The following is a 56167-nucleotide window of genomic DNA, read 5'->3' on the forward strand; positions in this document are numbered from 1 at the left end:
CTCCTCTTCGCTCGCACATCTGCGTTGGCGGCGGCGCTTTCGGTCGCTGCTCGCGCTGCTGCTGCTCGCCGGACTCGCCTTTGCCGCATGGCTGGCGTCGCCGGCCCCGATTGCGACGGTGCCGCTTGTCCATGTGATCGACGGGGACAGCTTGACGGTGCGGCAGGATAACGCGCCGCTGACGATCCGCCTGACCGGTATCGACGCGGTCGAATATCGGCAGGATTGCTCGCGCGCCGCGGAACGCTGGGCATGCGGGCGCGAAGCACGTACCGCGCTTGAAAAACTGGCTGGCCCCGGACCGCTCCATTGCGAATTCGCCGCAAAGGATCGTTACGGCCGCACCCTTGCCGTGTGCCGCTCCGCACCCTTCCCCGACGGGATTGACCTTGGCGCCGAAATGACCCGGCTCGGTTGGGCGGTGGCGACTAGCGACGCCTATATGGTGGAAGAAGCCGAAGCGCAGGCGAAACGGCGCGGCATCTGGCAGGGCGACTTTATCCGTCCCGATAACTGGCGCGCGGCCCACGAACGCACCACCGCCGCTCTCATGTCGCCCGATCCCTAGAAATGGGCCGCTATGCCTCGCGCCCGTTTCGGGCTAGGGCGAGCACATGAACAGCCTGTTTCCCGTCATGATCGGCGGCGCGATCGGCGCCGGCGCCCGTCATATGGTCGGGCAGGCGATGCTCGCGCGGCTCGGCCCCGGCTTCCCGTGGTGGACGTTGTCCATCAATATCGCCGGCAGCCTCCTTATGGGCCTGCTCGTCGGCGCGCTCGCGCGTAGCAGCGATGGCGGCGAAACCGCGCGTCTGTTCGTTGGGGTCGGAATTCTCGGCGGCTTCACCACATTCTCCTCCTTCAGCATGGAATTCTGGATGCTTTTCGAACGCGGTCAAAATGCTCAGGCGGCCGCCTATGTCCTCGCGTCGGTAATCGGCGCGATCTGCGCCTGCGGTCTCGGCCTCTTCATCGTGCGGCAGGTACCGGCATGAGCGAACCCAAGGGAAAGTTTGACGGCGCCACCATCGCCGAGGAGGATGACGGCATTCGCCTCGACCGCTGGTTCAAGCGCCACCGCGAGGGCACGCCACACGCGCTGCTCGCGCGATGGGCGCGGTCGGGCCAACTGACGCTCGACGGCAAGAAGGCCGACGTGTCGGACCGGATTGCGACCGGGCAAAAACTCGTCATGCCGACGCCGCCGGTGGAGGCCGAGGCGCGTCCGGCGCGTAAAGGCCGTCCGCTGACCGACGCCGATATCGATCTGGCGACGGGGATGATGATCCACCGGGACGACAGCGCGATCGTGCTGAACAAGCTGCCCGGCCTTGCAACGCAGGGTGGAACCAAGACCGAGCAGCATGTCGACGGCTTGCTCGACGCGCTGAAATTCGACGGTCCGACGCGGCCCAAACTCGTCCACCGGCTCGACAAGGATACGTCCGGCGCGCTGCTGATCGCGCGCACGCCGCGCGCCGCCGCCTATTTCGCCAAAAGCTTTTCGAACCGCAGCGCGAAAAAGACCTATTGGGCACTGATCGTCGGCGTCCCCGATATTCAGCAGGGCGAAATCGACCTGCCGCTCGCCAAGCAGCCGGGATCGGGCGGCGAGAAGATGCACGTCCACGACAGCGGCCTCGCCGCAAAGACGCGCTATCGCGTCATCGAACGCGCGGGAAACAGTGCGGCATGGGTCGAGCTGCAGCCACTCACCGGGCGCACGCACCAGCTTCGCGTCCATATGGCAGCAATCGGTCACCCGATCGTCGGTGACGGCAAATATGGCGGCAAGGGCGCGTTCCTGACCGGGACGATCAGCCGCAAGATGCATCTGCACAGCCGGCGCCTGCGCATCGACCATCCCGATGGCGGCGCGATCGATATCAGCGCGGATGTGCCCGAGCATTTCGCCGCGAGCCTCGACGCGCTCGGCTTCGACCTTTTGCTCGGCCAGATCGGGATCGACGATATCGCCAAGGGACCGCCACCGAAGGCGGCGGCAAAAGCCGCTGCCAAGGCGCATAGCAAACAGATCCGCAAGGCCAGGCGCGGCGAACGACGCGGACGCACGGCGGACAGCAAGCCGACCGATTTCGTCGGCAAGCCGAAGCCCAAGGCGAAAGCGAAACCGGGCAAGCCCGGCAAGCCGGCGCCTGGGAAACCCGTGGGCAAAAAGCCGAGCGCGAAGAAGCATCCGGCGCGCCCGCCCAAAGCCGGCTGATGCATCCGAATTCCGCCTTCCGCCCGCGGCAGGACGACCTTGCCGAATTGCTTGTGCGCGAGATCGGTTTTGCCGCCATCTTCGCGAACACGCCCGACGGCCCGCGCGTGGCGCACACGCCCGTGGTGCTCAGCGACGACCGGACGACGCTGCAATTCCATCTCGCGCGCGGCAATGCGCTGACGCGGCATCTCGACGGAGCAAATGCGCTTGCCGTCGTACAGGGGCCCGACGCCTATGTTAGTGCGAGCTGGTACGCAGAGGCCGATCAGGTCCCGACGTGGAACTACGTCGCGATCGAGATGGAAGGCATGGCGCGCAAGCTCGACGATAGCGCGCTGGTCGCCCTGCTCGATACATTGTCCGCCCAGCACGAAGCGCGCGTCGGAGCAAACCCGCCATGGACGCGCGCCAAGATGAACCCTGCGCTGTTCAGCAAGATGACCGGTGCCATCACCGGATTCGAGATGCGGATCGCCGCCTGGCGCCCGACGATAAAGCTGTCACAGAACAAATCCGCCGACGAACGCGCGCGCGTGATTGAGGGCGTGGAGGCGACCGGTCATGGCGCGCTCGCGCAGTTGATGCGCCATCTTGGCGGCGATAGGGAGGGTGCATGAGCCAAGCTGACGACGCACTCGCAAAGAAACGCTTCTTTGCCCTTTCGATCATGCGCCTGATGGGCGCCGCCTTTGTCGCGATCGGTTTTATCCTGATCAGCGGCGGGTTTTCGCTCGCGGGGCAGCCGACCGACCGCTGGATTGGCGTCGCGATCGTGCTCGTCGGCGCGTTCGATTTCGCTGTGATGCCGCTGCTCCTCGCGCGCCGCTGGCGGTCGCCCAAAAACCCGTGAAGCGCTTCTGGAAAGAGGTTGCGGTCGTCGCGGACGACGGCGGCTGGGGCATCGCGCTCGATGGCCGGCCAGTGCGTACGCCGCAGCGCGCGCCGCTGGCCGTCGCGAGTATCGCGCTTGCCGAAGCGGTCGCCGCCGAATGGCGCGACGTCAGTGAGACGATCGATCCGGCCGCCATGCCGATGACGGGCTTGACCAACGCCGCGATCGATCTGGCGACGCCCGACCTTATGGCCTTCGCGGCACCGGTCGCCGCTTATGCCGAGAGCGATCTCTTCTGCTATCGTGACGCGCGCGACGCGGCGTTGCAGGCCGAACAGGCCGCGGCGTGGAACCCGCTGCTCGCCTGGGCCGAGGCACGCTATGCGATTGAATTCACGCTGACGCAGGGCGTGCTGCCGGTCGACCAGCCTGATGCGACGATCACGGTCCTGCAAGATGCGGTGCTGGCGCAGGACGCGTGGCGGATCACCGCACTCACGCCACTGGTGACGATCGGTGGGTCGCTTGTCGCCGGACTCGCGCTGCTCGAAAACGCGCTCGACGCGGACGCCTTGTGGGAGGCGGTCAGCCTCGACGACCTCTATCAGGAACGCCGCTGGGGCGCCGATAGCGAGGCGCAGAAAGCGCGCGCGGCGCACAAACGCGACTGGGACAATGCCGCGCGGTTTTTGACGCTGCTTTAGTCGGCGAAATTCGGCTTCCGCTTCTGCATCCCGGCCATCACCGCTTCCATCTGGTTCGGGGTGCGGATCACCTTCACCTGCTCGTCGCTTTCGGCCTGCAATATTTCGGCATCGGTTGCGTCGGCCAGCATGTTGCAAAGCCGCTTGGCCCCGCGGATCGCATGCGGGTTCTTGTCGGCAATCACTTCGGCCAGTTCCATCGCTTTCGCCAGCGGGTCGTCCGACACATGCGTGGCGAAACCGAGCAGCTTCGCTTCCGACCCGTTGAATTCGCGATTGGTATAGATCAGCTCGCGCAGCACATCGTCGGCGACTTGCGTGCGCCAAAGCGCCATGCCGGCGACATCGGGAACCAGGCCCCAGCGCATTTCCATGATCGCAATGCGCGTATCGGGATGAACGATGCGAATGTCGGCGGCGGCCATGATTTGGCTTCCCGCACCAAAAGCGACGCCGTGAACCGCCGCGATCACCGGTACCGGGATTTCGCGCCAGCCCCACGCGGCATATTGGGCGTTGTTCGCAATGCCGCGCGTGCGGTCGGACAGGCTGCCCCCTGCGCTGCTGGCGCCCGGATCGCGATCATTGCTGAGGCTCGACAGGTCGAGCCCGGCGCAGAAGGCTCGGCCTTCGCCCGACAACACGACAACGCGCAGCCCCGCGGTTGCTTTGAGCCGATCGATCGCTTCGGCCAGCGCTTCCCACATCGCGGGGTCGAGCGCATTCATCTTGTCGGCGCGGATCAGGCGGACGTCGGCGATCCCGCCATCGAGCATGGTGATCGAAATACGGTCTTTCACGGAAAAGTCCTTTTCAGCGTTTCAATGCGGCCTCGACGAGCGGGAGCTGGTCGTTGCCGAAATACATATCGTCCTTGTCGACGAAGATCGTGGGCGAACCATAGCCACCGCGCGCGATGACTTCATCGGTATTCGTGCGCAACCGGACCTTCACCGGATCGCTGCCGGCCGCAGCGGCCAGCGCGGCGCCATCGAGCCCCTCGGCATCCGCGACGGCGGCGAGAACCGCAGGGTCGTCGAGATTTTCCTGCCGGTCGAAATAGCTCGCGAAGGCTCCGCGCGCGAAGCGGACAAGCGCGGCCTGATCTTCCTCGAGCGCGCAGCAGAAACGCATTGCGGCGATGCTCTTCGCCGGGTGCCATTGCGACGGAAAATTCATGGGCACGCCCGCCAGCCGCGCCCAGTCCTTCAATATCTTCCAACTGTGCGTCAGCCGCCGGTTGTCGGCCTGCTCACGCGCCGCATAGACGGCCGGGTTCACCGCGTTGAACACGCCGCCGACAAGGATCGGTCGATAGATCGCCGTCGCGCCGGTTCGCTCAAGCACGCCCGGCAGATTGTGGAACGCGAGGCAGGTCCAGGGCGAGGAGAGGTCGAAGAAGAATTCGACGCGCGCGGTCACGGGATCAGGCCTCCGCCTTCGCTTTCTCCCAATATTGGTCGCGGAGCAGCCGCTTGTAGAGCTTGCCGGTGTCGTGACGCGGCAGAGCTTCGAGGAAGTCGATGCGGCGCGGAATCTTGACGCCCGACAGTTTCTCGCGCGCAAAAGCGATCAGTTCGTCGCGAAACGCTTCGGTCGCGTCGGCCATGTCGGCGGGCTGGATGACCGCAATCACTTCCTCGCCCATTTCGTCGTGTGGGCCGCCAACCACCGCGACGTCGGCAACCTTCGGGTGCGTGACGAGATGATTCTCGATCTCCTGCGGATAGATGTTCACTCCGCCTGAGATGATCATGAAGCTTTTGCGATCGGTGAGGTAAAGGAAGCCTTCTTCATCCACCTTGCCCACATCGCCGAGGGTCGACCAGCCCTTCGAATTGCGGCTCGATGCCGTCTTCTCGCTATCACCGTGATATTCGAAGACATTTTCGCTTTCAAAAAACACTGCGCCTTCTTCGTTCGGCCCAAGCTCAGTTTCACTATCCTCGCCCATGATGTGGATCGCGCCGAGGATCGGGCGGCCAACGCTGCCCTTGTGCGTCAGCCAGTCGGTGCTGGAGATGAAGGTCATGCCATTGCCTTCGGACCCCGCATAATATTCGAAAAGAACCGGCCCCCACCAATCGATCATCGCCTGCTTGACCGGCACCGGGCAGGGCGCCGCGGCGTGGATCGCGACTTTGAGCGAAGAAGTGTCGTAGCGCGTGCGAACATCGCCCGGCAGTTTAAGCATCCGCACGAAATGCGTCGGGACCCACTGGCTCGAATTCACGCGGTATTTTTCGATGTGGGCGAGCGCGGCTTCGGGGTCGAATTTCTTCATCAGCACAACGGTACCGCCCAGGCGATGGACGGTCATCGACCAGCGCAGCGGTGCGGCGTGATAAAGCGGCGCGGGCGACAGATAGACGCTGTCGGCGTTGATCTGGAACACCGCCGACGCAAGCATGACGAGGCTGTTGACCGCATCGATCGCCGGATCCTCGGGCAATGGCACACGCACGCCCTTGGGACGGCCAGTCGTGCCCGACGAATAGAGCATGTCGACCCCGGCCCGTTCGTCGACGACCGGCGTCGCGGGCATCGCCGCAACCGCATTTTCCCAGCTCTCATAGCCCGCGATGTCACCGCCCATCGCGAAACGCCTGATCCCGGTCGTGAGCTGCTGCGCCGCGCCGGCGAGGCTCGCCGAGACGACGAGAATCTTCGCTCCCGAATTTTCGAGAATATAGTCGGTCTCGTCCTGCGTCAGCCGCGACGAGATGCAGACATAACGCAGCCCCGCGCGCTGCGCGCCCCAGGTAAGCCCATAATAATGCGGCGTGTTGTCGAGCATGAAGGCGACGACATCCTCATGCCTCAACCCGTGCGCGCGAAAGAGGTGCGCGGCGCGATTCGACGCGGCGTCGAGTTCGCCATAGCTGATCGCCTCTCCCGTCTCGGCAACGATGATTGCGGGCTTGTCGGGGTTGTTACGCGCATGAACTGAGGGGTGCATCGGCTATCATCTCCGGGAATCGTTCGTATCTTTATGTCGAAGATGAGTAGCAACCTGAAACTTTTGGTCAAGCAAGCTGGAGCTTATGACAGGGGCTGCGATCAAGAAGCGGCAAATCCGGGCGGAGGATCAGTCAAATTCGCATCGTCGACGCAAGCCCATCGGCCCGCCGGCATTGCACCGCCTTTCGGCTGTGCTAGTCCATGGGCATGACCAGTATCGAAATGCTCGAAGGCGACTTCGCTACCCTGCCCGACCTTGTCCGCACCCATGCCGCGGAGCGTCCCGATGCCGTAGCGGCTGCCGACGCCGTGCGGCGGCTGAGCTGGTCCGAACTGGATCAATTGACCGACCGAATCGCCGCGCGGTTGCAGCAGGACGGATTCGCCAAGGGCGACCGTACCGCGATTGCCGGACTCAATAGCGTCGAGCAAATGGCGGTTATCCTTGGCACGCTGCGCGCCGGCGGGGTCGCGGGGCTCGTCACCAACAGCGCGACGGGCGAACAGATGGCCGCGATGATCGCCGACACCGGTGCGCGCCACCTGTTTCTCGACAGCGCGGCAAAAGCGAGCCTCGAAGGCCATGTCATCGCCGCAAGCGACCTGATCGCGATGGACGGCAGCGAAGCCGGAACGCCGCTCGATGCCTGGCTGTCGCTGGCGGGCGCAAAGCCGGCGCCGGTCGAGATTCTGCCCGGGGACGGGTTCAACATCATCTATTCCTCGGGCACCACCGGGACACCCAAAGGCATCGTCCACAGCCATGCGATGCGCTGGCAGCATATCATCCGCGGCGCGCCCGCCTATGGCCCCAATGCGGTGACGATCCTGTCGACCCCGCTCTATTCGAATACGACGATGGCAAGCTTCATGCCCACCGTCGGGTCGGGCGGACAGGTCGTCCTGATGAAGAAATTCGACGCGCACGGCTTTCTCGAACTCGCGGCACGCGAACGCGCGACCAACACGATGCTGGTGCCGGTGCAGTATCGCCGCATCATGGCGCTCGAGGATTTCGGCGACTTCGACCTGTCCAGCTTCGTCGTCAAATATTGCACCTCGGCGCCCTTCCCCGCGGCGCTGAAGGCCGATGTGCTACAACGTTGGCCGGGCGGGCTGGTCGAAATTTACGGAATGACCGAGGGCGGCGCAGCGTTCATCCTCGAGGCGCATCAATTCCCCGACAAGCTCCATACCGTCGGCAAGCCCGCGCCGGGCCATATCGCGAAGGTAATCGACGAGGACGGCAACGAACTGCCGCAGGGATCGGTCGGCGAAGTCGTCGGACGCAGCCCTGCGATGATGACCGGATACAATAACCGCCCCGACGCGACGAAGGCGATGCACTGGTACGATGCCGAAGGAAATCTCTTCTATCGCCACGGCGATATCGGCCGCATCGACGAGGACGGCTTCCTGACTCTGATGGACCGCGCGAAGGACATGATCATCTCGGGCGGTTTCAACATTTTCCCGAGCGACCTCGAAGCCATATTGATCGCCGACGACCGCGTCGTCGAGGCGGCAGTGGTCGGCATGCCGAGTGAGGAATGGGGGGAGACTCCCGTCGCCTTCGTCGTGCTGAAAGCCGGCGTCGATGCCGAGAGTGTACGCGCCGACTGCAACGCCAGGGTCGGCAAGACGCAGCGGCTGAGCGCGATCGTGCAAGTCGAGGAACTGCCGCGCAGCCCGATCGGCAAGGTACTGAAGCGCGAATTGCGCGACGCACACGCCCGATAGCATCGAAGAGTCACTTTCGGCCGGTTGCGAAGACCGGCGCGACGACGTAAGAGAATATCAGCATCAAGAGTTGGGTCGACGCCCAACGCCAACCTGCCAATCCGGGCAAGGTGGCGCTCCGCAAGGAGGATGTGGCCGAGCCGGCAACCAAACGGATCAAGCCATGCAGCGTCGAACCGTAAAAAGGAACGACGTTTCGTGCCGATAAAGATACCCGATCAACTCCCCGCTCGACATATCCTCGAGGCCGAAGGCGTCATGGTCATGCGCGAAGTCGACGCGGGGCGCCAGGACGTCAGGCCGTTGCGGATCGCCCTGCTGAACCTGATGCCGGACAAGATCAGCACCGAAACGCAGCTTGCTCGCCTGCTCGGAGCGACGCCGCTCCAGATCGAATTGACGCTTGTGCGGATCACCGACCACGTCGCGCGCAATACGTCAGCCGACCATATGGCGGCTTTTTATCGGCCATGGCGCGATGTCCGTACCGAGAAGTTCGATGGCTTCATCATCACCGGGGCGCCGGTCGAGCGACTTCCTTATGAGGAGGTCAGATACTGGTCCGAACTGCGCGCAATTCTCGACTGGACACAGACGCATGTCCACCGTTGCTTCACGATCTGCTGGGCAGCACAGGCCGCCCTTTTTCATTTCCACGGCGTTCCGAAACGCGATCTGTCCAGCAAGGCATTCGGTATATTCCCGCATGCGAATCTTGCGCCGGCCTCGCCATATCTCCGGGGCTTTTCAGACCGGTTCGACGTTCCCGTGTCGCGCTGGACAGACGTTTGCCCGACCGCACTGGCGGAGGCGGACGGGCTGCAGGTCCTGGCTGGCAACGAGGAAGCCGGCGCGGGTCTTGTCTACGATCGGGCCCACCGGACCCTGCATATGTTCAATCACCTTGAATATGACACCGGCACGTTGGCGGCAGAATTTTACCGCGACGGCCGGGCCCAGCTACCAAGGGGCTATTTTCCTGACGACGATCCGGCGAGCGCGCCGGAGAACCGCTGGCGCAGCCACGCGCATTTATTGTTCGCGAACTGGATCAACGAAATCTATCAGACCACGCCGTTCGATGTCGCAGCAATCGGTGAGCATGACGCTTTGGTCGCGGCCTGATGACTTAAAGCGACCGGTTGCGGCCCTCTCCATATCGTCACCCCGGACTTGATCCGGGGTCCCGCTTGATGCGGTGGCCGGTCGATGCGCAAGAAAAGCGGGATCCCGGGTCAAGCCCGGGATGACGAGAGCGAAGAAACGACCGGAAACTAACGCGGGTAATGAGTTCCCCGGCGAAGGCCGGGGTTCAGGGCGGCAATCCGCATAACTCGGCTTTCTAAAGCCCTGGGCCCCGGCCTTCGCCGGGGTACAACCTAGTAGCAAACGTCCGCTCACCACCCCAAAACAGACATCGCCTTCAAATAGGCCTTTCCTACATTATCCGGCCGTGCCAGCCTTCATCCGGCTCTTTCATTCGGTGAACAAAAAAAGCAGTGGCTGCCTGGCTTACGGGTACGACCACGATCGGACGTGCCGCGCACATCCAGCGCGCCGCGACTTGCAAATCGGGGCGCTCAAAGGGCTGAACTTCCCTGAACTTTGAAATATTGCGCGGCCCTTGCGCCGATCCGATCCGGATTCAGCCAGGCGATGTCCAAAGAGGGCAACGACAGCTCTCGCCCCCTAAAAGGACCCTCACGCGCTAACACCAATTTCAATCAGGCCAAGCCCGCCGCCGCTATCGCCGCCAACGCATTCGCGAGCCGCGCGTCGCCTTCGCCCTCGACCCAGGTCCATTTGAGTTTGCGCCGGTCGAGTTCGCCGATCGCAAGCTCCATGAACTGTACGCGCGCGAGTTCGCTGCCGAACAGCCGCGTTCCGTCCTCCTGCCAAGGCAGATCCATCGCGGGGACGAGATAGAGGTCGGCGACATCGTTCCAAAGGTCGATTTCGGGCAGGCGGCGACCGAGCAGCATGATCGCCCACGCCTGCGTCATCAACGGGTCGGTGTCCGACACCAGCCAGTCGGGGGCCTGTGCAAGCGCCTCGCGGGTGGCCGCAATATGCCCGTCGAAGATCGCGAGCAAATCGACCTCGTCGAGATCGGTGCCGTTCGCCTCGGCATAGGTGCGGCCATATTCGGGAACGACGAGCCCGCCGAGATGCAGGGCAAGGCGCGGAGCGAGAGTCGATTTGCCCGTACTTTCTGCGCCGTGGAGGCAAATATGGCGCGTCATATCGCCACCCTGCCCGTCGCCGCGGCGCGGCGCCACTGGACAAAGCCGTCGATCGACAGGCCGAGCAGCACCACATAGACCGCGCTGGTCGCGTAAAGTCCCCGCCAGGCGAACAGCGGCACGGCGATCAGATCGACGAGGATCCAGAGGAACCAGCTTTCGACACGGCGCCGCGCGAGCAGCCATTGCGCGGTGATGCTAAGCATCGCGATCGCCCCGTCGATCCATGGCGCGACCGCGTCGGTATAGCGATCCATCGTGAAGCTCCAGCCAGCCCAGGCGGCGATGGTCGCAAGCGCCCAACCCCAACGCGCGCCTTCGGCCATCCAGCGCACCGGCACGCCGCTATCGTCGCGCGCGCGCATCCACGCCGCCCAGCCATAGAGGTTGAGCGCGAAGAAAAAGCCCTGGAGCAGCATGTCGCTGTAGAGCTTCGCCTCGAAGAAGACGAAGGCATAGAGTGTCACCGCGACGAGAGCGAAGGGATAGTTCCACACGCTGCGCAACGCGACGAGCGCGACATTGGTGAGCACGAACGCCGCCGCGATCCATTCGAGATAGCTCATGCCGCGCCCTCATGGCCCGGCTCCATATGTCTGGGCCGCGTCCACAGTCCCTCGCGGCTGATCCGCCGCTGCGGTGGTCTTCGGACCACCGACCAGCCAGCGCGCGCGATCCAGCCGAGTTTGGCGAAGAGGCTTGATGCCGCGCGGTGGTCCCACGCATGATCGCCACGCGCACGCACTTCGCGGGCGATATCGCCATAGATGCCCGCCGCCGCGAGCACCGCCCAGCGGCTGCGCGGGCCAAGCTTGCGCGCGCCCCAGCGCGCCGACGCCTCATATTCCTCGGCCATTTCGGACAGCCATTTCGCCATCACCGACAAACGCCCGCGAAAGGCGGGGTGCATATGCTGTCCCGGCGGAATGTCGAGTTCCACCATCCATTCGACCGGCAGGTAACAGCGGTCGGCCGCGGCATCCTCCGCCACGTCGCGCGCGATATTGGCGAGCTGGAACGCGATGCCGAGGTCCGAGGCACGGTCGAGCGTCGTTTCGTCGGCGGGGTCGATGCCCATCACAAGCGCCATCGCCACCCCGACCGCCCCCGCGACATGATAGCTGTAGCGCAGAAGATCCTGCTCGCTGCGCGGGCGCCAGTCCTTTGCATCGAGTTCGAAGCCCGCAACGATATCGTCGATGACCGCACGCGGGATCGCGACCTCGGTAAGCAGGAAACCGAGCGCGTCGAACGCCATGTCGCCCGTCGGCTCGCCCGCGAACGCCTTGTCGGTCTGCGCCCGAATATAGGCGACCGCGGCCAGCGGATCATGCCCGGGCGTCATCGTGCCCCCATGATCCTGCCCGTCGATCAGGTCGTCGGCGGCGCGGCACCAGGCGTAGAGAAGCCAGACACGCTCACGCGTCTGTCGGTCAAAGAGCTGGCTGGCCAGCGCGAAGCTTTTCGATCCGCGCGCGATGCTGTCGTGCGCGAAACCGTGGAGGGCATGTGCATCATAGGCCCCCTCCGCAATCATCAGAGATTTTCGGCCTTCATCGCAAAAATCGTCTTGTGCGGTTCATAGGAAGCCATTTTGTCGAGCAGCTCGTCGAGCCCGGCGTCGACGATCATGATCCCGGCGTGCGCCGGCCGGATAAAGCCGACCTCGACCATCTTGCGGTTGAAGGCGATCAGTTCATTGTAAAAGCCCGCCGCGTTGAGCAGCCCGACGGGTTTGGCATGATAGCCAAGCTGCGCCCAGCTGATCGCTTCCCACAGCTCGTCCATCGTACCGACGCCGCCGGGAATGGTAAGAAAACCGTCCGACAGGTCTGTGAACATCTTCTTGCGTTCGTGCATGCCCGAGACGACGTGCAGCTCGGTGCAGCCGCGATGCGCGACCTCGGCCCCGACAAGCGCATCGGGGATGATCCCGATCACCTCACCGCCAGCCTCGAGCGCGCTGTCGGCCACCGCGCCCATCAACCCAAGGCGGCCGCCGCCATAGACGACGCCGATCCCGCGCTGCGCCAGCGTGCGACCGACATGGCGCGCGGTTTCGATATAGATCGGATCTTCGGGGGTCGCGGACCCGCAATAGACGGCAAGACGTTTCATGATTCTTCCAACATCAGATTGGCGGTCGCCTTGGCACTGCCGACGACGCCGGGGATTCCCGCGCCCGGATGCGTCCCCGCGCCGACGAAGTAAAGATTGGAAATCGTGTCATCGCGGTTGTGCGCGCGGAAATATGCGCTTTGCCGCAGCAGCGGCTCAAGGCTGAAGGCGCTGCCGAGATGCGCCGACAGGTCGCGGCCGAAATCGGCCGGGGTGTAATGGAAGCGCGTGACGAGGTTTGCGCGAAGGCCGGGCGCAACACGGCGTTCGACCTCTTCAAGGATCGCGTCGGCAAAGCGCTCACCATATTCGCCGTCCCAGTCGGCCTTTGCCTTCCCCAGATGCGCGACCGGAGCGAGCGCGTAGAAGGTCGAATGTCCCGCAGGCGCCATGCCCGGATCGGTGATGCTGGGATGGTGAAGGTAGAGCGAGAAGTCGTCGGGCACGACGCCGCCATAGATATCGTCCAGCAATCCCTTGTAGCGCGGGCCGAACAGGATGCTGTGGTGAGCGATATCGGGATAATCGCCCTTCACGCCGAAATGGACAACGAAGAGTGAGGGCGACCAGCGTTTGCGCGCGAGGCTTTTCGCAACCTTCAGCCCGCGCGGGTGGTCGAGCAGATCCCTGTAACTGTGCATGAGATCGCCGTTGCAAGCGATCATATCGGAATCGGCGCGCCAGCCGCTTTGCGTCGTCACGCCGGTGACGCGCCCGCCCGTAGTCTCGATCCTCGCCACCGGATCGCCGAGGCGCAAGACACCCCCCAGCCGCTCGAACAGCCGCACCATGCCGCCGACCAGCGTATTGGTACCGCCGCGCGCGAACCAGACGCCGCCGTCCTTCTCGATTGTGTGGATCAGCGCATAGATCGCACTGGTCGTCATCGGATTGCCGCCCACCAGCAGCGTGTGGAACGACAGCGCCTGCCGCAGCCTTTCGTCCCGCACATAGGAGGACACGACGCCATAGACACTGCGCCACGCCTGATATTTCATCAGCGCGGGTGCGGCTTTGATCATCGAAGCAAAGTCGAGGAAGGCGACCGCGCCGAGCTTCACATAGCCCTGCTCGTACACGCCCTTCGAATATTCGAGAAAACGATCGTAGCCGGCAACATCGGCTGGATGGAGCTTCGCGATTTCGGCGCGCAGCGCGGCCTCGTCGTTCGAATAGTCGAAGGTTGTCCCGTCAGGCCAGTTGAGCCGGTAGAAAGGCATGACGGGGACGAGGGTGACGTCGGCGGCCATATCCTGCCCGCTCAGCGCCCAGAGTTCCTGAAGACATGGCGGATCGGTGATCACTGTCGGACCAGCGTCGAAAGTAAAGCCGTCACGGACCCAATGGTAAGCGCGTCCGCCCGGCTTGTCGCGGGCCTCGACGACCGTCGTGTCCACGCCCGCCGATTGCAGCCGGATTGCGAGGGCGAGCCCGCCGAATCCTGCGCCGACAACAATCGCGCGGCGGCTCATTTCCAGTCGCGCTTCGCCAGGGCGGAAATCGCGCGGCCGATCGGCACTGGAGGTTTGCCCGACAGGATGCGTAGCTTGTTTGCGGTTGTCGATCGCCCCGCATAGAAGCGCGCGATCAACCCCGGCGACAGACGGTAGAAACGCTCGAAGATGCGGTAGCGCGTGGCGGGCTCCGAAGCGCGGAAGAGCATTGCGCCAAGCATGCGATAGAAGCGCTGGCGGCGCCAGGACCTCGCGGCGCGGTCGCGAAGGATGACGGGAAGGTCCGCGCGATCGACGAGGCCGGGCAACAACGATGCGGTGCGCACGGCATCGGGAAGCGAATAGCCGGTAGTCGCATGGAAGGTGCCCGCGCGCACGCCGATGCGCGCGGTGCGGTCGGAGGTGGGCCATAGTCGATCGAAATCGCCGGCGATCACGACGGGTAGTACGCCGCTTTCCTCGCGCGTCGTCGCGGCCACCTCCCAGCCCTGCAACGCCGCATAGGCCGCGATCCGCTCGCGAACGAGGACAGGGTCAAGGTCAGCGTCGTCGCTGTAATAGGTGTCCTCGACGAAAACCGTCTCGGTATCGAAGGGAAGCAGATAAACGAAGCGATAGCCGTCCAACTGCTCGACGGTCGCGTCCATCACCACCGGATGCTCGACGCCGTGCCCCCCCTTCACCGTCAGCGCCTGCCCGACGAATTTCTGCCAGCCGCTTGTCAGTGTCGGAAATTTCGTCACGCCGCGCGCGTCGATGACATGCTTCGCCGACAGTCGCCCACCGCGCGACAGCAGCAAATGGTCGGGCGCGACATGCTTGGCCCTGTCGGCGATGATGTGCCCCGCGGGCAAAGCCGCCATGACGGCATCGGCAAGCGCTTCGCCGGTAATGCTCTTGTATCCCATGGCCAGCGTACGGGCGTGCGACGGGAAGCGGACATCGTAGCGCGACCAGTGATGGCGGACGAGCGGCGCGACCAGCCATCGGTCCCGCTTTGCGATATCGCTGTCGAAAAAGGACCAGACATGATTGCCGCCAATCGGCCCCGGTTCGACCAGCCTTATATCGAGGTCGGGCCGCTTTGCGGCGAGCGCGAGCGCCGCGAGCCCGCCGGCAAGCCCGCCGCCGACGATCGCGATGTCGCATTTATCGTTGCTCTGCCCCACCATTTCCCTGCCTTAGCCACGCAAGTGCGCGGGCGCAAAGCCATTGCAACGCGGCGGGGAGCGGCTAGCCTTGCGCGATGACCGGCTGGCCGATCCTTTTCTCCGCACTGGCGATGACCGCGATCGTCGGTGTGCGCTATCTCCTCACCAGTGGCGCTTTCGCCTTTGCAACGCGACTGAAGCATCCCGGCCTCTATCGCGGGCTGGAACCGCAGATGCGCCGCGAGATCAGCTGGAGCCTTTTGAGCACTGCGATTTACGGGATTCCCGCAGGTATCGTTGCATGGGGGTGGCAGGCGCATGGCTGGACGCGCATCTATACCGAAGTCGGTGCCTTTCCGCTTTGGTATCTGCCGCTTAGCCTCGTTGCCTATCTGCTGATCCACGACACATGGTTTTACTGGACGCACCGCTGGATGCATCGGCCGCGGCTGTTCCGCATCGCGCACAGCGTCCATCACCACAGCCGACCGCCGACCGCCTGGGCCGCGATGAGTTTTCATCCGCTGGAGGCGATTACAGGCGCGCTCGTCATCCCCGCACTCGTTTTTCTGATCCCGATCCATGTTGCAATGCTCGGGCTGGTCCTGGCGATCATGACAATCATGGGTGTCGGCAATCATATGGGGTGGGAAATGTTCCCGCGCGCGCTCGTCCATGGACCCGCGGGGCGATGGCTGATAACCGCAACGCATCATGAGCAGCATCATGCCGCTTACCGAGGGAATTATGGGCTCTATTTCCGCTTCTGGGACAAGGCTTGCGGCACGGATCTTGGGCTTGGCCGCTTTGACGCTGCTGACCGCCGCCGCGAGCGCCCCGCCGCCAACGGTTGAGGTCAGCGTCACCGGGTTGCGCAGCACGAAGGGGCAGGTCCTTGTCTGCCTGACCACAAATCCCAAGGCGTTTCCCGATTGCAGCAAGGACAAGTCATCGGTGCGCATGGCCGTGAAGGCGGCTGACGCTGGCGATTTCCTGATCCATGCCCCCGCGACCGGAACCTATGCAATCGCGGTCGTCCATGACGAGAACAGCAACAACAAGATGGACACAGCGATCTTCCTGCCCAAGGAAGGCTTCGGCTTTTCGCGCAACCCGACGATCACCGTCGGTCCGCCGAGCTTTAAATCGGCGAGCTTTGCGGTGACGGGGGACATGCGCCAGTCGATCAACATGAAATATATGCTCTAGTTAGCTTGGCGACGCCCGGCTAATAGAGCGCGCGTGACCGCGACCTCCTCCCGCATCGCCGCTTTCGCCGACCGCTGGCCCAAGCTTGTCGCCCTCCTGCTCGGTGCCGTTTCGGCAACGGGGTTTGCGCCGCTGGATTTCTGGCCGTTGACGCTGCTCGCACTCGCGGGTTGGATGGCACTGGTTGCGCGCAGTCCAAAGGGTTCGCGGGCGTTCGGGCTCGGCTGGGCATTCGGCGTCGGCCATTTCGTCGTCGGGCTGAACTGGATCGCCACCGCCTTCACCTATCAGGCGGCGATGCCCGCATGGCTCGGGTGGATCGCCGTCGTGCTGCTGGCACTGTATCTAGCCGTCTATCCAGCTGTCGCGGCATGGGGCGCCTGGGCAATCAAGCCCAAAGCCGATACGCATTTCGCGGCGCCCTCCTACCTTCTGGCTTTCGCAAGCCTTTGGACACTTACCGAATGGCTCCGCAGTTGGGTCTTCACGGGATTCGCATGGAACCCCCTCGGCGTGATGGCCGTCCCGCATGTCGCGGCGCCCGCTCGCTGGATCGGCACCTATGGCATGAGCGGAATCATCATCCTGCTCGCGGCCGTCCTGATATTGGCATGGTTTCATCGCCGCGTCGCAGCCGCGACTCTGCTCGGAAGTCTCGCGCTATTCTGGGGCGCGGCGTTTCTGGCGCAGACAGGCAGCGCCGCCGACGCTGCTGTCCGTTCCAAGGGAATGCAGCGCATCCCCATCACCGTCGTCCAGCCCAATGTCGGGCAGGCGGACAAGTGGGAAGGCAGCAAGGCCGACGGCAATTTCGCCAAGCTGGCGCGACTGACCACTCCAAAGAACGACACGCCGCGCCTGATCCTGTGGCCCGAGGCAGCGGTGCCCGACTATCTCGAATGGGGTTATCCGGCGGCCTATTATGATCGCTCGCCTGCCGCGGCGCGCGCGCGGCTTGTCGCGTTGATGAACCCGCAAGACGTCATGCTGCTCGGCGCGCTGAAGCTCGAACTAGATCGTGACGGCGATGTCGTCGGTGCGCGCAACGCCGTAATGACCGTTCACGCGGACGGGACGCTCGGCGCGCGTTACGACAAGGCCCATCTTGTCCCCTATGGCGAATATCTGCCGATGCGGCCGGTGCTGTCGGCGATCGGACTGTCGCGCCTTGCCCCCGGTGATATCGATTTCTGGCCAGGCCCCGGCCCGCATACGCTTGACCTCGGCGCCTTTGGCCGCGCAGGGCTGCAAATCTGCTACGAGATCATCTTCTCGGGCCAGGTCGTCGACCGTGCGCACCGCCCCGATTTCATCTTCAACCCCTCGAATGACGCCTGGTTCGGCGGCTGGGGCCCGCCGCAGCATCTGGCGCAAGCGCGGCTCCGTGCGATCGAAGAGGGACTGCCGGTCGTGCGTGCGACGCCGACGGGGATCAGCGCGGTGATCGATGCCAGCGGCCGCATCGTCGAATCGCTGCCGATGCATACGGCCGGGCGCATCGACACATTCATACCAAAGGCCCATGCGCCGACGCTCTTTGCACGCCACGGGAACGTGCTGCCGGTCGGATTTGCGTTGCTGCTGCTCGCGCTGGCCATTGCCTTTCGCCGACGCGGACGCTAACAGCACCATCACATAAAGCTTCCTTTATATCCGTTCACAGAAGGCTCTCCATGCGCAACAGCTTCCTCTTCACCTCCGAAAGCGTGTCCGAAGGACATCCCGACAAGGTGGCCGACCAGATCAGCGATTCGATCGTCGACCTGTTCCTGTCGAAGGATCCCGAAGCCCGAATCGCGTGCGAGACGCTGACCACCACCCAACTCGTCGTCCTCGCCGGTGAAATCCGCTGCAAGGGCGTGTTCGAGAATGACGAGTGGGCGCCGGGCGCGCTCGAGGAAATCGAAGCCACCGTGCGCAATACGGTGCGCGAAATCGGTTACGAGCAGGACGGTTTCCACTGGAAGACCTTCCGTTTCGAAAACAACCTCCACGGCCAGTCGGCGCATATCGCGCAGGGCGTCGATGAAAGCGGCGACAAGGACGAAGGCGCCGGCGACCAGGGCATCATGTTCGGTTATGCGTCGGACGAAACCCCCGACCTGATGCCCGCGACGCTCGATTACAGCCACAAGATTCTCGAGCGCATGGCCGCCGACCGCAAAGCGGGCACCGCCCCCTTCCTCGAACCCGACACCAAGAGCCAGGTTACGCTGCGCTATGCCAACGAGCGCCCGGTTGAGGCGACCGCAATCGTCGTTTCGACCCAGCATGCGCCGGATTATTATTTCCACAACGGCGAAGGCGACGAAGCCAAATATACCGAGCTTCGCAAATATGTGCTCGGGGTGATCGCCGACGTCCTGCCCGCCGAATTGCTCACCGCAAATACGGTCTACCACATCAATCCGACGGGACGTTTCGAGATCGGCGGCCCCGATGGCGATGCCGGCGTGACCGGCCGCAAGATCATCGTCGACACCTATGGCGGCGCCAGCCCGCACGGCGGCGGTGCCTTCAGCGGCAAGGACCCGACCAAGGTCGACCGTTCGGCTGCATATATCACGCGCTATCTGGCCAAGAACATCGTCGCCGCGGGCCTCGCGCGCCGCTGCACGATCCAGTTGAGCTATGCGATCGGCGTTGCCGAGCCGCTGTCGATCTATGTCGACCTGCACGGCACGGGGACGGTTGACGAAGGCAAGATCGAGGCGGTCATCCCGCAGCTCGTCCGCCTGACGCCCAAGGGCATCCGCACTCATCTTGGCCTCAACAAGCCGATCTACAAGCAGACCGCGGCATATGGCCATTTCGGCCGCACTGCCGAAGGCGACAGCTTCCCCTGGGAACGCACCGACCTGGTCGACAAGCTGAAGGCGGCGCTCGCAAATTGAGCCGGTCGCTGCCGCTCAACGTCAACCTGACGGCCGAGCGGCCGACCTTCGTCTCGCATCTGGAGTGCGGTCTGACCGGCGAGCGGTATGAGGCCGATGCCCTGCACGGTCTCTCGAACGCCGGGCGGCCGCTGCTCGTCCGCTATGACCTTGCCGGCGTTGCGGCGGCGATCGACAGGGCAGAAATGGCGGCGCGCCCACGCGACCTGTGGCGCTGGCGCGAGGTGCTGCCCGTGCGTCGCGCTGAAAACATCATCAGCCTTGGCGAAGCCGACACACCAGTCATCGCGCTCGACAAGGTCGCTGGGGCGGCGGGCGCGAGCGCCGGGACGCTGCTCGTCAAGGACGAGGGGCGCCTGCCCACCGGATCATTCAAGGCGCGCGGGCTGGTGATGGCGATCAGCATGGCAAAGGAGCTGGGCGTCACGAGCATCGCGATGCCGACCAACGGCAATGCCGGCGCGGCCGCTGCGGCCTACGCGACGCAGGCAGGGATCGAAGCGATAATCTTCTGCCCCGACGACACGCCCGAAATCAATGTCCGCGAAATCGCGGCGCAGGGTGCGCGCGTCTATCGCGTCAACGGGCTGATCGACGATTGCGGCAAGCTGGTGCGCGAAGGTGCTGCGGCGAACGGTTGGTTCGATCTTTCCACGCTGAAAGAGCCATACCGCATCGAAGGCAAGAAGACGATGGGCCTGGAACTCGCCGAACAGTTCGGCTGGGAACTGCCCGACGTCATTTTCTATCCGACCGGCGGCGGCACCGGCTTGATCGGCATGTGGAAAGCCTTTGCCGAATTGCAGGCGATCGGCTGGATCGCCTGCAAGTTGCCGCGCATGGTCGCGGTGCAGGCCGAGGGCTGCGCGCCGATGGTGCGTGCATGGGAAGCCGGCGAGCGTCACGCGGCGCGCTGGGAAGACGCCGCGACGATCGCCGCGGGCATCCGCGTCCCACAGGCGGTGGGCGATTTCCTGATCCTCGACGCGGTGCGCGAATCGAACGGCCGCGCAATGGCGGTCAGCGACGCTGCGATCCAGCAAGCCGTTGACGACGCCGCGCGCAGCGACGGGCTGCTGCTCTGCCCCGAAGGCGGTGCGACGCTCGCAGCATGGCGGCAGGCGCGCGCCGAGGGCTGGGTAAAGGATGGCGAGACCGCGCTGCTCTTCAATTGCGCCACCGGCCTCAAATATCCGCTGCCCGACGCATCGCAGACGCTCGACCGCCACGCGGCCATCGACTTTACGCGACTCTGACGAGCGGCTTGCCGCCGCGCAGCCTTGGGGCTAACGCGCGCGCCATGACTGCCTACAAACCCGGCGATCCGACGACGATCAACCGCCTTTATGGCCGTTCGAAAGGCAAGCCGCTGCGCGCCGGCCAGCAGGATCTCGTCGACACGCTGCTACCGCGGATCGCGGTGCCGGAAGGCGGCGAAGTTGCCGCGCAGCGTCTGTTCGGACATGAATGTCCGTTGCATTTTGAAATCGGTTTTGGCGGCGGCGAACATATGGCGGGACGCGCCGATATGCTGCCCGATCATGGGTTTATCGGGGCAGAACCGTTCATCAATGGCGTCGCCCAAGCGCTGGTCCATGTTGCTGGCGACCATGGTGCGAAGTTGCCGCTGGGTAATGTTCGCATCCATCATGGCGACGCGCTGGAGGTACTGCGACGCATTCCCGACGGCGCGCTATCCTTTGCCTATCTGCTCCATCCCGACCCCTGGCCCAAGGCGCGCCACGCCAAGCGGCGGATGATGAACGATGGCCCGCTCGACCTGATCGCCGCGAAACTCAAGCCCGGCGGCGAATTCCGTTTCGGCACCGATCACCCCATCTATCTGCAGCATGCGTTGATGGTGATGCGCCGCCACCGTCACCAGTTCGAATGGCTGGCAAAGGACGCGCGCGATTTTCAGGTTCGCCCGAACGGCTGGCCCGAAACGCGCTACGAAGCCAAGGCGCGCGCGCAGGGACATGAGGTCTGGTATTTCCGCTACCGGCGGATCTAGTCCCCGGCTTTGCTTTCTGCCGACCTCGCTTGCCGCAGTCGGTTTTCGCGCATCGCCAGCTCTTCATAACGGCATAGCGGGACCGCCTCCTTTATGGCGGCACCGGCGGGCGGCGTTTCTCGGCGCGGTTTCTTGTCCGGCATGGCGGCAGTCTACCTTGCAAACCGCGCACAAACAAATGGGGCGGCCTCGTATCGAGTGCCGCCCCAGTTTTGTGGATCCGTCGGGGAGAGAGAGGACGGTCCGGAGATTCGTGTGTCAGGCTGTCTTAGCGCGACGCCATCTGGCTGTCGGTTTCGACTTCGGCGACGCCGGCGATCTTCAGCGCGGCGCGGAACTGCTTGGCAGCGGCGCGTTCATTGCCTGCTTCGCACAGCTTCTTGCCGGTCGAAACAAAGCGCTTTGCGCTTGACTGCTTGCCACCTTCGACGCCGCTGGCGGCGACATGGGCCTGTTCGGCCAGACCGGCGCAGCGATAATCGCTACCCGACTGGGCATAGGCGGGGCTGGCGGTTGCCATCAGGCCGGTGAACGCGAGAGCCGAAGCGGCGACGATCGCGAAAGCGGCAGGAAAGCGGCGATAAGAGGAGAGCTGATAGGCCATGGGAGAGGTTTCCTTTCGTTTCGTTGTGCAACCTTTTTAGTCGCGGTTGCGCACATAGATAATCCTCTATAATCTGCAAGTGCTTTGAAGCAGGATTTAACAATCCCTCATGGGGCGCTCGACGGGATCGAAGCCTTCCTCCGCGTCGCGGAAAGGCGCAGCTTTTCGGCCGCTGCTGCCGACCTCGGCGTCTCGCCTTCCGCGATCAGCCAAACCGTGAAGGCTCTCGAAGCGCGCGTCGGCGCGCCCTTGTTCATGCGCACCACACGCAGCGTCGGGCTGACGCAGGCAGGCGAAATGTTCCTCGAACGCGCGGCGCCCGCCTATACGGGGCTTGCCGACGCCTATGAGGCGGCACGCAATCTGGGCAACCGGCCCGCGGGGCGCCTGCGGATCAACCTGATGCGCGGCGCGGTCCAACCGTTGTTCGAGCCGATCATCGCCGGCTTCTGCGAAACCTATCCCGATATCGAACTCGAAATCTATGCCGACGATGCGCTTTCCGACCTGAGCGCAGGCGGCTTCGACGCGGGGGTTCGGATGGGCGAATCGCTCGATGCCGATGTGATCGCGGTGCGCCTGACCGGCCCGTTCCGGTTCGTCGTCGCTGCAACGCCCGGATATCTGGAAAAGCACGGCCGCCCTGAAACGCCCGAGGCATTGCGCGACCATCGCTGCATCCGTTTCCGCCTGGCAACCGGCGCGCTGATGCCGTGGACGTTCGAGAAGGGGAACCGCGAATATGATGTCGGCGTCACCGGCCCGGTAATCGTCAACGACTGGATCGCGGCGCTCGTGGCGATCCGCACCGGCGTCGCGATGGGGATGATGGCCGAGCCGATGGCGAAGGCGATGGTGCAAACGGGCGAACTCGAACTTGTGCTCACCGATTATGCCGCCGCGACGTCCGGCCTCTTTCTCTATTATCCCGGCCGCAAGCAGGTGATGCCCAAACTTCGCGCCTTTATCGATTATGTGCGCGAATATCTGCCCGACGATCTCGGCTGACGGGGATTCGGAGAGGTTCGATGGGCGCGCAAACAAATCCCTTTGCCGCGAGCAGAAAAATTGGGCTGGCGCCTGCATCAGAATCCCGGCAGCAGGTTCTCAATTAAAAGGGTTGGGATGATATATGACTGAACTTGCGGCCATCGACTTTAGCGCGCTCCTGCCGTTCATCCTGATCGGCTTCGCCGCGCAGTTGGTCGACGGCGCGCTCGGCATGGCGTTCGGCGTCATCTGTAACACCCTGCTGGTGGCAGTACTGGGCGTCCCGCCCGCCACCGCATCGGCGCGCATCCATGTCGTCGAAATCTTCACGACCGGCGCGTCGGGGCTCAGCCATCTGTTCCATCGCAATATCGACTGGCCGCTGTTCTGGCGCCTGCTTATTCCGGGAGTCGTCGGTGGCGTGCTCGGCGCCTATGTCCTGACCTCGCTCCACGCCGATGTGGTGAAGCCCTTCGTGCTCGGCTATCTGGTGCTGATCGGCGTGTGGCTGCTCGTGCGCGGGCTCCTTTATCCGCCCAAGATCGCAAAGCCCAAGGTCGTCGCGCCGCTGGCGGTGGTCGGCGGCTTTCTCGACGCCGCCGGCGGCGGCGGCTGGGGACCGGTCGTAACATCGAATCTGCTCGTCCAGGGCGGCGAACCGCGCAAGGTTGTCGGCACGGTCAACAGCGTCGAATTCTTCCTCGCCGTGTCGGTGTCGATCGCCTTCATCTGGAATCTGGGCTTCGAAGAGATTCTGGGGCCGACGCTGGGCCTGATCATCGGCGGCGTCGCCGCGGCACCGCTGGGCGCAATGATGGCCAAGCGCTTCTCGCCCAAGGTGATGCTGGTGATGGTCGGGATCGTGCTGACCGCGACCAGCGCCTTCGGCCTTTACCGCGCGGTGTTTTAATTTCGGCTTGAAGGCGGGATTCGAGCGGTCGCGGACCATTCCATTCTCGTCACCCCGGACTTGACCCGGGGTTCCCGCTCGATGCCGAAACGGTAGATGCGCAAAGAAGCGGGATCCTGGGTCAAGTCCGGGATGACGGAAGTGGATGACTGAACGTCAGTTCTCCACCCCCCCCCCAAACCTTCCCACTCAATTCGCCGGCTTGGTCTCGTCGATCTTGTCGACCCATTCGGGAAAGAAGCTCGGTTCGCGAGCCGACCAGCCAGGCGCCGTCGCAGCGGCTTCGCTGATCGACTGGAGCAATATCTTGCGCTTGTCGGGATGCAGGTGCGGCAGCGACGCCGCGGCGCAAAAGGCACCGGGCAGCCACGGCCGCGCATGCGCGCCGAGCAGTCGTTCATAGAGGAAACGATAGGGCGCGAATGCGTGGAGCCTGTCCTGTCCGAGGTCGAAGGCCGAGACCGCGATCAGCGGCGCCATGAAATGTTCGAGCGCGTCGAGCCCGCTGTCGTCGGGAATATGCGCGCGGATTTCGTGCAAGCGCTGATAGACGCGCGCCTGAACGCGGATCGCGGTTTCCTCCACCATGTCGCGCGACCAGCGCGCGATCGCATCGTCGCGTTCAAGCCCGATATCGAGCGAACGGCGGATGTATCGCTGGGTCGATGCGGGAAAGCCCGCAAATTCTTTGATCTCGGAAAGGGACAGGTCGCCTGCGGCCGGTCCTGAACGCGTCGCCATGGTCATGCTCCCGCTCGGCACCCGGGGAGCCATCCCCCCGGAGGCCTGCATCAAACAATTTGCCACCAAAATGGTTAGTGGCGGGTTAACCATGAAGTTAGCGATCGTTCAGCCAATGTTGAGGGCGTTGCGTAGCGCCGCGACCGGGCTTAATCAGCGTGTCTTGAAACCATAAGACACGCAGGGCCACCATGTCGCACACACCGCAGCCGGTCATTTCCGCAACCGGCCTTTTCACCCCCGCCGAACGCATCTCCAACGAAGAACTTGTTGAGAGTTTTAACCGGTATGTTGCGCTGCACAATAGGGAAAATGCAGCCGCCATTGCGGCTGGCGAAATTGCCGAACTCGCTGAATCGAGCGTGGAATTCATCGAGAAGGCCAGCGGGATCGGGTCGCGTTTCGTCGTCGACAAGGCGGGTATATTGGACCCCGAACATATGGCGCCGCGCATTGCTGAGCGGAGCAACGACGAATTGTCGATCCTCGCCGAAATCGGCGTCCTTGCGGCAAAGGACGCGCTCGCACGCGCCGGCCGCGACGCGGGACAAGTCGATGCCGTGCTGTGCGCCGCGTCGAACATGCAGCGCCCCTATCCGGCGATGGCGGTCGAGATTCAGGACGCGCTCGGCATCGACGGGTTCGGTTTCGACATGAATGTCGCCTGCTCTTCGGCGACCTTCGGCATCCAGACCGCCGCCGACTATATCCGCGCCGGCCACGCAAGGAGCGTGCTCGTCGTGAACCCCGAAATCTGTTCGGGGCACCTTAATTGGCGCGACCGCGACAGCCACTTCATCTTCGGCGACGTCGCGACCGCGATCCTCGTCGAGGACAAGGATATCGCACCCGCCGGGCACTGGGATATCCTCGGCACCAAGCTCAAGACGCAATTCTCGAACAATATCCGCAACAATTTCGGTTTCCTCAACCGGGGCCATGGCGGGATCGACCAGTCGGGCCCGAAGAGCGACAAGCTTTTCGTCCAGGAAGGCCGCAAGGTGTTCAAGGAAGTCGTGCCATGGGTCGCGAACCTGATCGTCGAGCAGATGGAGGTACTGAACCTCGAAGGCGGCGATATGCGCCGGCTATGGCTGCATCAGGCGAACACCAATATGAACCGGCTGATCGCGCAGCGTGTGCTGGGGCATGAAGCCAGTGAGGACGAAAGTCCGACGGTGCTCGACACCTATGGCAATACGTCGAGTGCGGGGTCGATCATCGCTTTCCACCTGAATCACGAGGATATGGTGGCGGGGGACACGGGGCTGATCTGCTCATTCGGCGCGGGGTATAGCGCCGGGACGGTATTCGTCCGCAAGACCTGAGGATCGTCTCTTTCGGCTCGTCATTGCAAGCGGCAATCCAGGGCGGACATAAACCACTCTGGATTGCGTCGCGACGGTCGCAATGACGGATAGATATTCAAAGTCCGCGGTTACGGTACGAAGGTCGTGAACAGGTAGATCGCGAACAGCATCAGGTGGATGACCCCCTGCAGCACCGTGGTGCGGCCATTCGCCAGCGTCTGCGACGCGACGATCAGCGACAGGAACAGCAGCACCGCCGACTTGGCATCGAGCCCGAGGCTGATCGGCATGTCGGTCATGATCGACAGGATCGCCACCGCGGGAATGGTGAGGCCGATGGTGGCGAGAGCCGATCCGAGTGCGAGGTTGAGGCTGGTCTGGAGCCGGTCGGCTTTCGCCGCACGGACGGCTGCGAGCCCTTCGGGTGCGAGGATCAACGCCGCGATCAGCACACCGAGCACCGCGGGCGGCGCCCCCCAGTCGGCGAGAAGCGCGCCCATGATCGGCGACAGATTTTTCGCGAGCAGCACGACCGCGAACAGGCTCGCGAGCAGGAGCGCGCCCGAAATCGCCGTGCGCTGGATGCTCGGCGGCGCGGCGTGCGCGTCGGGCTCGTCATGCGCTTCGCCATCGGGAAGGAAATAATCGCGATGCCGGACCGTCTGGACCAGCGCGAAGGTCGCATAGAGGATCAGCGAAACCGCCGCGACGAAGCCGAGCTGCGTCGCCGAATAGAAAGGCCCCGGCACACTCGAAGTAAAATTGGGCAGCACCAGCGTCACAACGGTCAGCACGGTCAGCGTCGCGAGCGCGGCGCCGATGCCGGTGCGCTGGAATCTTTGTTCGTGGTGGCGGATCGCGCCGCTCAGCAAGCAAAGCCCCATCAGGAGGTTGAGAATCACCATCACCGCGGCGAACACCGTGTCGCGCGCCAGCGTCTGCGCCTTTTCGGGTTCGGCCTGCATCAGCGTCAGGATCAGCCCGACCTCGATCACCGTCACCGCGAGCGCAAGGATCAGCGTTCCGAACGGCTCGCCGACGCGGTGCGCGATCACTTCGGCATGGTGGACAGCCGCAACGACGGCGCCCGCGAGGATGAACGCGACCAGCCATGCGTTGAGCGGCATCGCGAAGCTCGCCATCGCGGCAAGGAAACCCAGAACCGGGAAGATGTCGTTGGTGCGGTCGGCGATACGAAGTTTCGAGGTCATAGGCTTCTATTGCAGCCCCCTCCCCGCATGACTACCCCGTTGCAGGATTTAATGCGCGCGGACGGGCAATCCCGCAGCGGCAAGCCGGGCATGCGCCTCTGCCACCGTCGCTTCTCCGAAGTGAAAGATGCTGGCGGCGAGCACCGCGCTTGCGCCGCCTTCGAGCACGCCCGCGACGAGATGGTCGAGATTGCCGACGCCGCCCGATGCGATCACCGGCACGCTGACCGCATCGGCGATCGCGCGGGTGAGGGCCAGGTCGTAGCCATCCTTCGTACCGTCGCGGTCCATGCTGGTGACGAGCAATTCGCCCGCGCCGAGTTCGGCAAGCCGGATCGCGTGCTCCAGCGCATCGATGCCCGTCGGCTTGCGCCCGCCGTGAGTGAAGATTTCCCAGCGCCCCTCTTCGACGCGGCGGGCGTCGATGCTGCCGACCGCGCACTGGCTGCCGAAACGGTCGGCGATATCGGCAACGAGTTCGGGCCGCGCGACGGCGGCGCTGTTCACCGCGACCTTGTCGGCGCCCGCAAGCAGCAACGCGCGCGCATCGTCGGCGCTGCGGACCCCACCGCCTACGGTCAGCGGCATGAAGCAGACCTCGGCGGTGCGGCCGACCATGTCGAGCAAAGTGCCGCGCCCCTGATGGCTGGCGCTGATATCAAGGAAACAAAGCTCGTCGGCGCCTGCGGCGTCATAAGCACGCGCCGCCTCGACCGGATCGCCCGCGTCGCGCAGATCGACGAAATTGACCCCCTTCACGACGCGCCCGTCAGCGACGTCGAGGCAGGGGATGACGCGGACGCGGACGGTCACGCCGCCCCCGCCGCAATCGCTTCGGCAAGATCGAGCCGGCCATCATAGAGCGCGCGGCCAGTGATGACACCTTCGATGCCGTTTGCGACATGCGGGCGGAGCGCGTGGATGTCGTTGATATCCGCGACGCCGCCCGACGCGATCACCGGAATGGCGACCGTCTTGGCGAGCGCGACCGTTGCGTCGACATTGCAACCCTTGAGCAGCCCGTCGCGCCCGACGTCGGTGAAGAGCAACGCCGAGACGCCGGCGTCCTCGAAGCGGCGCGCGAGGTCTTCCACGCGAACGTCCGAGACATCGGCCCAGCCCTCGGTCGCGACCATTCCGTCGCGGGCGTCGACGCCTACGACGATCCGGCCGGGCAGGTCGCGCGCAGCCGACTTCACGAATTCGGGATCCTTGAGCGCCGCGGTGCCGATGATCACGCGCTCGACGCCGAGCGCGAGCCAGCGATCGACACCGGCACGGTCGCGGATACCGCCGCCGACCTGCACCTTGCCCGGAAACGCCGCAACGATGCTCTCGACCGCGCCGCCGTTGATGCTTTCACCCGCAAACGCGCCGTCGAGATCGACGACATGGAGATGCGAGGCGCCCGCGTCGGCGAAGAGGCGGGCCTGCGCCGCGGGATCGTCGCCATAGACGGTCGCGCGCGCCATATCGCCCTCGGCCAGCCGCACCACCTGTCCGCCCTTGAGGTCGATCGCGGGGAAGATGGTCAGGGCCGCCATGCAAGGAATCTCTCTAGCGTTGCGAGGCCATAGGCCTGGCTTTTTTCAGGATGATATTGGACGCCCACGATATTGTCCTTTGCCACGGCGGCAACGAAGTTTGCGCCATGGCTGCTGGTGGCGGCGACATCGACCGCCTCGGCGAAATGATAGCCGTGGAGATAATAGGCTTCACCCGCCGCGATCACCGGATGCGCGAAGGCAGGCACGACGTCGTTCCAGCCCATGTGCGGGATGCGCAGGCCGGGCGCGGGGTCAAATGCGCGGACGGTGCCGGAAATCCAGCCGAGCCCCTTGTGCGTACCGTGCTCTTCGCCCGCGTCGGCGAGCAATTGCATGCCGACGCAGATGCCGAGGAAGGGAGCGCCCTCGCCGCGCACCCGCCTCTCCATGGCATCGACCAGCCCGTCGATCGCCGAAAGCCCGTTCATGCATGCGGCGAACGCGCCCACGCCGGGCAGCACGATACGATCGGCCTTCGACACGACGTCTGGATCGGCAGTCACGGCAACATTGTCCGCGCCGGCCGCGACGAGCGCATTATGCACCGAGCGAAGATTGCCCGCGCCATAGTCGATCAGGGCAATGATGCTCATTGGCTGGTCCTAGAGGACCCCTTTGGTCGAGGGGATCGCATCGCCCTTGCGCGGGTCGATCTCGACTGCCTGGCGCAACGCGCGCGCGAGTGCCTTGTACATGCTTTCGGCGATGTGATGGTTATTCTCGCCATACAGCATCTCGATGTGCAGCGTGATCCCGGCGGTTTGCGCAAAGCTGTGGAACCAGTGCGGGAACATCTCGGTGTCCATCTCGCCGAGCCGCGGCTGCGAGAAGCTGGATTTATAGACGCAATGCGGGCGCCCCGAAATGTCGAGGACGCAGCGCGTCAGCGTCTCGTCCATCGGCGCATGCGCCTCGCCGTAACGGGCGATGCCCCGTTTGTCGCCGAGCGCCTTCGCGACGGCTTCGCCGAGCGCGAGCGCGCTATCCTCGACCGTATGATGCTGGTCGATATGCAGGTCGCCCTTTACCTGCATCGAGATGTCGATCAGTGAATGGCGCGACAATTGCTCGACCATATGGTCGAGAAAACCGATGCCGGTGGACACCGAATATTCGCCCGTTCCGTCAAGATTGACGGCGATCGCGATATCCGTTTCCTTGGTCGTGCGCTGGACGGTGGCGGTTCGCATGGGATGCCCCATAGCAGCGACTTTTCGCGTTGCAAGGTAACTCTCCCCCCTTGACCGGCGTGCGGCGCGCGTTCATCCCCTCGCCCCATGAGTGACGATGTACGCGACAGCCTGATTCCCTATGACGAAATCGTGCAGGACGCGCTGCGCGCCGTGGTCGGCCGCGTGCTTAGCCAGATCGTCGGCTATGACAGCCTGCCCGGCGAACATCATTTCTATATCACCTTCAAGACGCAGGCCCCCGGAGTCGATATTCCGGCCCATCTGATCGCCAAATTTCCCGACGAAATGACGATCGTCCTCCAAAATCGCTTCTGGGACCTGAAGGTCGAGGACGATCATTTCAGCGTCGGCCTGTCTTTCAACCAGACACCGTCGATCCTGACGATCCCCTATGCGTCGATCACCGCTTTCGTCGACCCGTCGGTCGATTTCGGACTGCAGTTCAAGGTCAGCGACGACGAAACCCAACCCGAACCGCATGACGAAGCCGACAATGATCGCCCCGAGGTCACGACCGAGGACGGATCGAATGTCGTGACGGTGGATTTCGGCAAGAAGCGCTAAAGTGCCAGGCCCCGCCTGGCCCCCCAGCCGTTTCTGGCAATTTTGGGCAATCGCGGGAATGCTCGTCCTGACCGGCGCCTTTTGGTGGGGGGTCGAGGGCTATACCCTGTTCCAGAATAATTATGCGCGCGGACAGGTTGCCGACGGGCTGCTGCGCTTTAGCTTGCTGGTGCTGACCCCGGCGCTGATCCTTGTCTGGCTTGCCGCCGGATGGCTGCGCCGCCGCGTCGGCGAAACGGGATATTGGCAATTGCTTGGCCTCGTCGCGATGATCTGGGCCGGGGCGATTTTGGTGACAAGGATGCTGGTGGCATGAGCGAAACGCGGACTGAAAGCGACAGTATCGGCGAGATCGAAGTCGCGGCGGATGTCTATTGGGGGGCGCAGACCGAGCGCAGCCGCCACAATTTCGCTTTCCCGCCGCATGAGCGGATGCCGCTTCCGATCGTCCACGCACTCGCGCGGATCAAGGGCGCGGCGGCGCGCGTCAATCGCAACCATGGCCTTGATGCAGGGCTTGCCGAAGCAATTGCCGCGGCCGCCGATGCCGTGGTCGCGGGTGACTATGACGACCAATTCCCGCTCGCGATCTGGCAGACGGGTAGCGGCACCCAGTCGAACATGAACGCGAACGAGGTGATCGCCGGCATCGCCAACGAAAAGCTGGCGGGCACGCGCGGCGGCAAATCGCCCGTTCACCCCAATGACCATGTGAACATGGGCCAGTCGTCGAACGACAGCTTTCCGACCGCGCTGCACGTCGCGGTCGCGGTCGAAACGACGGCAGGACTGCTGCCGTCGCTGATCGCCCTCACCGATGCGCTCGAAAGCAAAGCGCGAGCGTGGGGTGATATCGTCAAGATCGGCCGCACCCATTTGCAGGACGCGACCCCGCTGACGCTGGGGCAAGAATTTTCGGGCTATGTCGCGCAGCTGATCGCGTGCCGCGCGCGGATCGATGCGGCACTTGCGCATAATATCTGCAAGCTCGCACAGGGCGGTACCGCGGTCGGCACCGGCCTAAATGCGCCCGCGGGTTTCGACGTCGCGATGGCCGAGGACCTGTCGAAGAACAGCGGAATCGCGTTCGAACCGGCACAGAATAAATTCGAGGCGCTGGCATCGAACGACGGCCTCGTCTTTTTCTCGGGCGCGCTGAACACGCTCGCCGTCGCGCTGACCAAGATCGCGAACGATATCCGCCTGCTCGGATCGGGTCCGCGCGCGGGTCTAGGCGAGCTCGACTTGCCCGCGAACGAGCCAGGCAGCTCGATCATGCCGGGCAAGGTCAATCCGACGCAGTGCGAGATGCTGACGATGGTCGCGGCGCAAGTCATCGGCAACCATCAGGCCGTTACGGTCGGTGGGCTCCAGGGCCATCTCGAACTCAATGTCTTCAAGCCGCTGATCGGGTCGAATGTCTTACGCTCGATCGAATTGCTTAGCATCGGCATGGCGGGCTTTACCGAGCATTGCGTCGTCGGGATCGAACCCAATCTCGCGCGCATCGACGAGTTGATGAATCGCTCACTAATGCTCGTGACGGCACTTGCCCCCGAGATCGGCTATGACAAGGCGGCCAAGATTGCGAAGCACGCGCATGAGACGGGCAGCACCTTGAAGGAAGCCGCGCTCGACCTCGGCTATGTCGATGCCTCGACCTTCGATCGCGTGGTCGATCCGCGCACGATGCTGGGGCCCGACAACTGAAGGAACCCGTGGGGCCTTCCGGGGATTGAAGAGGGGAAGGAGAGATGAAGATGATCGGTCGCATCGTAGGCGGCGTTCTCGGCAGCGCCATCGGACGCCAGAATGGCAATCATTCCGTCGCGGGTGCCGTGATCGGCGCGGGCACGCTGTTCGCGGCGCGGCGGCTGTTCCCGCAGCGCTACGCGGTACTCGCGGCGACCGTCGCAGGCGCCTATCTCACCAAAAAATGGGCCGAACGCGCTGAAGCGCGCAAGGCGGCCGAAGAGGCGCATGCGCTCGATCCCGCGCTGGCGAATGCGGGTGTCGTCGACACCTATGCGGGAACCGCCAACGTCCCGACCGACGGGCAGACGATGGGCGATGCGCTGCCGCCCGCGATCCCGCTCGACGCGAACGGGCGCAGCGGCGCGCTTCATTGAATCACCTTTCGCCCGATTAACCTGATTCTCATCATGGCCGGCTATCGACGGCGGCCATGACGTTCAACCCGCCCGGCTTTCGCACCGTCATGTTGCTCGCGCTCGGTTTCGGGCTGCGGTCGCTGAGCAAGGCGCTCGAACGGACGGGCGATCTAGCCAGCGATCCGGGCAGCCGTTTGTTCAACCATGTATCGGCGCTCGTCGTGCTCATTGCCGCGGCGGCGTGCTTCATCTGGGCTTTGAAACGGATGTTCTTTGGCAAGCCGCGCACGCCGAATGAACAAGCGGCACCCCGTCTGCACCGAAACCGGCCGACATCTATCCCGAAGAGACGAGTTTCGATCCCGACGCGGCGCTCGCTCGCTATATGCGCAACCGCCCCGGCGCCGAATTGGGCGATATGTCTGCGCCCAAGCCACCGGGCAGCTTCGGCCGGAAAGGCCTGTAACGGACGGAGCTAGGCCCCCGCCTGCCACTCCTTGATCGCCTCGACGGGCGATACCAGCATCAGCACATTAAGCGTCAGATTGTCGCGGATCGTCCATAGCGTGAAGAGCTCGAAGACGATCGCGAGCGTGACCGTCACCCACCAGCGCATCCTGCTGGCCGCGATAAAGCCCAGCACCATGAACAGCGTGTCGCTGACCGAATTGAGTACAGAATCGCCCGAATAGCCGAACGCCATCGTTACCTCGCGATAACGGTCGATGATGATCGGCGAGTTTTCCAGAATTTCCCATGCACCTTCGATACCGATCGCGATCGCCAGCGGCACCCAAAGCGGGCGGCGCGGCAGGATCCAGCGCAGCACGCCATAGAAGATAAAGCCGTGGATAATGTGGCTGAAGCTGTACCAATCCGAAATCTGCTGGCTGTTCTGGTTCGACTGCACCGTGCCATGCCACAGGCTGATCGTCCCGCACGGGCAGATCGGCGGACGGCCCATGCCGATCAATATGGCAGCAAGCAGCGCGACCAGCGCCGCGGCGACGAGCCATCCGGTTCGTGATATTCCCGCCATTCGCGCCCCCTTGACCGCTGCCCCTCGTCAGGCGAATAGCGCGCATGACCGAAAGCGTCCATCTGAACCGCCGCGGCGTGTTGTTCGTCCTTTCCTCGCCCTCGGGCGCGGGCAAGACCACCATCTCGAGGATGATGCTCGAGGCGGACAAGGATATCGCCCTCTCGATCTCCGCGACGACGCGCCCGCCGCGTCCCGGTGAGATCGACGGCGTCCATTATCATTTCGTCGACACGGAAACCTTCAAGAAAATGGCCGCCGACGGCGAGTTCCTCGAATGGGCGCATGTCTTTGGCCATCGATACGGCACGCCGCGCGCGCCGGTCGAGGCGATGCTCGCCGCGGGCAAGGATGTTTTGTTCGATATCGACTGGCAGGGCGCGCAGCAGCTTTATCAGGAGGCCGGCCCCGACGTTGTTCGCGTCTTCGTCCTGCCGCCGACGATGGAAGAACTCGAACGCCGCCTGCGTTCGCGCAATACCGACAGCGACGAGGTGATCGCCGCACGCATGGAGCGCGCCGCAAACGAGATCAGCCACTGGGACGGATATGATTATGTCCTGATCAACGACCATGTCGAAGGCTGTTTCGACGAAGTCCGCGCGATTCTGCGCGCCGAACGGTTGAAGCGCCGCCGCCAGATCGGACTGATCGGCTTCGCGCGCGACCTGATTCGTTCGGTGCCCGATGCGGACAAGAATCTGTAATTTTTGCCTCCTCCCCCTTGATGGGGGAGGCAGCGAGACTTGCCAGCTTGCTGGCTGGTCGCAGCGGTGCGGGTGCGGTTTCGGGATGCACCGGCGGTGCCATGCCGCACCGTCACCCTCATCCAACTGCGCCTAGCCGTTTCGCAGCAAGGCTTCGTATCCTTCCCTCATCGAGGGAGAAGGAAATCAGCCCGGCTTCGCCAGATTACTTTCGAGTTCCGCGACCATCTCGGCGCGGAGCGGTTTCGCCTGACCGTCGGTGCGACACACGACGACCGTATCGCAGGTCGCTATTGCGCGGCCGTTCTGGAACATCGCCTGCACGATCGTCCAGCTCGAAGTGCCGAGCCGGCCGATACCGGTCGCGATATGCACCGGATCGGGGAAATTGCCCTCGGCCAGATAGTTGATTTCGACCGCGGCAACCATCGTGCGCTCGTTCGATGGACGCTCGTCCAGCGGGCGCACCTGCCGGTTGAGCAGCACGCGGCCGCTCTCGAACAACGCGGCAAAGGCCACATTGTTGAGGTGACCGTTGATGTCCATGTCCTGAAAACGCGTCTGCAAGTCGATGCAGACGGGGTAGCTGGCGGCATCGAGCCGCCAGCTTTCCGGTTTGGGCATATCAGCGCGGCGCCATACGGATGCCGCCGTCGAGGCGGACGTCTTCGCCGTTGAAATAGCCGTTCTCGATCATGCACATGGCAAGATTGGCATATTCGACCGGGTTGCCGAGGCGCTTCGGATTGAGCACCGACGCACCGAGCGCATCGCGGACATTCTGCGGCGCGCCTGCAAGCAGCGGCGTGTCGAAGATGCCCGGCAGGATCGTGTTGACGCGGATATTCTCGTTGCCGAGATCGCGCGCGATCGGAAGCGTCATGCCGACGACCCCGCCCTTCGATGCAGAGTAAGCGGCCTGACCGATCTGGCCGTCTTCGGCGGCGACCGATGCGGTGTTGACGATCGCGCCGCGTTCGCCGTCTTCCATCGGGTCGAGCGTCAGCATGCCCGCCGCCGACTTGGCGATGCAGCGGAACGTGCCGACGAGGTTGATCTGGATGATCCAGTTGAACGCATCGAGCGGGAAATGCTTGATGCTGCCGTCTTCCTTGCTGCGGCTCGCGGTCTTGATCGCGTTGCCGGTGCCGGCGCAGTTGACGAGGATGCGTTCCTGACCATGCGCTTCGCGCGCCTTGGCAAAAGCGGCGTCGACCGACGCGTCGTCGGTGACGTTGCATTCGCAGAAGATGCCGCCGAGTTCGGCTGCGATCGCGAGGCCCTTTTCTTCCTGCAGGTCGAAGATCGCGACCTTCACGCCCTTGGCGGCAAGCGCGCGTGCGGTGGCGGCGCCGAGGCCCGAGGCACCGCCGGTGACGACGGCGGATACGGTGGAATCGAGTTTCATATTGAGGCTCTCCTTAAAGCCCCTCCCCTTCAGGGGAGAGGTTGGGGTGGGGTGTCGCGGCGAAGAGCAAGGCCGATAGACCCCTCCCCGCTGCGGCTAGCGGGCAAGCCCGCAAGTCTCGCTGCCCCTCCCCCGAAGGGGAGGGGTTTGAATGGTCTTAAAGCCGCTCGATGATCGTGACGTTGGCCTGGCCACCGCCTTCGCACATCGTCTGCAGGCCGTATTTGCCGCCGGTCGCGTCGAGCACGCCGAGCAACGTCGACATCAGCTTGGTGCCCGAAGCGCCGAGCGGGTGGCCGAGCGCGATAGCGCCGCCATGCTGGTTGAGCCGCGCATGGTCGGCGCCCAGATATTGCAGCCATGCCAGCGGCACGGGCGCGAACGCCTCATTGACCTCATAGGCGTCGATATCGCCGATCTTCATGCCCGCCTTCTTCAGCGCGCGTTCGGTCGCGAACAGCGGTTCTTCGAGCATGATGATCGGGTCGCCCGCGGTTACCGAAACATGGTGGATTCGCGCGCGCGGGGTCAGATTATGATCCTTCAGCGCCTGTTCCGAAACCACGAGCGCAGCCGAGGCGCCGTCGCAGATCTGCGAGCTGGTCGCCGCCGTGATCGATCCGCCTTCCTGAAGGATCTTGACCCCCGCGATGCCTTCGAGCGTCGCGTCGAAACGGATGCCCTCATCGACGAGGTGCGTTTGGCGGCCTTCGGGCGTTTCGATTTCGACGCCGACGATCTCGCGTTTGAAGTGGCCGGCCTCGGTCGCGGCCTTGCCGCGGCGGTGGCTTTCGAGCGCATAGGCATCGAGATCATCCTTGGTGAGGCCGTATTTCTTCACGATCATCTCAGCGCCCATGAACTGGCTGAACATGATGCCGGGATATTTTTCTTCGAGCCGTTCGGACTTGTAGTGGCCGAGACCTTCCTTGATGAACAGGGTTGCGACGCTGCCCATCGGAACGCGCGTCATGCTTTCGATGCCGCTTGCGAGCACGATGTCCTGCGTGCCCGACATCACTGCCTGCGCCGCGAACTGAATCGCCTGCTGCGACGAACCGCACTGGCGGTCGATAGTGACGGCGGGGATCGAGTCGGGCAGCTTCGAGGCGAGCACGGCGTTGCGGCCGATGTCCATCGTCTGCTGGCCGCCTTGGCTGACGCAGCCGGTGATAACATCATCGATCGCCTTGGTGTCGAAGTCGTTGCGATCGGCGATCGCGTCGAACACCGCGGCGCCGAGGTCGACGGGGTGGACGCCCGCGAGCCGGCCGCCGCGCTTGCCGCCCGCGGTCCGGACGGCGTCGACGATATAAGCTGTAGCCATGGGAGAATTCCTTTCCTGCGATTTCAAGCGATCAGAGCTTGCGCCCGATCAGTTCCTTCATGATTTCGTTCGTGCCGCCGAAGATGCGGGTGACGCGTGCGGCGCGCCAGGCGCGGGCGATCGGATATTCGTTCATATAGCCTGCGCCGCCGAAGAGCTGGAGGCATTTGTCCATGACTTCCCACTGCAGTTCGGTGTGCCACAGCTTCGCCGCGGCGCCCTCTTCGGGGGTCAGTTCCTTCTTCAAATGCCGTGACAGCGCCCAGTCGAGATGCGCCCAGCCCACCTGAAGCTTCGCTTTCAGGTCGGCGAGCACGAAGCGGCTGTTCTGGAAATCGAGGATCGGCTTGCCGAACGCCTTGCGGTCGCGCGTATATTCGACCGTGTCGTCGAACGCGCGCTGCGCCGATGCCTGCGCCGACACCGCGATCGATAGACGTTCCTGCGGCAGTTCGCTCATCAGATAGATGAATCCCTGCCCCTCTTCGCCCAGGCAGTTGGTGATCGGCACGCGAACGTCGTTGAAGAACAGCTCCGACGTATCGGCCTCGTCCTGCCCGATCTTGTCGAGGTTGCGGCCGCGCTGGAAACCTTCGCGGTCGGCTTCGACGAGTACGATCGACACGCCCTTCCACGCCGGCTCGACGTCGGTGTCGGTCTTGACGCAGACGAGGATCAGGTCGGCGTTCTGGCCGTTGGTGATATAGGTTTTCGAACCGTTGATGACATAATGATTGCCATCCTTCTTCGCGGTCGTGCGCATACCTTGAAGGTCGCTGCCGGTGCCCGGTTCGGTCATCGCGATCGCGGTAATTACCTCGCCCGAGACCATTTTGGGCAGCCAGTGCTTCTTCTGCTCCTCGCTGCCGTAGCGGGTGATATAATTGGTCACGATATCCGACTGGAGTGAAAAGCCCGTGGTCACGCGGCCATAATAGGCGCTCTCTTCATCAACGATCGCGTTATAGCCGAAGTCAAGGCCGAGCCCGCCATATTCCTCCGGAACCGTGGGGCACAGCAGGCCAAGCTCGCCCGCCTTGGGCCAGATGCTCTTGGGCACGATACCATCCTCGGCCCACTGCGCCTGATTGGGTGCCACTTCCTTTTCGAGGAACTGGCGTACCGTCGCGCGGAACGCCTCATGATCCTCGGTGTAAGCGGAGCGTGAGAGACTATCGAGCGACATGATGCTTCCTTTTCCGGGGACGTCCGGCCAGTCTGTCGAAGCCGATACGCCATTGCCCCCGCATCGATCGATGCAGGCTTCGCGCGCCAACTGACCTTACGTTTACGTCCACGTCAAGTAGAAATGCCGCTACGGCGGCAAAGATGCGACAAAGGCGCGGAGAGCGGCGGCGCAGCGAATAGGTTTGCAGTCGCTGGGCAGCATCGCCGGCCCGCGCTAGGATCTGCTCCATGGTCAAACTGCTTCTCGACGCCGGCGCATTGCTTGGCGAATCGCCCGTCTGGCACGCCGCCGAAGCCCGCCTCTATTGGGTCGACATCGACGCCCGCAAAATCCATCGCACCGACCCCGCGACAGGTGTCGACGAGACGATGGAGCTTGCCGAGCAAGTCGGCTGCATCGCGCCGCGTGCGGGCGGTGGGCTTGTCGCGGCGCTGGAAGATGGCTGCGCGCTGATCGACGACTGGAACGCCGAGCCACGGCCCTTCGGCCCTGCGGTCCTCACCGGCAAGTCCGAGCAGCGTTTCAACGACGGCCGCGTCGATGCCCTGGGCCGGCTGTGGGTCGGCAGCCTGACGAGTGACAAGGCGAACCCCGCCGCGACGCTCTATCGCCTCGACCCCGATGGCTCACTTACCGAAATGCTGCATGGGCTGACGACGAGCAACGGCGCCGCCTTCAGCCCCGACGGCCGCACATTCTATCACGCCGACACGCCGACCCACGCGATCCGCGCCTATGATTTCGACGAAGCCACCGGCACGCTGAGCAACGGGCGCATCTTTCACCAGTTCGAGTTCGGCAATGGCCGCCCCGACGGCGCCGCGGTCGATGCCGAGGGCTGTTACTGGTCGGCGCTGTGGGACGGCTGGCGCGTCGTGCGCCTCTCGCCTGCGGGCGAGTTGCTACAGACGGTCGAGCTGCCGGTGCAACGCCCGACGATGATCGCATTCGGCGGGCCCGACCTCCAAACCGCCTTCGTTACGAGCGCGGGCAAGAATCTGACCGATGACGAGCGCGCAAAACAGCCGCACGCGGGCGGTGTCTTTACCTTCCGCGTTGATGTCCCCGGCCTGATTCAGCGGGATTTTGGCGCTTAGGCGGCTTGCACCCCGCTGTCATATAAGGTTAAGTCGGCCCCTGACATGGTTTCGTCCGAAACCTTATCCTCCGGGGAGATTTATCGATGTCGCGCACCGCGCAGCCTTTTGCCCGTCATTTGTCGATCATGCTTGCATCCACCGCAATGATCGTGGGTTATAGCCAGATGACCGCAACCGCCGCCGAACCGACCGCCGCCGCCAAGCCGGCCGCAACCGCCCCCGCGGGCGAAAACCCGATGCTCGCGCCGTGGACCGGCCCGTTCGAAGGGGTGCCGCCGTGGGACAAGATGGACCCAGAACTGTTTCCCGACGCCTTCACCAAGGGCATGGCCGAAACCAAGGCGCAGGTGCAGGCGGTGATCGACAATCCCGCCGCGCCGACGTTCGAGAATACGCACGTCCCGATGATGCTCGCGGGCGATACGATGGAGCGCCTTTTTGCGCTGTGGGGCGTGCAGACGTCGAACAAGTCGAACGACCGCGTCGAGGATATCGACGCCGAATGGAGCCCCAAGCTCACCACCTTCTATACCGAACTATTTTTGGAGCCCAAGCTCTTCGCGCGGTACAAGGCGGTTTACGACAAGCGCAATTCGAGCGGACTCAACGCGCAGCAGATCCGCATCGTCGAACGCAGCTATGACGAGATGGTGCGCGACGGCGCTAACCTGTCGCCCGCGAACAAGGCAAAGCTGGTCGAGCTGAACTCGAAGCTTGAAGGCCTGTTCTCGGCTTTCTCGTCGAAGCTGCTCGGCGATGAGAAGCTTTATACCTTTGTAACCGACAAGGCCGAGCTCGCAGGCCTTGAGCCCGGCTTCGTCGCCTCGCTCGCGTCGGCGGCGGAGTCGCAGGGCAAGCCGGGACAGTGGGCGATCAAGAACACCCGTTCGTCGGCGCAGCCGGTGATGCAGGGCGCGACCAACCGGGGCTTGCGCGAGCGCGTGTACAAGGCCTTTGTCAGCCGCGGCGACAATGGTGACGCGAACGACACCAATTCGACGATCGTCGAGATATTGAAGCTGCGCCAGCAGCGCGCCGAGTTGCTCGGTTTCCCGACGCACGCCAATTATCGCATGGCCGACACGATGGCGAAGACGCCCGAAGCCGCGATGGGCCTGATGATGAAAGTCTGGCCCGCCGCTGTCGCGCGCGTGAAGGAGGAGGTCGCCGACATGCAGGCGATCGCCGACGCCGAAGCCAAGGCCGGCAATGGCCCGAAGATCACCATCGAGCCGTGGGACTATCGCTTCTATTCCGAAAAGGTTCGCAAGGCGAAATACGACCTCGATGAAAGCGAGGTGAAGCCCTATCTCCAGCTCGACAAGCTGCGTGATGCGATGTTCTGGTCGGCGGGCCAACTCTACGATCTAGGCTTCCGCGAAAATACCGGTACGATCCCCGTCTTCGACCCCAAGGTCCGCACGTTCGAGGTTTATAATCTCAAGACGAACGAGAATGTCGGGGTCTTCTATCTCGATAATTTCGCGCGCGATGGAAAGCGTTCGGGCGCGTGGATGACGACCTATCGCAGCCAGCAAACGCTGGGCGGCGAGCGCAATGTGCTCGCGTCGAACAATAATAATTTCACCGAAGCCGCGAAGGGTGAGCCGACGCTGATCAGCCTCGACGACGCGCAGACCCTGTTTCACGAATTCGGTCACGGCATCCACTATCTGCTGCAGCATGTCTATTATCCAGCGCTCGCAGGCGTACCGCGCGACTTCGTCGAATATCCCAGCCAGGTGAACGAGAATTGGCTGATGACCCCCGAAGTGCTGTCGAAATATGCGACGCACTACAAGACGGGTCAGCCGATGCCGCAGGCGCTGGTCGACAAGATCCTCGCCTCCGACAAGTTCAATCAGGGCTTCTCGACGGTCGAATATCTGTCGAGCGCGATCGTCGACATGAAGCTGCACGACCGCAAGACGCCGCCAGCCGATGTCGACAAGTTCGAGCGCGAGACGCTTGCCGAAATCGGCATGCCGAAGGAAATCGTGATGCGGCACCGCTTGCCGCAGTTCGGCCACCTGTTCAGCTCGGACGCCTATTCGGCGGGCTATTACAGCTATCTATGGTCGGAAACGATGGACGCCGACACCTGGGCCGCCTTCACCGAAGCCGGCGGACCGTGGGACCGCAGCGTCGCCGACAAGTTCCGCACGATCCTGCTGATGACGGGTAACGAGACCGATCGCGCCGAAGCCTATCGCGCTTTCCGCGGCCGCGACCCCGACGTGAAGGCACTGCTGAAGAAGCGCGGTTTTCCGACTGAATAGGCGCACGAAACCAACGAGACAAAGGGAGCGATTTCGCTCCCTTTGTTTTTGGGCATAGCGGATTTTGCGGCGCGAAACTCCCTCGGCGAAGAAGCCTTCGGCCATCTGTGCGACCTTCGCAGCGCGCGATGTGTGACGTTTCAGTCCATAGCGCGGCTACAAAAAGAAACGGCGGCCAGATGACCACCGTTTCCGTTCTTTTTCGACCTTGTGGCGGTTCAGAATTGATAGCCGATGCCGACGTTGCCGCCGAACGTGCTGCCCCGGCTCGTCTCGACATAAGTTGCGCCGCCCTTCACCACTGTCCGGCCGTCGCCGAACACCTTCGACACGCCAAGCGCGAAGGCGGTTTCATTCTGGTAGACGCCGATCGCTCCCCCGATCATGCCGCCGCTGTCACTAAAGGCCTGGGGCAGACCGGCGACCGCCATCGCCGAAGCGGTACCCGCATCAGCATCTCGCCGGACGTTGGCGAGATCGAAGCGGAGCGCGTTGACATGGTGATCGGTGTAGCCGGTTGCCGCGACCAAACCGTGGTCGATTGCATTGCTGAGCTGTCCGAGATTGACCGCATCGGTCGGGCGCGTGCCCGCCGCAACGTTCGTCACCTGCCGCTCGGCACCCTCGCGGCCAACCGAGACGACATTGTCGCGCCCGCCGTCGGTGGCTCCATGGCCGAGCGCCACCGAGCCCGCGCCGCTGGCAACCGCATTGCTGCCGATCGCGGTCGACCGGGCCCCGCTGGCAACTGCGCCAAAGCCCCCGGCGACCGCATCTTCGCCGCGTGCGTCGGGCGCGGGCAGGCCGCTCCGGTTGTTCATGCGGAACGCGCCCGCCTGACCGGTTTCGAGCAACGCCAGCTGCGTGCCGTGCGCGGCGACCCGTTCGTTCGTCGCATGGAGCTGGGCGCCGTTGACCGCATCGGTCGAGGTCGGCGAGAGCAGGCCCTGCGCGACATTGGCCAGACGCGTACCGCCGGTCCTGCCGCCGTCTTCCGACTTCGGCCCGCCGAGCGTCAGGCCCGTCTTGCCCGCATCGTCATATTGCACGCTGTTATTGCCGAGCGCGAGCGCCCGCTCGGCCGTACCATTGGCTTGCTCAGCCTTCAGGCCCGCTGCGTCCGCCGCCAATTGCGCCGTCACGACCTTCATCGCGGCGGCGTCCGCCGCATATTGCGCGGCAACCGCCTTCATGTCCGCAGCGTCCGCCGCAGCTTGCGCCGCCGCCGCCTTCATGTCCGCCGCGTGGGCCATCGCCCGCGCGGCTGCCGCCTTTGCATCCGCCGCGTCGGCAGAGGCCTGTGCGCGGACCGCCCTGGCATCGGTTGCGGCGAGTTGATCGCCGTTCACGGCATCGGTCGATCCCGCAGCGACATTGCCGGCACCGATACCGGTCAGCACATTGCCGCCATTGTCCAGGCCTTTGTTGGTCAGCTTCACCGGCCCATTCGGACCGCCGGCGATCGTCACACCGTCGCCGTTCACCGTCGTATTGCCCGCCGTCACGCTGTCGACGGCGAGGTTGCGCGACAGCGCCACCTTCACATTGCGATCGTCCGCGCCCTTCGCGACCTGAATATTGGCGTCCGCGCCGCTGATATCGACAGTCTCGCCGGGCTTCACCTGCGAAAGCCGAAAAGCTGCTGCTCCCGGCGTTGGTGAACGTGATTGTCGTCGTGATGCCGTCGATGACCGTCGACGCGGTGTTTGCGCCCGTCGTCCACGCGCCGCTGTTGGTCCGCGTAAGCAGCCCGTTCCATTGATCGCTGACCAGCGATACGGCTTCGACCGGTCCGGCGCGCGCCTCCAGATCCCAGTCGCCGCCCAGCGCGGCCGCGCCGGTCGGGTCCGCCGAGGCCGCGACATCGCCGCCGGTCGCGCGCGCGATGGCATCGATCAGCGCCTGCCCATCCCCGCCGGTCCCGACGTCGCAGCCATAGATTAATATGTCGCCGTCCGCCGATAGTTTCGATCCGATCGACGCCAGCGCACCAGCCAGCTCGCCCGTCACCGCGGCCAGGTCGACCGTGGTGCTGCCGATGATGAAATTGTTCGACGTGCCGTGGCTGACGATGTGGATCGCGTCGATATCCGACCGCCCCGCAAGCGCCGCCATCATTTGTTCGACACCGTCCCGGGTCGCGTCGATCAGGACCACTTCACCCTGGCCGGCCCATTCGCGAGCCAGTTCGGCATAGCCGTCAACGCTGGTGTCGATGAAGATCAGGCTTCTTGCCGGGGCCAACCGCTCCGGCATGCCCATTTCCGTCGGCAGCGAAGCTTCGCTTATTCTGGGCGTTCCGTCGCCATACCCATGGTCGGCCAAAGACCGGTCGGCTGGATACCCGCCGCCGGGGGGCGCTGCCTCGTGCGCGACCGATGCAGCGCGGGGCATGATCGCCGGGTCGGTGTGCTCCAATGCACTGTCGGAATGCGCGACGGTTTCGGTGGCGGTAACAACTGCCGCGCCATCGAACATCATGCGTGGCTCTAAAGCAATAAAATGAGGTTCAAGCCCCGCCGAACAAGGCTTGCAAGGAACCGAGGGAACCGAAGTCATGGCGTCGCGCTTGCGCAAGTCACCCCCTAAAAGGTTCTGGCACATCCAAAGCAGATTGTTTTGGTCAAACGATAGAAGTTGGATTTCTTCCAACACCGTCGAGTGCGAGGGGGATGAAACCTTTTAATACCCCTCAAACTTAGATATCAAAGGTTAAGGAAAGCTTTAGATTTTACGTCGGAACGGCGCCACTGAGCGGGAAAAACCCCCATATTCCGTGGGTATCTGCTGGGAACGCGAGCGCTTTCCGTCGCAGTTACAAAAAATCGCCAGCCTCCCCCAAGAAGGCTGGCGACGAGTTGGGCGCTCGCGAGGTCGAGCACCTTTTGCGGGAACGACAAGTCTGGTTTCATCGGACCGCAAAAACTAGGCAATGCCACCAAATTGATGGCCTGCATCCTATGCGGCCTTCGCTTGCTCGGCACAGAAGAATAATATTGGCATCCAGAATAATAGGGCTGGTCGGACCGGGTAGACCGACCAGCCCTTCAATGCGGATCGTTGGAGGGACCCAGGACGCGCATTGAAAACCTATTATTGCCCGGCAGCTTCGCTCGCGCGGGCTGCCAGATGAGCGGGCTGGTCGGACCGGGAAGGCCGACCAGCCCTTCGATGCGGATCGTTGAAGCGACCCAGGACGCGCACCGAAAACTTGTTAAGTTCAGCATCGCCGTCACGCCGACAGGATGATCGGTTGCTGCCCTTTCAAAAGAAGAAGACGCACGCCGCGACGTCTCATTCACGGTGATGTGATTTTTTTTTGCGGACGCGATCGAGACAGCGCGACGCGCGGCCGACCCTTGAGTGCATCGCACATAGTCCGCATCGAACAGGTCTGCGTCACTGCTCATAAGGCCATCGGTCGACGGGATGATCGCGTTCATTGACCCGGCCTCAATCGTTGCGAGGCACGTCGCGATATTCCTGAAGACGCGTCGCGCGCAGCGCGAGGACGCCCGCACGTGCATAGTCGCGCTGCCACGATGCGAGTTCCTCTGCGCTGAGGGCATAGCGCGTGCAGGCCTCGTCCGCCGTCAGAAGCCCGCCATCGATCGCTGCGACGACTTGTGCCTTGCGGCGACAGACCCATCGGCTCGTATTGGGGCAGGGCAGACTTTCCAGCGTCAGGCGCTCGCCCATCGGGCCGACCACCGAGGCCGGACGAATCTTCAGATTTTCAATCACCGCAATTCTCCAATCCGGCAGTCTCATTGTCAAAGACGCACGCGCGATGAGGCTGTTCACGATTTAATGCAGAGGCCTGGCGGATTGACCGCCGCGCTTCCGCTCCGGACTGAGCTCGACAGCGGGAAGTGGCGGATGAAATGTCAGCGCCGTTTCGACACGAAAGCGCATGCGATCGACGCTGAACGGCTGCGCGTTTGAAGGATCAAAGCGTCGAATATTGGCACGACGGCGTTTGATCGAAACCCGATGATATCCTATATCATGGCAATGACCATCGCAGCCCAAGTTCGACGCCCGGTTTCCGGGCTGTTCCAGGAAATCGAAACGCTCCAGGGTGAAAGACCCTGGGGCCGGATGCTCGATGCGGGAACCGGGACACATTCAATCGGCTGGATCGGCACGCTGCCGACCGAGCAATGGACGGCAGTCACGGGCGCGGACGCCCACGCGGTGCAAGTCCGCGACGCGATCGCTCGGCATCGCCGCGAGGGCGACCGGATCATCGTCGGCAACTGGGCGGACTCGACCCTGCTTGCCGGCGAAAGCTATGACTCTGTGCTTGCCGATTATCTGCTCGGCGCAATCGACGGTTTTGCTCCATATTTTCAGCATCGCCTGTTTGCGCGCCTTCGCCCGCTGGTCGGACGGCGGCTCTATGTCGTGGGGCTAGAACCCTATGTCGTGGGGGAGCCCGACAGCGAAGCCGGGCGCCTTGTCTGGGAGATCGGGCGTTTCCGCGATGCCTGTCTGCTCCTCGCCGGTGAACAGCCCTATCGCGAATATCCCTCGCAATGGGTGGTCGATCACCTTGAGGCGTCGGGCTACCGCATCATCGCGGCGAAGCGCTTCGCGAACCGCTACAAGGAGCGTTTCGTCAACAGCCAGATCGATATGTGTGCGCCGCGGCTGGCCCGGATCGCCGACCGCGGCCTTGCCGACGCGCTAGCGGCACGGGGCGAAGCGCTGCGCGCCGAAGCATTGGCTCTTGTCGCCAGCGCGAACGGACTGCGCCACGGCTTCGACTATATATTGGCGGCCGAACCCGCCTGACCCGTTCGGGACCTGATCGGCGGAAGGAGGGGCGCGCGACCATGCGCCCCTCCTTCCGTCCACCCCACGTCGACCTAGAAGCTGGTGCGTAGCCCGAAGACGAAGTTGCGTCCGCGGAGCGGCGAGGCATTCTTGATGAACGACGCGTGGTTATAAGCGAGTTCGTTCGTCAAATTGGTCGCGCGCACGAACAATTCGGCATCGGCCTTCGGCCCGAGTTCGACCTTATAGGCCAGCGTCGCGTTGAGCATGTCATAACCCGGCGTCCGCGTTTCGAATGCGGCGATCCGGTCCTGTTCGAAGACATGGTAAAATTCGACGTCGGCCGACAGCGGCCCCCAACGCCCGTCGGCGCGCGCGCCGAGCCGGCCGGCAGGAATGCGCGGCAGGTCGCCGAGATTGCCCTTCAGCTTCGCGCGGACATAATCGCCGAACAGCGATGCGCCGATAGCGCCGAATTCGTGCCGCACCTCGCCGTCGATCCCGGTGAAGGTGGCGTCGGCGGCGGTGTAACGGATGAGGCGGAAATCCTCGAACTGGTCGAGCGTGTTCGCGAAGATATAGTCGTCGAAGGCCTGGTGATAGGCGCCGATGGTGAAGGTCGTCGCGCCCTTCGTCTTGCGGAAGGTCAGGTCGATCGATTTGCCCGTTTCCTTGCCGAGCGTCGCGGTGCCGACCTCATAGGTGTTGGTAGCGAGGTGGATGCCGCGTGCGTAGAGTTCCTGAACATTGGGTGCGCGCTGCGACCGCGCGAGCGAGAGCGCCAAAGAATAGTCGCCACCGATGTCCCAGACCGCCGCACCCGAGATCGAGAAGGGCTTATGGCTTACCTCGCGATTCCGCGTCGTCTCGATCTTCTGCCATTCCTGTCGCGCCGCGAGTTCAAAGCGGATCGGACCGGCGTCTAGCGTTTCCATCAGGAACAGCGCGGTGCTCCGCGTCTCGCTTTCAGGCAGGAACGCCTCTTCGCCCAGCGCGCTGAACTTGCTCTCCGAATGCTGGACCCCGAACGCGCCGCGCAGAGGCCCGATGGGCTTGTGCGCGAGTTCGAAGCGAAGCTCGTGCGCCTTGTTGCTGAAGGTCGTCGCGACCTCGTCATGCTCGATCTCGTCATGCTCGTAATCGGTGAACGACAGGCGGAAGCGAACCTTCTCGAACCCCGGCAGCGGATCTTCATATTCGCTGCGGATATCGAAGCGTTCGCTGCGCAATTTGACGAACGGCACTTCCTCATGCTCATGCTCGTGATCATGGTCATGATCCTCGTCGTCATGCGCGTGGCTGCCGCAGTGCAGGCTGCTGCCGTGCGGATGGCAGCCTTCATAGTCGTGACTGTGCCCGGGCAGGCCATATTCGCTGCGCTGGCGCGTATAGGCGACGCCCAGATAGCCCCCGCTGCCAACCCATGAGCCGCCAACCGTGAAGGTCGAGGTGTCGTTATACGACCCATCGACATGGCGTTCGCCGAACCCCTTGGGCACGCGGTAATCATTCGACGAGCGATGAACGCCCTCGACGCGCAGCGCGAGCCCCTGCCCCCCGATGGTGATCCCGCCGACCAGCGAGCGTTCGTCGTCGGCCGTGCCGATACGCCCCTCGACCGTGCCCGCGATGCCGCCGTCGGGGATCGACGTCGGGACCTTCTCATCAAGCAGGTTGATCGCACCGCCGATCGCGCTGCCGCCATAGAGCAGCGCCGCGGGCCCGCGCAGCACCTCGATCCCGCGCAGCAATAGCGGCTCGGTCGTCACCGCATGATCGGGCGAGATCGCCGATGCATCGTGGATGCTGGACCCATCGGAGAGCGCTTGCACACGCGGAGCGGTCTGGCCGCGGATCACGGGACGGCTAGCACCCCCGCCGAAATTGTCGAAGTTGATGCCGGGCTGTCCGGCGAGCGTGTCGCCGAGGGTCGCCTGGCGGCGGCGAACCAGTTCGTCGCCCGTGAGCGTGACGACCGGGGTCGCAGTTTCGTCGGCGCGAAGGCCGAGGACGTTGGCCGACACGACGATCTCCGGATCGGCACGGGTGCCGGCCTGCAAATAGGCAGCCGATCTTTCTTCCCGCTTCACCAAAGGCACCGTTTCCTCGGCCATGGCGATTTGCGGCACGGAAACGGGAACGGCGGCGGACAACAGAAGAGCACGAAAAGTCACAAAAACCCCTTTCATCATATAGAGGCAGGCCCTATAGGAGACGTTATATCATAACTCAACAGACTTTGACTCCAACCCCCGGAAAATCGATGATGAACATCCTCCACGATCCCTCGCGATCGACAATCCGCGCGACCGATGGTGTCGAGAGCGCCGCACTTTCGACCTCGCTGCTCTGTCTTGTGCATTGCCTTGCCTTGCCGATGCTTCTCGTCCTGCTCCCGACTGCGGCCGGCGCTTTCGTGCGTTCCGAAGCGTTTCATTATGTCGCGGTCGGCCTCGCCGCGCCCTTCGCACTTCTCGCCTTCGTGCTCGGCTATCTTCGCCACGGTGCGGTGCGCCCGGCGCTGTTCGGCGCCGTCGGCGTGGCCTGCCTGCTGCTTGCCCTGCTTCCCGGCGTCGAACATGGCACCTCGATCGTGATCACCGTCGCCGGCAGCCTGCTCCTCATCACCGGACACCTGATCAATTGGAGGCTGCGCCGCCATGCGATCTGAGCAACTCGCCGAAAGCTGCCGCGACGAGAACGAGTTCGCGCCGCCCGCTTCGCCGGTCCATCGCCAGCCCGCCGATCTCGATCGCCGCGTGATGGACCAGCTGCGTGCGAGCAACCGCCCGCTCGGCGCCCATGAGATCGCGCGACAGAGCCGGCAGACCGGATCGCCGCTGGCGCCCAATCAAGTCTATCGCATCCTCGACCGCCTGCTGCAGCGTGGCAAAGTGCGTCGTATCGAATTGCTGTCCGCCTATACGCCGACACGGGACGACAGGGCGGGGTTCGCGGTCTGCAAGGATTGCCGGACCGTCACGTCGTTCGAGGCGCAAGACCTCGCCGGCCAACTCGATCGACTGTGCCGCGCGCGGGGTTTCGAACCCGCCACGCCGATCCTCGAAGTGTCGGGACTCTGCCCCGAGTGCCGCGCGCACCGCGCGGGGGCGCTGCCCGTCCGGCGCATGCGGGGTATGGCGATGCTGTTCGCGCTCCTTTCGCTTGCGGGCGGCTCCGCGCCGGGCGGCATCGCGGGCGCATATCCCGTCCTGATTGCGGCCGAAGGCGAAAAACCCGGCCGTGCCCGGCTTTTTGAAAGCGCATCTGCATGACAACGCTTCGATTCCCGAGCACCCTGATCGCGGGCAACGGCGAAGGCCTCGCCGCCATCCACGATCCCGACATCTCGATCGCGATTTGGGAGCGCTCCGAAGATCCCGCATTTCGAGGCCTTCTCGCGCCCAGCCTGCGCCCGATCCAGTTAACGAGCGACGTCTGCGACCTGGGTTCGGCGTTGAACCGCGCGATGCAGGCCGCGGGCTATCCGGCCGGCAATGTCCGCGTCAGATTGGAAGCCGACATCATCGATCTCGCCGCGCGCTTCGCGGCGATCATGCGGATCGACAGGCTCGATATTCGGTTCGAACGGATCACCGGCGATGCCTGTCGGAAATTCCACGCCGATTACGTCCTTGCACGGCTGATCACCACCTATACGGGGCGCGGGACGCAGTGGCTCGACGGCGAGAGCATGGACGATTGCGACTGCGGCACATCGCATAACATCCGCGAGATGCGCGCGGGCGACGTCGCAATCCTCAAGGGCCGAAACTGGGACGAGGCGCGCGCCGCGGTCCACCGATCGCCGCCGATCGCCGGTACCGGCGAAGAGCGACTGCTGCTCACGATGAACCATTCGACCCTTCCCCCTAAAGTGCGTCCGGAGTTTTCGTAGAATCCCGATTGACCATCGCTCCATTCGATATAAATATGATATCATCATTATATCGAGTGATTCGGAGGGAAAGATGGTCGAAACAGGGACACGGGCGCTGAACCGCAGCCGCGAGACACGCGCCAATACACAGAGCGGCTATCTGATGCTGCTGATCTGGCTTGGCCTGCTCGGCGCCGCCATCTGGGCGGCGACGACCAATATCGGCGCGGACGGGATCGACTGGAACTGGAAATGGGCGGTGGTGGTCGCGAGCGGGGTGATCGGCACGATCATCCTCTGCGGCTTCTACATGATCAACCCGAACGAGGCGGCGGCGGTCCAACTGTTCGGCGCCTACCGGGGTACCGACCGCGAGGAAGGGCTGCGCTGGGTATTGCCCTGGCTCAGCCGCAAGAAGATCGCGGTCCGCGCCAACAATGTGATTTCGGACAAGATCAAGGTCAACGACCTGCGCGGCAACCCCATTGAAATGGCGGCGCAGGTCGTGTGGCGCGTCACCGACACTGCGCAGGCGCTCTTCGACGTCGACGATTACAAGGAATTCGTCATGGCGCAGATCGAGGCCGCGGTACGGGCAATCGGCTCGCGCTATCCCTATGACGACATCGAGCATCAGGAAGTGACGCTGCGCGGAAACCACGACGAGGTTGGCGGGGAACTGCGCAAGGCACTGATCGAACGGCTGGAAGTCGCTGGCATCACGGTCGACGAATGCGGCCTGACGCACCTTGCCTACGCCCCCGAAATCGCCGGCGCGATGCTCCGTCGCCAACAGGCAGAGGCGGTGATCGCGGCCCGCAAAAAGCTGGTCGAGGGCGCGGTGACGATGGTCGAGATGGCGCTACAGCACCTCTCCGAAAAGAATGTCGTCGACCTCGACGACGAGCGGAAGGCGGCGATGGTCTCGAACCTGATGGTCGTCCTGTGCGGCGAACGCGACACGCAGCCCGTCGTCAACACCGGCTCGCTCTACTGAGGGCCGGGCGATGGCAGCGCAGTCTAAAAAAGCCTTTGCCCTCCGCCTCGATCCCGCGCTCTACGCGGCGATCGAGCGGTTGGCGGCGGCCGAGCTGCGCAGCGCCAATGCGGAGATCGAGATGTTGCTGCGCGAAGCGCTGGCGCGGCGCGGCGTCAGTGTAAAACGGTCCGATGCGCCCAAGCGCGGACGGCCACCCAGGGAGGAAAGCTGATATGCTGCACCTGATGTTCGACACCCGCCCCTGGTTCCGGCCGAAACGCCGCGGTTTCGGCACCGGCCTGCCGATCACTTGGCAAGGCTGGCTGATGCTGGCGATGCACATCGCGCTGATTACCGGAATTGCGATGCTCCTGCGCGATCGGCCCGCGATGATGACCATCGCAGTGGTCCTTGCCGGCCTCGCCCCGATGCCGCTTTATCGCGCCAAGACAGAGGGAGGGTGGCGCTGGCGATAGGCGCCGCGATGTCTGTTTTGGGGTGGGGAGCTGACGTTGCCTTCTTTGGACATCGCCCGGCTGGATCCAGATCGGGTCGGCGCAAGGGCCGCGCAATATTCCAAAGTTCAGGAAAGTTCAGCCCTATGAGCGCGCCGATTTGCAAGTCGCGGCGTGCTGGATGTGCGAGGCACGTCCGATCATGGTCGTACCCGCAAGCCGGGCAGCGACCACCTTTTTGTTCACCGAATGAAAGAGCCGGATGAAGGCTGGCACGGCCGAATAATGTAGGAAAGACCTAATTGAAGGCGATGTTTGTTTTGTATTGGGGAGCGGACATCCCGTCCCTACTTCAGTCATCCCGGGCTTGACCCGGGATCCCGCTTTTTGAGGCACTCACTGGTTTCGACCTCAAGCGGGACCCCGGATCAAGTCCGGGGTGACGACGAAAGATAGGTCGGCTTCCGGCCGAAAACTGCCCTCATCACGCTTTTCCACCATTGGCGCGCCCACCCCGCTTGCCCCCGACTCGCTAGATGGTTAAGGCCGGTCTCATGACCGCCGCCTCCGCTCCAGTTCGCATCGCCCCGTCGATCCTCAGCGCCGATTTCGCGCGGCTGGGGGAAGAAGTACGCGCAATCGAAACGGCGGGCGCCGACTGGGTGCATATCGACGTCATGGACGGCCATTATGTGCCGAACCTGACGATCGGCCCGATGGTGGTAAAGGCGCTGCGTCCGCACTCGACGCTACCCTTCGACGTCCACCTGATGATCTCGCCCGTCGATCATTTCCTTGACGCCTTCGCCGCGGCGGGCGCCGACATCATCACCGTGCATCCCGAATCCGGGCCGCATATCCACCGCACCGTCCAGCACATCAAGTCGCTCGGCAAACAGGCGGGCGTGTCGCTCAATCCCGCGACGCCGGCGAAGATGCTCGACTATCTGATCGACGACATCGACCTTGTCCTGATCATGAGCGTCAATCCGGGCTTCGGCGGACAAAGCTTTATTTCGAGCCAGCTTCGCAAGATCGAGGCGGTCAGGAAGATGATCGAGAAGTCGGGCCGCGATATCCGGCTGGAGGTCGACGGCGGCATCGACGCGGGCACCGCACCGCTCGCGATATCGGCGGGCGCCGACGTGCTCGTCGCCGGCACCGCGACTTTCAAGGGCGGACCGGACGCCTATGCCGACAATATCCGGCGGCTGCGCGGGGCCTGATCGATGGAGGGGAGACCGTTGACCGCTGCCCCCGCCGACACACCGCTCGACTCCGGTGACGACGCCGCGCCACTCGACGATACGATCGAACCCGGCAAGCGGCTGATCCGCCTTCCCGCCGACCAGGGTCTTTCGCTCGGCGATCGCGTCGCAAACGCGATCACTCGCCTGACCTGGCGCACACCGCTTCACGCCTTCCGGCTGAAGGGGCGTTTTCCGCTCAAGCTGCTTGGCGTGCCCACCGATCCGATCCCCGGCGACACACGGGCGGGCACGGCGATCCGCGCCGGCCATCTCCTGCACCGCGGGTTGAAACTGCCGCTCGGCGAGCTCGATTTCGCGGCGCTCGACGTCGTTCCGACCTTTGCCGATTATCTGCACAGCTTTGCCTGGCTGCGCGATCTCGCCGCAACGGGATCGCGCGCCGACGGCGCGCCGATCGCCGAAGCCGTCGTGCGCCATTGGCTGGGCACGCACGGCGAAACGGTCAGCGAACCCGCGTGGAAAGCCGACAATACCGCCTGGCGCATCCTGTTCTGGGCTGCGCACGCGCCGCTGATCCTGTCGTCGAGCGACCTTGTTTATCGCTCGGCGGTGCTCAATCATCTTGCACGCGCGGCGCGCCACCTCGACCGTATCGCCGACAAGACGCGGCCCGGCACGGGGCAGATGGTCGCGTGGGTCGGCATCGTCGCCGCGTCGCTTTTGATGCCCGGCGGCGAACCGCGACAGGTGTTCGGCGAAGCCGGCCTTCGGAGGGTCCTCGAAACCAGCTTCTACGCCGACGGCGGCAATATCTCACGCTCGCCCCAGGCGCAGCTCGACGCGATCATGGCGCTGTCGATGCTCGCGAAAATCTATGACATGCGCCGCATGGAAGTGCCGCCCTTCATTCAGGAAGTGCTCGCGCGGGCGGTTCCGGCACTGCTGGGCCTGCTTCACAGCGACGGCGGCATGGGTAGCTGGCAGGGCAGCGGGGCGACCTCCGCCGCCTATGTCCAGGCCATCGTCAATGCGAGCGGCGTGCGCACGCGCCCGCTCAAGCAGGCACGCGACTGGGGTTATCAACGGCTGGTTGCGAACAAGGTCGTGCTGCTCGCCGACGCGGCGCCGCCGCCCATCGCGCGCGTCACAGAGGCGGGCTGCGCCTCGACTCTCGCCTTCGAACTCAGCGACGGCGACGAGCGCATCGTCGTCAATTGCGGCGGCGCGGCGCTGACCGGCGCGACGATTCCGGCCGATCTCGCACGCGGGCTTCGCACCACCGCGGCGCATTCGACGCTGACGCTCGGCGACAGCAATTCGACCGCGATCCTTGCCAACGGCTCGCTCGGCAAGGGCGTGACCGAGGTCGAGCTCGACCGGCGCGAGACGCCGCAAGGCAGCCGGGTCGAGATGAGCCACGACGGATATGCCCGGCGCCACGGACTGATCCATCGCCGCCTGCTGATCCTTTCGCCGAACGGCCGCGAACTCCGCGGCGAGGATCTGCTCCTTCCCGCCCCGCGTACACGGCGCAAGGGCGACAAAGGCTTCACGCTGCGCTTCCACCTTGGACCGCATATCTCGGCCAGCCTGACCGCCGACAAATTGGGCGCGCTGCTGCGCGTGGGCGGCGGCCCGCTCTGGCAGTTCCGCACGTCCGAAGGCGGTCTCGACATCGAGCAGAGCCTGTGGGTCGATGGCGAGGGCCGGCCGCACCCGACCGAGCAACTCGTCGTCACCGGCAACGCGCCCGCTGGAGGCGCCAGCATCGGCTGGATTTTCAAGCATATCGGCTGATCAGGCCGGCAATCGATCGTCAAATATATTTACGGTCGCAAGTTTGCGAACAATCCCTTGCGGTTGCGCGACACCGCTTTCCTATATGTCAGAACCGTGACACCGACGTAACACAGCGGTCATACAGCCCTGCCAGTGGCCCCCTCGACTCGTCGGGAGCCAACAGGACCCGGCGACATTCTCGCACTCCTCGGGGGACTTCATGCACCAGCTTCGTACTGTCCGTTCGCGCATCCTGCTCGGCACCTGCCTTTCACTCGCCGCGGCGCTTCCGACCGCCGCCTTTGCGTCCGACATCGTCGGGACCGTCACCGACGCGACCGACACGCGCGCGCTCCAGAGCACCGAGCTGCGTCTTGTCGAACTTGGCCGGGTTGTCGAATCGGGCCGTGACGGCAGCTTCCGCTTCACCGACATTCCCGCAGGCACCTATACGCTCGAAGCGCGCTATAGCGGCGCCGAACCGCGCACGCAGGAAGTCGTCGTTCCCGAAACGGGCAGCGTTACCGCCAATGTCCTGCTCGGCACCGACGGTGCGATCCTGGTCGTCGGCCAGGCCGCAAATCTTGCCAGCAGCCTGTCGCGCCAGCGCGCCGCCGACGGCGTCGAAAGCGTTCTGACCCGCGACGGCATCGGCCAGTTTCCCGACCAGAATGTCGCCGAATCGCTGCGCCGCCTGCCGGGGGTGAATATCCTGAACGATCAAGGCGAAGGCCGCTTCGTCTCGGTCCGCGGGCTTGATCCCGAACTCAATGCCGCATCGATCAACGGCGCGCGCGTGCCGGCCCCCGAAAGCGATGTACGCTCGGTCGCGCTCGACGTTGTGCCGTCCGAACTGATCGAATCGATCGAGGTCAAGAAATCGCTCACCCCCGACATGGATGGCGACACGATCGGCGCCTCGATCGAGATCAACACGACGAGCGCCTTCGACCGCAAGAAGGACCTGTTCTCGGTCAAGCTGGAAGGCAGCTATAATGACTACGCCGATGCGGTGACCCCGAAGGGCAGCTTTGACTTCTCGACCCGCATCACCGATAATTTCGGCATCGCAGGCGGCATCAGCTATTATCAGCGCAAGTTCGAAACCGACAATATCGAAGCGGCAGACTGGGACGAGGTCGGCGGCATCGCCTTTGCCCGCGAACTTCAATATCGCGACTATGACGTCGAACGGAAGCGTCTCGGCGGCTCGCTCAGCCTCGACTGGCGCCCGAGCGACACGACCAAACTTTATGCCCGCGGTCTTTACAGCCGCTTTTCCGATCAGGAATATCGCGGCGACATCA

General features: G+C 63.9%; 59 protein-coding genes, 1 pseudogene and 1 riboswitch (2 of these 61 only partly in view). Of the genes and pseudogenes, 34 read left to right on the plus strand and 26 right to left on the minus strand.

Annotation, left to right across the window (positions count from 1 at the left end; translation table 11 throughout):
• The 6 genes in view from KEC45_RS16630 to KEC45_RS16655 are tightly spaced (at most 46 nt apart) and all read left to right on the plus strand, a layout consistent with a single transcriptional unit that may run on beyond the window.
• Positions 1–568: the 3' portion of a thermonuclease family protein gene (locus KEC45_RS16630; RefSeq protein WP_062176323.1), read on the plus strand. The gene continues 11 nt to the left of window position 1, outside the view; 568 of the gene's 579 nt are visible here — the last part of the coding sequence; its start codon lies off the left edge, out of view; the stop codon is at positions 566–568.
• Positions 569–614: 46 nt separating this feature from the next.
• Positions 615–995 (plus strand): fluoride efflux transporter CrcB, encoded by a 381-nt coding sequence (gene crcB / locus KEC45_RS16635; RefSeq protein ID WP_062176320.1) that lies wholly within the window; start codon positions 615–617, stop codon positions 993–995.
• The gene (locus KEC45_RS16640; RefSeq protein WP_062176316.1) at positions 992–2224 is read left to right on the plus strand and encodes an RluA family pseudouridine synthase; all 1233 of its coding nucleotides are present in this window, start codon (positions 992–994) and stop codon (positions 2222–2224) included. The genes crcB and KEC45_RS16640 overlap by 4 nt, the downstream gene beginning before the upstream one ends.
• On the plus strand, positions 2224–2844 hold the full coding sequence (locus KEC45_RS16645; RefSeq protein WP_062176313.1) for an FMN-binding negative transcriptional regulator: 621 nt from the start codon (positions 2224–2226) through the stop codon (positions 2842–2844). The genes KEC45_RS16640 and KEC45_RS16645 overlap by 1 nt, the downstream gene beginning before the upstream one ends.
• Positions 2841–3077 carry a hypothetical protein gene (locus KEC45_RS16650; protein ID WP_062176310.1) on the plus strand — a complete coding sequence of 79 codons (237 nt, stop codon included), beginning with the start codon at positions 2841–2843 and terminating at the stop codon, positions 3075–3077. Before KEC45_RS16645 ends, KEC45_RS16650 begins: the two co-directional genes overlap by 4 nt.
• Positions 3074–3763: an ATP12 family chaperone protein gene (locus KEC45_RS16655; protein ID WP_062176306.1), complete on the plus strand. Its 690-nt coding sequence runs from the start codon at positions 3074–3076 to the stop codon at positions 3761–3763. The genes KEC45_RS16650 and KEC45_RS16655 overlap by 4 nt, the downstream gene beginning before the upstream one ends.
• Here KEC45_RS16655 and KEC45_RS16660 read toward each other — a convergent pair.
• Genes KEC45_RS16660 through KEC45_RS16670 form a run of 3 tightly spaced genes read right to left on the minus strand, consistent with a single transcriptional unit; the run spans position 3760 to position 6722 of the window.
• A complete protein-coding gene (locus KEC45_RS16660) occupies positions 3760–4563 on the minus strand; it encodes a crotonase/enoyl-CoA hydratase family protein (RefSeq protein ID WP_062176303.1) in 804 nt (267 codons plus the stop codon). The genes KEC45_RS16655 and KEC45_RS16660 overlap by 4 nt on opposite strands.
• A 13-nt stretch (positions 4564–4576) precedes the next feature.
• A complete protein-coding gene (locus KEC45_RS16665; RefSeq protein WP_062176300.1) occupies positions 4577–5185 on the minus strand; it encodes a 2-hydroxychromene-2-carboxylate isomerase in 609 nt (202 codons plus the stop codon).
• A gap of 4 nt (positions 5186–5189) precedes the next feature.
• Complete coding sequence (locus KEC45_RS16670; RefSeq protein ID WP_062176297.1) at positions 5190–6722, minus strand: acyl-CoA synthetase; 1533 nt, start codon at positions 6720–6722, stop codon at positions 5190–5192.
• A 209-nt stretch (positions 6723–6931) separates the two neighbouring features.
• Between KEC45_RS16670 and KEC45_RS16675 the strand changes: the two genes are divergently transcribed.
• Positions 6932–8464: a class I adenylate-forming enzyme family protein gene (locus tag KEC45_RS16675; RefSeq protein WP_062183280.1), complete on the plus strand. Its 1533-nt coding sequence runs from the start codon at positions 6932–6934 to the stop codon at positions 8462–8464.
• A gap of 55 nt (positions 8465–8519) precedes the next feature.
• Positions 8520–8625: riboswitch (SAM-I-IV-variant riboswitch) on the plus strand.
• Between the two features lie 37 nt (positions 8626–8662).
• Positions 8663–9589 (plus strand): homoserine O-succinyltransferase, encoded by a 927-nt coding sequence (metA, locus tag KEC45_RS16680; RefSeq protein WP_252171158.1) that lies wholly within the window; start codon positions 8663–8665, stop codon positions 9587–9589.
• Between the two features lie 599 nt (positions 9590–10188).
• Here the strand turns inward: metA and KEC45_RS16685 are convergent.
• From KEC45_RS16685 to crtY, 6 genes are read right to left on the minus strand one after another with little or no spacing between them, the layout of a single operon-like run.
• Entirely contained in the window at positions 10189–10707 is a 519-nt protein-coding gene (locus KEC45_RS16685; RefSeq protein ID WP_062183276.1) for an AAA family ATPase, read from the minus strand.
• Positions 10704–11273: a nicotinamide riboside transporter PnuC gene (pnuC, locus tag KEC45_RS16690; protein ID WP_062176292.1), complete on the minus strand. Its 570-nt coding sequence runs from the start codon at positions 11271–11273 to the stop codon at positions 10704–10706. Before pnuC ends, KEC45_RS16685 begins: the two co-directional genes overlap by 4 nt.
• The gene (locus KEC45_RS16695; RefSeq protein ID WP_083435609.1) at positions 11270–12244 is read right to left on the minus strand and encodes a phytoene/squalene synthase family protein; all 975 of its coding nucleotides are present in this window, start codon (positions 12242–12244) and stop codon (positions 11270–11272) included. The genes pnuC and KEC45_RS16695 overlap by 4 nt, the downstream gene beginning before the upstream one ends.
• A complete protein-coding gene (locus KEC45_RS16700) occupies positions 12244–12825 on the minus strand; it encodes a TIGR00730 family Rossman fold protein (protein ID WP_062176289.1) in 582 nt (193 codons plus the stop codon). Before KEC45_RS16700 ends, KEC45_RS16695 begins: the two co-directional genes overlap by 1 nt.
• Positions 12822–14297: a phytoene desaturase gene (locus KEC45_RS16705; protein WP_062176287.1), complete on the minus strand. Its 1476-nt coding sequence runs from the start codon at positions 14295–14297 to the stop codon at positions 12822–12824. The genes KEC45_RS16700 and KEC45_RS16705 overlap by 4 nt, the downstream gene beginning before the upstream one ends.
• Positions 14294–15451 (minus strand): lycopene beta-cyclase CrtY, encoded by a 1158-nt coding sequence (crtY, locus tag KEC45_RS16710; protein ID WP_062176283.1) that lies wholly within the window; start codon positions 15449–15451, stop codon positions 14294–14296. The genes KEC45_RS16705 and crtY overlap by 4 nt, the downstream gene beginning before the upstream one ends.
• A gap of 74 nt (positions 15452–15525) precedes the next feature.
• Here crtY and KEC45_RS16715 point away from each other — a divergent pair, with 74 nt between their 5' ends.
• The 6 genes from KEC45_RS16715 to KEC45_RS16740 are packed head-to-tail and all read left to right on the plus strand — an operon-like array spanning position 15526 to position 21547.
• Complete coding sequence (locus KEC45_RS16715) at positions 15526–16284, plus strand: sterol desaturase family protein (protein ID WP_062176280.1); 759 nt, start codon at positions 15526–15528, stop codon at positions 16282–16284.
• Positions 16229–16639 (plus strand): DUF2141 domain-containing protein, encoded by a 411-nt coding sequence (locus tag KEC45_RS16720; RefSeq protein WP_062176277.1) that lies wholly within the window; start codon positions 16229–16231, stop codon positions 16637–16639. Before KEC45_RS16715 ends, KEC45_RS16720 begins: the two co-directional genes overlap by 56 nt.
• 33 nt (positions 16640–16672) lie before the next feature.
• Positions 16673–18262, plus strand: a complete 1590-nt coding sequence (lnt, locus tag KEC45_RS16725; RefSeq protein WP_083435607.1) for an apolipoprotein N-acyltransferase — start codon at positions 16673–16675, stop codon at positions 18260–18262.
• 50 nt (positions 18263–18312) lie between these two features.
• Complete coding sequence (gene metK / locus KEC45_RS16730) at positions 18313–19533, plus strand: methionine adenosyltransferase (protein ID WP_062176274.1); 1221 nt, start codon at positions 18313–18315, stop codon at positions 19531–19533.
• An 8-nt stretch (positions 19534–19541) separates the two neighbouring features.
• The gene (locus tag KEC45_RS16735) at positions 19542–20789 is read left to right on the plus strand and encodes a threonine synthase (protein WP_152682412.1); all 1248 of its coding nucleotides are present in this window, start codon (positions 19542–19544) and stop codon (positions 20787–20789) included.
• Positions 20790–20833: 44 nt separating this feature from the next.
• A complete protein-coding gene (locus KEC45_RS16740) occupies positions 20834–21547 on the plus strand; it encodes a tRNA (guanosine(46)-N(7))-methyltransferase TrmB (protein WP_062176271.1) in 714 nt (237 codons plus the stop codon).
• Between the two features lie 268 nt (positions 21548–21815).
• Here the strand turns inward: KEC45_RS16740 and KEC45_RS16745 are convergent, their stop codons facing one another.
• Complete coding sequence (locus KEC45_RS16745) at positions 21816–22151, minus strand: hypothetical protein (RefSeq protein WP_062176268.1); 336 nt, start codon at positions 22149–22151, stop codon at positions 21816–21818.
• Positions 22152–22235: 84 nt separating this feature from the next.
• On the opposite strand from KEC45_RS16745, the gene KEC45_RS16750 reads away from it, so the two are divergent.
• Positions 22236–23159, plus strand: coding sequence for a LysR family transcriptional regulator (locus tag KEC45_RS16750; protein WP_062176265.1), 924 nt, complete (start codon positions 22236–22238; stop codon positions 23157–23159).
• A gap of 124 nt (positions 23160–23283) precedes the next feature.
• Positions 23284–24051 (plus strand): sulfite exporter TauE/SafE family protein, encoded by a 768-nt coding sequence (locus KEC45_RS16755; protein WP_062176261.1) that lies wholly within the window; start codon positions 23284–23286, stop codon positions 24049–24051.
• Between the two features lie 189 nt (positions 24052–24240).
• Here KEC45_RS16755 and KEC45_RS16760 read toward each other — a convergent pair whose 3' ends face one another.
• Positions 24241–24792: a hypothetical protein gene (locus KEC45_RS16760; RefSeq protein ID WP_062176259.1), complete on the minus strand. Its 552-nt coding sequence runs from the start codon at positions 24790–24792 to the stop codon at positions 24241–24243.
• Between the two features lie 191 nt (positions 24793–24983).
• Between KEC45_RS16760 and KEC45_RS16765 the strand changes: the two genes are divergently transcribed.
• Positions 24984–26120: a beta-ketoacyl-ACP synthase III gene (locus KEC45_RS16765; protein WP_062176256.1), complete on the plus strand. Its 1137-nt coding sequence runs from the start codon at positions 24984–24986 to the stop codon at positions 26118–26120.
• A gap of 110 nt (positions 26121–26230) precedes the next feature.
• On the opposite strand, the gene KEC45_RS16770 is transcribed toward KEC45_RS16765, so the two are convergent.
• The 5 genes from KEC45_RS16770 to hisB are packed head-to-tail and all read right to left on the minus strand — an operon-like array spanning position 26231 to position 30050.
• On the minus strand, positions 26231–27313 hold the full coding sequence (locus KEC45_RS16770; protein WP_062176253.1) for a calcium:proton antiporter: 1083 nt from the start codon (positions 27311–27313) through the stop codon (positions 26231–26233).
• Positions 27314–27361: 48 nt separating this feature from the next.
• Complete coding sequence (gene hisF, locus KEC45_RS16775) at positions 27362–28126, minus strand: imidazole glycerol phosphate synthase subunit HisF (RefSeq protein ID WP_062176250.1); 765 nt, start codon at positions 28124–28126, stop codon at positions 27362–27364.
• On the minus strand, positions 28123–28857 hold the full coding sequence (hisA, locus tag KEC45_RS16780) for a 1-(5-phosphoribosyl)-5-[(5-phosphoribosylamino)methylideneamino]imidazole-4-carboxamide isomerase (protein WP_062176247.1): 735 nt from the start codon (positions 28855–28857) through the stop codon (positions 28123–28125). The genes hisF and hisA overlap by 4 nt, the downstream gene beginning before the upstream one ends.
• Positions 28845–29453: an imidazole glycerol phosphate synthase subunit HisH gene (gene hisH, locus KEC45_RS16785; protein WP_062176244.1), complete on the minus strand. Its 609-nt coding sequence runs from the start codon at positions 29451–29453 to the stop codon at positions 28845–28847. The genes hisA and hisH overlap by 13 nt, the downstream gene beginning before the upstream one ends.
• Positions 29454–29462: 9 nt before the next feature.
• Positions 29463–30050: an imidazoleglycerol-phosphate dehydratase HisB gene (gene hisB / locus KEC45_RS16790; protein ID WP_062183263.1), complete on the minus strand. Its 588-nt coding sequence runs from the start codon at positions 30048–30050 to the stop codon at positions 29463–29465.
• An 87-nt stretch (positions 30051–30137) separates the two neighbouring features.
• Between hisB and KEC45_RS16795 the strand changes: the two genes are divergently transcribed.
• From KEC45_RS16795 to KEC45_RS16810, 4 genes are read left to right on the plus strand one after another with little or no spacing between them, the layout of a single operon-like run.
• Positions 30138–30617, plus strand: coding sequence for an SspB family protein (locus KEC45_RS16795; protein WP_252171159.1), 480 nt, complete (start codon positions 30138–30140; stop codon positions 30615–30617).
• 1 nt (position 30618) lies between these two features.
• A complete protein-coding gene (locus KEC45_RS16800) occupies positions 30619–30933 on the plus strand; it encodes a hypothetical protein (RefSeq protein ID WP_062176240.1) in 315 nt (104 codons plus the stop codon).
• Complete coding sequence (gene fumC, locus KEC45_RS16805) at positions 30930–32327, plus strand: class II fumarate hydratase (protein WP_252171160.1); 1398 nt, start codon at positions 30930–30932, stop codon at positions 32325–32327. Before KEC45_RS16800 ends, fumC begins: the two co-directional genes overlap by 4 nt.
• Positions 32328–32377: 50 nt before the next feature.
• Positions 32378–32746 (plus strand): hypothetical protein, encoded by a 369-nt coding sequence (locus tag KEC45_RS16810; RefSeq protein WP_238586520.1) that lies wholly within the window; start codon positions 32378–32380, stop codon positions 32744–32746.
• Between the two features lie 457 nt (positions 32747–33203).
• Here the strand turns inward: KEC45_RS16810 and KEC45_RS16815 are convergent, their stop codons facing one another.
• On the minus strand, positions 33204–33767 hold the full coding sequence (locus tag KEC45_RS16815) for a DUF2585 domain-containing protein (protein WP_062176229.1): 564 nt from the start codon (positions 33765–33767) through the stop codon (positions 33204–33206).
• Positions 33768–33811: 44 nt separating this feature from the next.
• Between KEC45_RS16815 and gmk the strand changes: the two genes are divergently transcribed.
• Entirely contained in the window at positions 33812–34474 is a 663-nt protein-coding gene (gene gmk / locus KEC45_RS16820; RefSeq protein WP_062176226.1) for a guanylate kinase, read from the plus strand.
• Between the two features lie 186 nt (positions 34475–34660).
• On the opposite strand, the gene KEC45_RS16825 is transcribed toward gmk, so the two are convergent.
• The 4 genes from KEC45_RS16825 to KEC45_RS16840 all read right to left on the minus strand — a co-directional run bounded on the left by KEC45_RS16825 (position 34661) and on the right by KEC45_RS16840 (position 38395).
• The gene (locus KEC45_RS16825) at positions 34661–35098 is read right to left on the minus strand and encodes a thioesterase family protein (protein ID WP_062176223.1); all 438 of its coding nucleotides are present in this window, start codon (positions 35096–35098) and stop codon (positions 34661–34663) included.
• A gap of 1 nt (position 35099) precedes the next feature.
• Complete coding sequence (locus KEC45_RS16830) at positions 35100–35882, minus strand: SDR family NAD(P)-dependent oxidoreductase (protein WP_062176221.1); 783 nt, start codon at positions 35880–35882, stop codon at positions 35100–35102.
• Between the two features lie 157 nt (positions 35883–36039).
• Positions 36040–37209: an acetyl-CoA C-acetyltransferase gene (locus KEC45_RS16835; RefSeq protein WP_252171161.1), complete on the minus strand. Its 1170-nt coding sequence runs from the start codon at positions 37207–37209 to the stop codon at positions 36040–36042.
• 31 nt (positions 37210–37240) lie between these two features.
• Positions 37241–38395 carry an acyl-CoA dehydrogenase family protein gene (locus KEC45_RS16840; RefSeq protein WP_062183260.1) on the minus strand — a complete coding sequence of 385 codons (1155 nt, stop codon included), beginning with the start codon at positions 38393–38395 and terminating at the stop codon, positions 37241–37243.
• A gap of 230 nt (positions 38396–38625) precedes the next feature.
• Here KEC45_RS16840 and KEC45_RS16845 point away from each other — a divergent pair, with 230 nt between their 5' ends.
• Together KEC45_RS16845 and KEC45_RS16850 are read left to right on the plus strand one after the other, a co-directional pair.
• Positions 38626–39495, plus strand: a complete 870-nt coding sequence (locus KEC45_RS16845; protein ID WP_062176213.1) for an SMP-30/gluconolactonase/LRE family protein — start codon at positions 38626–38628, stop codon at positions 39493–39495.
• 86 nt (positions 39496–39581) lie between these two features.
• Positions 39582–41777, plus strand: coding sequence for a M3 family metallopeptidase (locus tag KEC45_RS16850; protein ID WP_252171162.1), 2196 nt, complete (start codon positions 39582–39584; stop codon positions 41775–41777).
• Between the two features lie 218 nt (positions 41778–41995).
• On the opposite strand, the gene KEC45_RS16855 is transcribed toward KEC45_RS16850, so the two are convergent.
• From KEC45_RS16855 to KEC45_RS16870, 4 genes and pseudogenes are all read right to left on the minus strand, one after another.
• Positions 41996–43399 carry a YadA-like family protein gene (locus KEC45_RS16855; protein WP_252171163.1) on the minus strand — a complete coding sequence of 468 codons (1404 nt, stop codon included), beginning with the start codon at positions 43397–43399 and terminating at the stop codon, positions 41996–41998.
• Positions 43400–43601: 202 nt separating this feature from the next.
• A pseudogene (locus KEC45_RS21990) lies at positions 43602–44381 on the minus strand (DUF4347 domain-containing protein); the annotation flags it as partial.
• Positions 44382–44824: 443 nt separating this feature from the next.
• A complete protein-coding gene (locus tag KEC45_RS16865; protein WP_252171165.1) occupies positions 44825–45220 on the minus strand; it encodes a hypothetical protein in 396 nt (131 codons plus the stop codon).
• Between the two features lie 10 nt (positions 45221–45230).
• Complete coding sequence (locus KEC45_RS16870) at positions 45231–45521, minus strand: DUF1153 domain-containing protein (RefSeq protein WP_252171166.1); 291 nt, start codon at positions 45519–45521, stop codon at positions 45231–45233.
• Between the two features lie 264 nt (positions 45522–45785).
• Between KEC45_RS16870 and KEC45_RS16875 the strand changes: the two genes are divergently transcribed.
• Positions 45786–46574, plus strand: coding sequence for a hypothetical protein (locus KEC45_RS16875; protein WP_252171167.1), 789 nt, complete (start codon positions 45786–45788; stop codon positions 46572–46574).
• 74 nt (positions 46575–46648) lie between these two features.
• Here the strand turns inward: KEC45_RS16875 and KEC45_RS16880 are convergent, their stop codons facing one another.
• Positions 46649–48730 (minus strand): TonB-dependent receptor, encoded by a 2082-nt coding sequence (locus tag KEC45_RS16880; RefSeq protein ID WP_252171168.1) that lies wholly within the window; start codon positions 48728–48730, stop codon positions 46649–46651.
• 89 nt (positions 48731–48819) lie between these two features.
• Between KEC45_RS16880 and KEC45_RS16885 the strand changes: the two genes are divergently transcribed.
• From KEC45_RS16885 to KEC45_RS16925, 9 genes are all read left to right on the plus strand, one after another.
• A complete protein-coding gene (locus KEC45_RS16885; RefSeq protein ID WP_252171169.1) occupies positions 48820–49227 on the plus strand; it encodes a MerC domain-containing protein in 408 nt (135 codons plus the stop codon).
• Entirely contained in the window at positions 49217–49831 is a 615-nt protein-coding gene (locus KEC45_RS16890; protein WP_252171170.1) for a Fur family transcriptional regulator, read from the plus strand. Before KEC45_RS16885 ends, KEC45_RS16890 begins: the two co-directional genes overlap by 11 nt.
• Positions 49828–50454 carry a DUF1826 domain-containing protein gene (locus KEC45_RS16895; RefSeq protein WP_252171171.1) on the plus strand — a complete coding sequence of 209 codons (627 nt, stop codon included), beginning with the start codon at positions 49828–49830 and terminating at the stop codon, positions 50452–50454. Before KEC45_RS16890 ends, KEC45_RS16895 begins: the two co-directional genes overlap by 4 nt.
• Positions 50455–50527: 73 nt before the next feature.
• Positions 50528–51433 (plus strand): SPFH domain-containing protein, encoded by a 906-nt coding sequence (locus tag KEC45_RS16900; RefSeq protein ID WP_062176200.1) that lies wholly within the window; start codon positions 50528–50530, stop codon positions 51431–51433.
• A 10-nt stretch (positions 51434–51443) separates the two neighbouring features.
• Positions 51444–51647, plus strand: a complete 204-nt coding sequence (locus KEC45_RS16905) for a hypothetical protein (protein WP_062176198.1) — start codon at positions 51444–51446, stop codon at positions 51645–51647.
• 1 nt (position 51648) lies between these two features.
• A complete protein-coding gene (locus tag KEC45_RS16910; protein ID WP_062176195.1) occupies positions 51649–51891 on the plus strand; it encodes a hypothetical protein in 243 nt (80 codons plus the stop codon).
• Positions 51892–52424: 533 nt separating this feature from the next.
• Positions 52425–53096, plus strand: coding sequence for a ribulose-phosphate 3-epimerase (gene rpe, locus KEC45_RS16915; RefSeq protein ID WP_062176192.1), 672 nt, complete (start codon positions 52425–52427; stop codon positions 53094–53096).
• A gap of 3 nt (positions 53097–53099) precedes the next feature.
• Positions 53100–54878: a heparinase II/III family protein gene (locus KEC45_RS16920; RefSeq protein ID WP_062176189.1), complete on the plus strand. Its 1779-nt coding sequence runs from the start codon at positions 53100–53102 to the stop codon at positions 54876–54878.
• A 202-nt stretch (positions 54879–55080) separates the two neighbouring features.
• On the plus strand, positions 55081–56167 hold the 5' portion of the coding sequence (locus tag KEC45_RS16925; RefSeq protein ID WP_062176186.1) for a TonB-dependent receptor. Its footprint extends 1742 nt past the window's final position; the window shows 1087 of its 2829 coding nt (coding positions 1–1087); it begins with the start codon at positions 55081–55083; its stop codon lies beyond the right edge, outside the window.

Origin of the sequence: Sphingopyxis sp. USTB-05 (assembly GCF_023822045.1) — a bacterium.
GTDB lineage: Bacteria > Pseudomonadota > Alphaproteobacteria > Sphingomonadales > Sphingomonadaceae > Sphingopyxis.

Excerpts from the sequence above, each read along its gene's own strand:
- KEC45_RS16645 (WP_062176313.1), top strand. The coding sequence starts at position 2,224 with ATGCATCCGAATTCCGCCTTCCGCCCGCGGCAGGACGACCTTGCCGAA.
- KEC45_RS16865 (WP_252171165.1), bottom strand. The coding sequence starts at position 45,220 with ATGAACGCGATCATCCCGTCGACCGATGGCCTTATGAGCAGTGACGCA.
- hisH (WP_062176244.1), bottom strand. The coding sequence starts at position 29,453 with ATGAGCATCATTGCCCTGATCGACTATGGCGCGGGCAATCTTCGCTCG.
- rpe (WP_062176192.1), top strand. The coding sequence starts at position 52,425 with ATGACCGCCGCCTCCGCTCCAGTTCGCATCGCCCCGTCGATCCTCAGC.
- KEC45_RS16795 (WP_252171159.1), top strand. The coding sequence starts at position 30,138 with ATGAGTGACGATGTACGCGACAGCCTGATTCCCTATGACGAAATCGTG.
- KEC45_RS16765 (WP_062176256.1), top strand. The coding sequence starts at position 24,984 with ATGTCGCACACACCGCAGCCGGTCATTTCCGCAACCGGCCTTTTCACC.
- KEC45_RS16845 (WP_062176213.1), top strand. The coding sequence starts at position 38,626 with ATGGTCAAACTGCTTCTCGACGCCGGCGCATTGCTTGGCGAATCGCCC.
- KEC45_RS16835 (WP_252171161.1), bottom strand. The coding sequence starts at position 37,209 with ATGGCTACAGCTTATATCGTCGACGCCGTCCGGACCGCGGGCGGCAAG.
- crtY (WP_062176283.1), bottom strand. The coding sequence starts at position 15,451 with ATGGTGGGGCAGAGCAACGATAAATGCGACATCGCGATCGTCGGCGGC.
- fumC (WP_252171160.1), top strand. The coding sequence starts at position 30,930 with ATGAGCGAAACGCGGACTGAAAGCGACAGTATCGGCGAGATCGAAGTC.
- KEC45_RS16920 (WP_062176189.1), top strand. The coding sequence starts at position 53,100 with ATGGAGGGGAGACCGTTGACCGCTGCCCCCGCCGACACACCGCTCGAC.
- gmk (WP_062176226.1), top strand. The coding sequence starts at position 33,812 with ATGACCGAAAGCGTCCATCTGAACCGCCGCGGCGTGTTGTTCGTCCTT.
- KEC45_RS16850 (WP_252171162.1), top strand. The coding sequence starts at position 39,582 with ATGTCGCGCACCGCGCAGCCTTTTGCCCGTCATTTGTCGATCATGCTT.
- KEC45_RS16810 (WP_238586520.1), top strand. The coding sequence starts at position 32,378 with ATGATCGGTCGCATCGTAGGCGGCGTTCTCGGCAGCGCCATCGGACGC.
- KEC45_RS16760 (WP_062176259.1), bottom strand. The coding sequence starts at position 24,792 with ATGGCGACGCGTTCAGGACCGGCCGCAGGCGACCTGTCCCTTTCCGAG.
- metK (WP_062176274.1), top strand. The coding sequence starts at position 18,313 with ATGCGCAACAGCTTCCTCTTCACCTCCGAAAGCGTGTCCGAAGGACAT.
- KEC45_RS16745 (WP_062176268.1), bottom strand. The coding sequence starts at position 22,151 with ATGGCCTATCAGCTCTCCTCTTATCGCCGCTTTCCTGCCGCTTTCGCG.
- KEC45_RS16705 (WP_062176287.1), bottom strand. The coding sequence starts at position 14,297 with ATGAGCCGCCGCGCGATTGTTGTCGGCGCAGGATTCGGCGGGCTCGCC.
- KEC45_RS16695 (WP_083435609.1), bottom strand. The coding sequence starts at position 12,244 with ATGATTGCGGAGGGGGCCTATGATGCACATGCCCTCCACGGTTTCGCG.
- KEC45_RS16740 (WP_062176271.1), top strand. The coding sequence starts at position 20,834 with ATGACTGCCTACAAACCCGGCGATCCGACGACGATCAACCGCCTTTAT.
- KEC45_RS16900 (WP_062176200.1), top strand. The coding sequence starts at position 50,528 with ATGGTCGAAACAGGGACACGGGCGCTGAACCGCAGCCGCGAGACACGC.
- KEC45_RS16650 (WP_062176310.1), top strand. The coding sequence starts at position 2,841 with ATGAGCCAAGCTGACGACGCACTCGCAAAGAAACGCTTCTTTGCCCTT.
- KEC45_RS16890 (WP_252171170.1), top strand. The coding sequence starts at position 49,217 with ATGCGATCTGAGCAACTCGCCGAAAGCTGCCGCGACGAGAACGAGTTC.
- KEC45_RS16675 (WP_062183280.1), top strand. The coding sequence starts at position 6,932 with ATGACCAGTATCGAAATGCTCGAAGGCGACTTCGCTACCCTGCCCGAC.
- hisA (WP_062176247.1), bottom strand. The coding sequence starts at position 28,857 with ATGGCGGCCCTGACCATCTTCCCCGCGATCGACCTCAAGGGCGGACAG.
- KEC45_RS16895 (WP_252171171.1), top strand. The coding sequence starts at position 49,828 with ATGACAACGCTTCGATTCCCGAGCACCCTGATCGCGGGCAACGGCGAA.
- KEC45_RS16875 (WP_252171167.1), top strand. The coding sequence starts at position 45,786 with ATGGCAATGACCATCGCAGCCCAAGTTCGACGCCCGGTTTCCGGGCTG.
- KEC45_RS16640 (WP_062176316.1), top strand. The coding sequence starts at position 992 with ATGAGCGAACCCAAGGGAAAGTTTGACGGCGCCACCATCGCCGAGGAG.
- KEC45_RS16905 (WP_062176198.1), top strand. The coding sequence starts at position 51,444 with ATGGCAGCGCAGTCTAAAAAAGCCTTTGCCCTCCGCCTCGATCCCGCG.
- KEC45_RS16830 (WP_062176221.1), bottom strand. The coding sequence starts at position 35,882 with ATGAAACTCGATTCCACCGTATCCGCCGTCGTCACCGGCGGTGCCTCG.
- hisB (WP_062183263.1), bottom strand. The coding sequence starts at position 30,050 with ATGCGAACCGCCACCGTCCAGCGCACGACCAAGGAAACGGATATCGCG.
- crcB (WP_062176320.1), top strand. The coding sequence starts at position 615 with ATGAACAGCCTGTTTCCCGTCATGATCGGCGGCGCGATCGGCGCCGGC.
- KEC45_RS16670 (WP_062176297.1), bottom strand. The coding sequence starts at position 6,722 with ATGCACCCCTCAGTTCATGCGCGTAACAACCCCGACAAGCCCGCAATC.
- KEC45_RS16825 (WP_062176223.1), bottom strand. The coding sequence starts at position 35,098 with ATGCCCAAACCGGAAAGCTGGCGGCTCGATGCCGCCAGCTACCCCGTC.
- pnuC (WP_062176292.1), bottom strand. The coding sequence starts at position 11,273 with ATGAGCTATCTCGAATGGATCGCGGCGGCGTTCGTGCTCACCAATGTC.
- KEC45_RS16685 (WP_062183276.1), bottom strand. The coding sequence starts at position 10,707 with ATGACGCGCCATATTTGCCTCCACGGCGCAGAAAGTACGGGCAAATCG.
- KEC45_RS16910 (WP_062176195.1), top strand. The coding sequence starts at position 51,649 with ATGCTGCACCTGATGTTCGACACCCGCCCCTGGTTCCGGCCGAAACGC.
- KEC45_RS16755 (WP_062176261.1), top strand. The coding sequence starts at position 23,284 with ATGACTGAACTTGCGGCCATCGACTTTAGCGCGCTCCTGCCGTTCATC.
- KEC45_RS16770 (WP_062176253.1), bottom strand. The coding sequence starts at position 27,313 with ATGACCTCGAAACTTCGTATCGCCGACCGCACCAACGACATCTTCCCG.
- KEC45_RS16840 (WP_062183260.1), bottom strand. The coding sequence starts at position 38,395 with ATGTCGCTCGATAGTCTCTCACGCTCCGCTTACACCGAGGATCATGAG.
- KEC45_RS16700 (WP_062176289.1), bottom strand. The coding sequence starts at position 12,825 with ATGAAACGTCTTGCCGTCTATTGCGGGTCCGCGACCCCCGAAGATCCG.
- KEC45_RS16885 (WP_252171169.1), top strand. The coding sequence starts at position 48,820 with ATGATGAACATCCTCCACGATCCCTCGCGATCGACAATCCGCGCGACC.
- KEC45_RS16815 (WP_062176229.1), bottom strand. The coding sequence starts at position 33,767 with ATGGCGGGAATATCACGAACCGGATGGCTCGTCGCCGCGGCGCTGGTC.
- KEC45_RS16715 (WP_062176280.1), top strand. The coding sequence starts at position 15,526 with ATGACCGGCTGGCCGATCCTTTTCTCCGCACTGGCGATGACCGCGATC.